The sequence below is a fragment of the Rhodococcus sp. ACT016 genome (genome assembly GCF_050477185.1).
Taxonomy (GTDB): domain Bacteria; phylum Actinomycetota; class Actinomycetes; order Mycobacteriales; family Mycobacteriaceae; genus Prescottella.
The window spans coordinates 567,514-623,410 of sequence record NZ_JBEAET010000001.1; the positions used below are offsets into that span (position 1 = coordinate 567,514).

53 protein-coding genes (2 of these 53 running past the window's edge) are annotated in these 55,897 nt (G+C 68.5%); 29 read left to right on the top strand and 24 right to left on the bottom strand.

What is annotated here, in order from left to right; all coding sequences use genetic code 11:
* The 4 genes in view from ACQ5DX_RS02715 to ACQ5DX_RS02730 are tightly spaced (each overlapping or abutting the next) and all read right to left on the bottom strand, a layout consistent with a single transcriptional unit that may run on beyond the window.
* A protein-coding gene (locus ACQ5DX_RS02715) for an ABC transporter permease (protein WP_430331152.1) crosses the window boundary here: on the bottom strand, positions 1–304 show its start. 899 nt of this gene lie to the left of the window's left edge; only the first 304 of its 1,203 coding nucleotides appear in the window; its start codon is at positions 302–304; its stop codon lies beyond the left edge, outside the window.
* Entirely contained in the window at positions 301–1,200 is a 900-nt protein-coding gene (locus tag ACQ5DX_RS02720; RefSeq protein WP_430331153.1) for an ABC transporter ATP-binding protein, read from the bottom strand. The genes ACQ5DX_RS02715 and ACQ5DX_RS02720 overlap by 4 nt, the downstream gene beginning before the upstream one ends.
* Positions 1,197–1,748: a hypothetical protein gene (locus ACQ5DX_RS02725; protein WP_430331154.1), complete on the bottom strand. Its 552-nt coding sequence runs from the start codon at positions 1,746–1,748 to the stop codon at positions 1,197–1,199. The genes ACQ5DX_RS02720 and ACQ5DX_RS02725 overlap by 4 nt, the downstream gene beginning before the upstream one ends.
* A complete protein-coding gene (locus ACQ5DX_RS02730) occupies positions 1,741–2,031 on the bottom strand; it encodes a helix-turn-helix transcriptional regulator (protein ID WP_430331155.1) in 291 nt (96 codons plus the stop codon). Before ACQ5DX_RS02730 ends, ACQ5DX_RS02725 begins: the two co-directional genes overlap by 8 nt.
* 100 nt (positions 2,032–2,131) lie before the next feature.
* On the opposite strand from ACQ5DX_RS02730, the gene ACQ5DX_RS02735 reads away from it, so the two are divergent.
* From ACQ5DX_RS02735 to ACQ5DX_RS02745, 3 genes are all read left to right on the top strand, one after another.
* A complete protein-coding gene (locus tag ACQ5DX_RS02735) occupies positions 2,132–2,674 on the top strand; it encodes a hypothetical protein (RefSeq protein WP_430331156.1) in 543 nt (180 codons plus the stop codon).
* Positions 2,675–2,794: 120 nt separating this feature from the next.
* Positions 2,795–3,343, top strand: coding sequence for a copper chaperone PCu(A)C (locus ACQ5DX_RS02740; protein ID WP_430331157.1), 549 nt, complete (start codon positions 2,795–2,797; stop codon positions 3,341–3,343).
* The gene (locus ACQ5DX_RS02745; protein WP_430331158.1) at positions 3,336–4,523 is read left to right on the top strand and encodes a Dyp-type peroxidase; all 1,188 of its coding nucleotides are present in this window, start codon (positions 3,336–3,338) and stop codon (positions 4,521–4,523) included. The genes ACQ5DX_RS02740 and ACQ5DX_RS02745 overlap by 8 nt, the downstream gene beginning before the upstream one ends.
* A gap of 68 nt (positions 4,524–4,591) precedes the next feature.
* Here ACQ5DX_RS02745 and ACQ5DX_RS02750 read toward each other — a convergent pair whose 3' ends face one another.
* Together ACQ5DX_RS02750 and ACQ5DX_RS02755 are read right to left on the bottom strand one after the other, a co-directional pair.
* The gene (locus ACQ5DX_RS02750) at positions 4,592–6,226 is read right to left on the bottom strand and encodes an ABC-F family ATP-binding cassette domain-containing protein (protein WP_430331159.1); all 1,635 of its coding nucleotides are present in this window, start codon (positions 6,224–6,226) and stop codon (positions 4,592–4,594) included.
* A 44-nt stretch (positions 6,227–6,270) separates the two neighbouring features.
* Entirely contained in the window at positions 6,271–8,385 is a 2,115-nt protein-coding gene (locus ACQ5DX_RS02755) for an acyl-CoA dehydrogenase (protein WP_430331160.1), read from the bottom strand.
* Positions 8,386–8,616: 231 nt separating this feature from the next.
* Here ACQ5DX_RS02755 and ACQ5DX_RS02760 point away from each other — a divergent pair, with 231 nt between their 5' ends.
* From ACQ5DX_RS02760 to ACQ5DX_RS02775, 4 genes are read left to right on the top strand one after another with little or no spacing between them, the layout of a single operon-like run.
* Positions 8,617–9,234 carry a TetR/AcrR family transcriptional regulator gene (locus tag ACQ5DX_RS02760; protein WP_430331161.1) on the top strand — a complete coding sequence of 206 codons (618 nt, stop codon included), beginning with the start codon at positions 8,617–8,619 and terminating at the stop codon, positions 9,232–9,234.
* A complete protein-coding gene (locus tag ACQ5DX_RS02765; RefSeq protein WP_430331162.1) occupies positions 9,231–10,247 on the top strand; it encodes a TIGR03617 family F420-dependent LLM class oxidoreductase in 1,017 nt (338 codons plus the stop codon). Before ACQ5DX_RS02760 ends, ACQ5DX_RS02765 begins: the two co-directional genes overlap by 4 nt.
* Positions 10,244–11,056 carry an enoyl-CoA hydratase/isomerase family protein gene (locus tag ACQ5DX_RS02770; protein WP_430331163.1) on the top strand — a complete coding sequence of 271 codons (813 nt, stop codon included), beginning with the start codon at positions 10,244–10,246 and terminating at the stop codon, positions 11,054–11,056. The genes ACQ5DX_RS02765 and ACQ5DX_RS02770 overlap by 4 nt, the downstream gene beginning before the upstream one ends.
* Positions 11,053–11,976, top strand: coding sequence for an SDR family NAD(P)-dependent oxidoreductase (locus ACQ5DX_RS02775; RefSeq protein WP_430331164.1), 924 nt, complete (start codon positions 11,053–11,055; stop codon positions 11,974–11,976). The genes ACQ5DX_RS02770 and ACQ5DX_RS02775 overlap by 4 nt, the downstream gene beginning before the upstream one ends.
* Before the next feature lie 53 nt (positions 11,977–12,029).
* Here the strand turns inward: ACQ5DX_RS02775 and ACQ5DX_RS02780 are convergent, their stop codons facing one another.
* Positions 12,030–12,827 (bottom strand): SDR family NAD(P)-dependent oxidoreductase, encoded by a 798-nt coding sequence (locus ACQ5DX_RS02780; RefSeq protein ID WP_430331165.1) that lies wholly within the window; start codon positions 12,825–12,827, stop codon positions 12,030–12,032.
* 165 nt (positions 12,828–12,992) lie between these two features.
* On the bottom strand, positions 12,993–13,724 hold the full coding sequence (locus ACQ5DX_RS02785; protein WP_430331166.1) for a FadR/GntR family transcriptional regulator: 732 nt from the start codon (positions 13,722–13,724) through the stop codon (positions 12,993–12,995).
* Between the two features lie 361 nt (positions 13,725–14,085).
* Here ACQ5DX_RS02785 and ACQ5DX_RS02790 point away from each other — a divergent pair, with 361 nt between their 5' ends.
* Genes ACQ5DX_RS02790 through ACQ5DX_RS02805 form a run of 4 tightly spaced genes read left to right on the top strand, consistent with a single transcriptional unit; the run spans position 14,086 to position 18,150 of the window.
* Complete coding sequence (locus tag ACQ5DX_RS02790; RefSeq protein ID WP_430331167.1) at positions 14,086–14,961, top strand: cyclase family protein; 876 nt, start codon at positions 14,086–14,088, stop codon at positions 14,959–14,961.
* The gene (locus ACQ5DX_RS02795; protein ID WP_430331168.1) at positions 14,958–15,752 is read left to right on the top strand and encodes an enoyl-CoA hydratase/isomerase family protein; all 795 of its coding nucleotides are present in this window, start codon (positions 14,958–14,960) and stop codon (positions 15,750–15,752) included. Before ACQ5DX_RS02790 ends, ACQ5DX_RS02795 begins: the two co-directional genes overlap by 4 nt.
* Positions 15,753–15,765: 13 nt before the next feature.
* A complete protein-coding gene (locus tag ACQ5DX_RS02800) occupies positions 15,766–16,536 on the top strand; it encodes an SDR family oxidoreductase (protein ID WP_430331169.1) in 771 nt (256 codons plus the stop codon).
* Between the two features lie 27 nt (positions 16,537–16,563).
* Positions 16,564–18,150, top strand: coding sequence for an AMP-binding protein (locus ACQ5DX_RS02805; RefSeq protein WP_430331170.1), 1,587 nt, complete (start codon positions 16,564–16,566; stop codon positions 18,148–18,150).
* A 108-nt stretch (positions 18,151–18,258) separates the two neighbouring features.
* Here ACQ5DX_RS02805 and ACQ5DX_RS02810 read toward each other — a convergent pair whose 3' ends face one another.
* The 3 genes from ACQ5DX_RS02810 to ACQ5DX_RS02820 all read right to left on the bottom strand — a co-directional run bounded on the left by ACQ5DX_RS02810 (position 18,259) and on the right by ACQ5DX_RS02820 (position 22,485).
* Positions 18,259–19,185, bottom strand: a complete 927-nt coding sequence (locus tag ACQ5DX_RS02810; protein ID WP_430331171.1) for a cyclase family protein — start codon at positions 19,183–19,185, stop codon at positions 18,259–18,261.
* A 34-nt stretch (positions 19,186–19,219) separates the two neighbouring features.
* Positions 19,220–20,707: an MFS transporter gene (locus ACQ5DX_RS02815; RefSeq protein WP_430331172.1), complete on the bottom strand. Its 1,488-nt coding sequence runs from the start codon at positions 20,705–20,707 to the stop codon at positions 19,220–19,222.
* 242 nt (positions 20,708–20,949) lie between these two features.
* Positions 20,950–22,485 carry a class I adenylate-forming enzyme family protein gene (locus ACQ5DX_RS02820; RefSeq protein WP_430331173.1) on the bottom strand — a complete coding sequence of 512 codons (1,536 nt, stop codon included), beginning with the start codon at positions 22,483–22,485 and terminating at the stop codon, positions 20,950–20,952.
* Between the two features lie 431 nt (positions 22,486–22,916).
* On the opposite strand from ACQ5DX_RS02820, the gene ACQ5DX_RS02825 reads away from it, so the two are divergent.
* From ACQ5DX_RS02825 to ACQ5DX_RS02860, 8 genes are read left to right on the top strand one after another with little or no spacing between them, the layout of a single operon-like run.
* Positions 22,917–24,062 (top strand): acyl-CoA dehydrogenase family protein, encoded by a 1,146-nt coding sequence (locus ACQ5DX_RS02825; protein ID WP_430331174.1) that lies wholly within the window; start codon positions 22,917–22,919, stop codon positions 24,060–24,062.
* A 2-nt stretch (positions 24,063–24,064) separates the two neighbouring features.
* Complete coding sequence (locus ACQ5DX_RS02830) at positions 24,065–24,988, top strand: acyl-CoA dehydrogenase family protein (RefSeq protein ID WP_430331175.1); 924 nt, start codon at positions 24,065–24,067, stop codon at positions 24,986–24,988.
* The gene (locus tag ACQ5DX_RS02835; protein ID WP_430331176.1) at positions 24,985–25,920 is read left to right on the top strand and encodes an acyl-CoA dehydrogenase family protein; all 936 of its coding nucleotides are present in this window, start codon (positions 24,985–24,987) and stop codon (positions 25,918–25,920) included. The genes ACQ5DX_RS02830 and ACQ5DX_RS02835 overlap by 4 nt, the downstream gene beginning before the upstream one ends.
* A gap of 4 nt (positions 25,921–25,924) precedes the next feature.
* Positions 25,925–26,758 (top strand): enoyl-CoA hydratase/isomerase family protein, encoded by an 834-nt coding sequence (locus ACQ5DX_RS02840; RefSeq protein ID WP_430331177.1) that lies wholly within the window; start codon positions 25,925–25,927, stop codon positions 26,756–26,758.
* A gap of 1 nt (position 26,759) precedes the next feature.
* On the top strand, positions 26,760–27,884 hold the full coding sequence (locus ACQ5DX_RS02845) for an acyl-CoA dehydrogenase family protein (protein WP_430331178.1): 1,125 nt from the start codon (positions 26,760–26,762) through the stop codon (positions 27,882–27,884).
* A 28-nt stretch (positions 27,885–27,912) separates the two neighbouring features.
* Positions 27,913–28,698, top strand: coding sequence for an enoyl-CoA hydratase-related protein (locus ACQ5DX_RS02850; RefSeq protein WP_430331179.1), 786 nt, complete (start codon positions 27,913–27,915; stop codon positions 28,696–28,698).
* Positions 28,695–30,209, top strand: a complete 1,515-nt coding sequence (locus tag ACQ5DX_RS02855) for a 3-hydroxyacyl-CoA dehydrogenase (protein ID WP_430331180.1) — start codon at positions 28,695–28,697, stop codon at positions 30,207–30,209. The genes ACQ5DX_RS02850 and ACQ5DX_RS02855 overlap by 4 nt, the downstream gene beginning before the upstream one ends.
* A gap of 11 nt (positions 30,210–30,220) precedes the next feature.
* Entirely contained in the window at positions 30,221–31,378 is a 1,158-nt protein-coding gene (locus tag ACQ5DX_RS02860) for an acyl-CoA dehydrogenase family protein (RefSeq protein ID WP_430331181.1), read from the top strand.
* A gap of 21 nt (positions 31,379–31,399) precedes the next feature.
* Here ACQ5DX_RS02860 and ACQ5DX_RS02865 read toward each other — a convergent pair whose 3' ends face one another.
* Positions 31,400–32,407 carry an LLM class flavin-dependent oxidoreductase gene (locus ACQ5DX_RS02865; RefSeq protein WP_430331182.1) on the bottom strand — a complete coding sequence of 336 codons (1,008 nt, stop codon included), beginning with the start codon at positions 32,405–32,407 and terminating at the stop codon, positions 31,400–31,402.
* A gap of 42 nt (positions 32,408–32,449) precedes the next feature.
* Positions 32,450–33,052, bottom strand: a complete 603-nt coding sequence (locus tag ACQ5DX_RS02870; RefSeq protein ID WP_430331183.1) for a class I SAM-dependent methyltransferase — start codon at positions 33,050–33,052, stop codon at positions 32,450–32,452.
* 134 nt (positions 33,053–33,186) lie between these two features.
* On the opposite strand from ACQ5DX_RS02870, the gene ACQ5DX_RS02875 reads away from it, so the two are divergent.
* The 3 genes from ACQ5DX_RS02875 (at position 33,187) to ACQ5DX_RS02885 (ending at position 36,240) form a co-directional block, all read left to right on the top strand.
* Positions 33,187–34,023 (top strand): aldo/keto reductase, encoded by an 837-nt coding sequence (locus tag ACQ5DX_RS02875; protein ID WP_430331184.1) that lies wholly within the window; start codon positions 33,187–33,189, stop codon positions 34,021–34,023.
* A 100-nt stretch (positions 34,024–34,123) separates the two neighbouring features.
* Positions 34,124–34,738, top strand: a complete 615-nt coding sequence (locus tag ACQ5DX_RS02880) for a PadR family transcriptional regulator (protein ID WP_430335528.1) — start codon at positions 34,124–34,126, stop codon at positions 34,736–34,738.
* Positions 34,735–36,240 carry a DHA2 family efflux MFS transporter permease subunit gene (locus ACQ5DX_RS02885; protein WP_430331185.1) on the top strand — a complete coding sequence of 502 codons (1,506 nt, stop codon included), beginning with the start codon at positions 34,735–34,737 and terminating at the stop codon, positions 36,238–36,240. Before ACQ5DX_RS02880 ends, ACQ5DX_RS02885 begins: the two co-directional genes overlap by 4 nt.
* A gap of 65 nt (positions 36,241–36,305) precedes the next feature.
* Here ACQ5DX_RS02885 and ACQ5DX_RS02890 read toward each other — a convergent pair whose 3' ends face one another.
* Together ACQ5DX_RS02890 and zapE are read right to left on the bottom strand one after the other, a co-directional pair.
* Positions 36,306–37,340 carry an alpha/beta hydrolase gene (locus tag ACQ5DX_RS02890; protein WP_430331186.1) on the bottom strand — a complete coding sequence of 345 codons (1,035 nt, stop codon included), beginning with the start codon at positions 37,338–37,340 and terminating at the stop codon, positions 36,306–36,308.
* Positions 37,341–37,508: 168 nt separating this feature from the next.
* A complete protein-coding gene (gene zapE, locus ACQ5DX_RS02895) occupies positions 37,509–38,564 on the bottom strand; it encodes a cell division protein ZapE (protein ID WP_430331187.1) in 1,056 nt (351 codons plus the stop codon).
* A 41-nt stretch (positions 38,565–38,605) separates the two neighbouring features.
* On the opposite strand from zapE, the gene ACQ5DX_RS02900 reads away from it, so the two are divergent.
* Together ACQ5DX_RS02900 and ACQ5DX_RS02905 are read left to right on the top strand one after the other, a co-directional pair.
* Positions 38,606–39,196 (top strand): TetR/AcrR family transcriptional regulator, encoded by a 591-nt coding sequence (locus ACQ5DX_RS02900; protein WP_430331188.1) that lies wholly within the window; start codon positions 38,606–38,608, stop codon positions 39,194–39,196.
* A 35-nt stretch (positions 39,197–39,231) separates the two neighbouring features.
* A complete protein-coding gene (locus ACQ5DX_RS02905) occupies positions 39,232–39,597 on the top strand; it encodes an Imm51 family immunity protein (protein ID WP_430331189.1) in 366 nt (121 codons plus the stop codon).
* Positions 39,598–39,615: 18 nt separating this feature from the next.
* On the opposite strand, the gene ACQ5DX_RS02910 is transcribed toward ACQ5DX_RS02905, so the two are convergent.
* The 3 genes from ACQ5DX_RS02910 to ACQ5DX_RS02920 all read right to left on the bottom strand — a co-directional run bounded on the left by ACQ5DX_RS02910 (position 39,616) and on the right by ACQ5DX_RS02920 (position 43,298).
* Positions 39,616–41,007: an FAD-dependent oxidoreductase gene (locus ACQ5DX_RS02910; RefSeq protein ID WP_430331190.1), complete on the bottom strand. Its 1,392-nt coding sequence runs from the start codon at positions 41,005–41,007 to the stop codon at positions 39,616–39,618.
* 12 nt (positions 41,008–41,019) lie between these two features.
* Positions 41,020–41,907 (bottom strand): AurF N-oxygenase family protein, encoded by an 888-nt coding sequence (locus ACQ5DX_RS02915; protein ID WP_430331191.1) that lies wholly within the window; start codon positions 41,905–41,907, stop codon positions 41,020–41,022.
* A gap of 455 nt (positions 41,908–42,362) precedes the next feature.
* Positions 42,363–43,298 carry a LysR substrate-binding domain-containing protein gene (locus ACQ5DX_RS02920; protein ID WP_430331192.1) on the bottom strand — a complete coding sequence of 312 codons (936 nt, stop codon included), beginning with the start codon at positions 43,296–43,298 and terminating at the stop codon, positions 42,363–42,365.
* Between the two features lie 99 nt (positions 43,299–43,397).
* Between ACQ5DX_RS02920 and ACQ5DX_RS02925 the strand changes: the two genes are divergently transcribed.
* Positions 43,398–43,892 (top strand): GNAT family N-acetyltransferase, encoded by a 495-nt coding sequence (locus tag ACQ5DX_RS02925; protein ID WP_430331193.1) that lies wholly within the window; start codon positions 43,398–43,400, stop codon positions 43,890–43,892.
* 141 nt (positions 43,893–44,033) lie between these two features.
* Here the strand turns inward: ACQ5DX_RS02925 and ahpF are convergent, their stop codons facing one another.
* The 4 genes from ahpF to ACQ5DX_RS02945 all read right to left on the bottom strand — a co-directional run bounded on the left by ahpF (position 44,034) and on the right by ACQ5DX_RS02945 (position 47,814).
* On the bottom strand, positions 44,034–45,623 hold the full coding sequence (ahpF, locus tag ACQ5DX_RS02930; protein ID WP_430331194.1) for an alkyl hydroperoxide reductase subunit F: 1,590 nt from the start codon (positions 45,621–45,623) through the stop codon (positions 44,034–44,036).
* Between the two features lie 156 nt (positions 45,624–45,779).
* On the bottom strand, positions 45,780–46,343 hold the full coding sequence (gene ahpC / locus ACQ5DX_RS02935) for an alkyl hydroperoxide reductase subunit C (RefSeq protein WP_430331195.1): 564 nt from the start codon (positions 46,341–46,343) through the stop codon (positions 45,780–45,782).
* Positions 46,344–46,448: 105 nt separating this feature from the next.
* Positions 46,449–47,177 carry a GNAT family N-acetyltransferase gene (locus tag ACQ5DX_RS02940; protein WP_430331196.1) on the bottom strand — a complete coding sequence of 243 codons (729 nt, stop codon included), beginning with the start codon at positions 47,175–47,177 and terminating at the stop codon, positions 46,449–46,451.
* 157 nt (positions 47,178–47,334) lie between these two features.
* Entirely contained in the window at positions 47,335–47,814 is a 480-nt protein-coding gene (locus ACQ5DX_RS02945) for a cupin domain-containing protein (RefSeq protein WP_430331197.1), read from the bottom strand.
* A 69-nt stretch (positions 47,815–47,883) separates the two neighbouring features.
* Here ACQ5DX_RS02945 and ACQ5DX_RS02950 point away from each other — a divergent pair, with 69 nt between their 5' ends.
* Entirely contained in the window at positions 47,884–49,257 is a 1,374-nt protein-coding gene (locus tag ACQ5DX_RS02950; RefSeq protein WP_430331198.1) for a DUF1254 domain-containing protein, read from the top strand.
* A gap of 11 nt (positions 49,258–49,268) precedes the next feature.
* Here ACQ5DX_RS02950 and ACQ5DX_RS02955 read toward each other — a convergent pair whose 3' ends face one another.
* Positions 49,269–50,339: an NAD(P)-binding domain-containing protein gene (locus tag ACQ5DX_RS02955; protein ID WP_430335529.1), complete on the bottom strand. Its 1,071-nt coding sequence runs from the start codon at positions 50,337–50,339 to the stop codon at positions 49,269–49,271.
* Positions 50,340–50,512: 173 nt separating this feature from the next.
* On the opposite strand from ACQ5DX_RS02955, the gene ACQ5DX_RS02960 reads away from it, so the two are divergent.
* Together ACQ5DX_RS02960 and ACQ5DX_RS02965 are read left to right on the top strand one after the other, a co-directional pair.
* On the top strand, positions 50,513–51,244 hold the full coding sequence (locus tag ACQ5DX_RS02960) for an enoyl-CoA hydratase (RefSeq protein WP_430331199.1): 732 nt from the start codon (positions 50,513–50,515) through the stop codon (positions 51,242–51,244).
* An 11-nt stretch (positions 51,245–51,255) separates the two neighbouring features.
* A complete protein-coding gene (locus ACQ5DX_RS02965) occupies positions 51,256–52,353 on the top strand; it encodes an MBL fold metallo-hydrolase (protein ID WP_430331200.1) in 1,098 nt (365 codons plus the stop codon).
* An 18-nt stretch (positions 52,354–52,371) separates the two neighbouring features.
* Here the strand turns inward: ACQ5DX_RS02965 and ACQ5DX_RS02970 are convergent, their stop codons facing one another.
* Positions 52,372–54,762, bottom strand: a complete 2,391-nt coding sequence (locus ACQ5DX_RS02970; protein ID WP_430331201.1) for a glycoside hydrolase family 3 C-terminal domain-containing protein — start codon at positions 54,760–54,762, stop codon at positions 52,372–52,374.
* A gap of 47 nt (positions 54,763–54,809) precedes the next feature.
* On the opposite strand from ACQ5DX_RS02970, the gene ACQ5DX_RS02975 reads away from it, so the two are divergent.
* A protein-coding gene (locus ACQ5DX_RS02975; protein ID WP_430331202.1) for an HAD-IC family P-type ATPase crosses the window boundary here: on the top strand, positions 54,810–55,897 show its 5' end (the start). The gene runs 1,384 nt beyond the window's last position; only the first 1,088 of its 2,472 coding nucleotides appear in the window; it begins with the start codon at positions 54,810–54,812; its stop codon lies off the right edge, out of view.

Genomic DNA, 55,897 nt, shown 5'->3' on the forward strand with positions numbered 1-55,897 from the left:
CCTCCACCTGGGTGCGGGCGGTCTGCTCGCCGTCGATTTCCTTGATCTCGACCGGGTTTCCGACGGCGTCGCCGGTCGCGACGAGGGCGGCGGCGAGTGTCTGGTCGCCCACCAGGCCGATCTTGGAGCGGTCCTCGTCGTCGCTTCCGGAGAAGATCGACGCGGCGACGATGGCGCCGACGATCGCGATCAGGACGATCACGTTGCTGACGACGAAGCTCTTCTTCCGCACCTGGGTGAGGAACTCGCGTCGGGCGACCAGCGCGATTGCGCGGATCGGGGTCAGGCCGGTGCGGCCGCTCATGCGGACACCACCTCTCGGAACAGTTCGGTCAAGGACGGCTTGCGGACCGCGAACTCGTGCACAGGTCCGGTCTTCAGTGCGGTGTTCAGTACCGCCTGGTCGTCGGCCCCGGCATCGAGGGACAGCACCGTGCGGCCGTCGGCGTGGCTGACGGTCGTTACCCCGAAGAGGTCGTCCGCCCATCCCGGCGGGGCGGCGGGCGCGTGGACCTCGAGCAGGACGTTGCCGCCGCCGCGGAGTTCGTCGACCGTGCCGATCGAGTTCATCCGCCCCTTCGCGATGATCCCGACACGGTCGCACAGTCGCTGCACGAGATCGAGCTGATGGCTGGAGAAGATCACGGGGACACCGGTGTTCGCCTTCTCCACCAGGACGTCGCTCATGACGTCGACGGCCACCGGATCGAGCCCGGAGAACGGTTCGTCGAGGATGAGGACGGCCGGGTCGTGGACCAGCGCGGCCGCCAACTGGACGCGCTGCTGGTTGCCCAGGCTCAGTGCGTCGACGGCGTCGTTCACGCGCTCGGCGATGCCTAGGCGCTCGGTCCACCGGCGTGCCGATTCGGCCGCCTCGGTACGCGAAAGCCCGTGCAGTTCCGCGAAGTACGTGAGCTGGTGGCCCACCTTCATCTTCGGGTAGAGGCCGCGTTCCTCGGGCATGTAGCCGATCGAGCGCCGCACCTCGAGGTCGACGGGCCGGCCGCCGAGCCGGACCTCGCCGCTGTCGGCGGCGAGCACGCCGAGCGCGATCCGCATCGTGGTCGTCTTGCCGGCGCCGTTGCTGCCGACGAATCCGAAGATCTCACCGGGGCGGACGTCGAAGCTCAGGCTCTCGAGGGCCACGACGTCGCCGTAGCGTTTCGAGATCCCGTCGAAGGTGAGGGTGTTTCCGGTCATGCGGGCTCCTCGTGGTCGTCGGTATCGGGGTCGGGTCGGGTCCAGGCCAGGACCATCGCGGGCACGCACGCGCCGATGACGAGCGTGGTCAGCACGAAGAGTCCGCCGGAGTAGACGAGGTTGGGGCGGTCGATGTCCAGCTCGAGCGCAGCCGCGAGGATGAGGAACACCGCCGGGACGAACGTCAGGGTCTGGGTCACCGTGAGGCCGATGGAGCGGGCGCTGTCGCGCTGCTGGACCTCCCATTCGTCGAGAGCGTCGCGGGGCGCGTCGCACTGGCGGCCCGAGACGATCTGCAGAGACGTCCACGTGACCAGGAAAGCCGCGCAGACCGGGAGCCACAGAAGGGGGCCGATCCGCATGTTCGTCAGGCAGACCGCCCCCACGGCGACCATGCACACGAGGATCACCACGAGGGCGACGACCAGGATGCGTCGCCGTCGTTGTGTCCGCCACCCCGGCAGCCAGTGTCGGTACAGCTCCTCGTGATGGAGGAAGCGTCGGGTGCGGAAGTCCTGATACCGCTCGAGCAGGCCGGGGTCAGCCATGGTCGTCGGCTCCTCCTGATCGGTCGCTTCGGTAAAGCTCGGTACTGAGTGGTCCGAACTCGGTGCGGGAGAACACGGCCTCGACGGGTAGGTCGAAGACGGCGCAGATCCGCAGCGCGAGGTCGAGGCTGGGGTAGTGGTCGCCACGCTCGAGCGCGCCGACGGTCTGCGGGTTCACCTCGACCAGCTCGGCGAGCCGCGCGCGGCTCATCTTGCGTTCGGCGCGCAGCACGGCGATGCGATTGAAGATGGGGAGGCTCGCCCCACGTCGCACCGGGCTCATGCAGTGAATCGTTGTAAAAACCCAACAGTCTGTCAAACCAAGCGAATGCTCGGCGAGGCCTCCGCCGGGTCGGTACGACGGCCTGTAGTAACCTCTGGGCATGCGGATCGGCCCAGGTGAGGAGCTTGCACGCCAGGTGCGTGGCCTCGCCGTTGCCGGATCCGTCATCGCCCTCGCGATCGGCGCACACGGTCTGGCCGGCGGAGGCACGCCGCACGGCGTCACCCTCCTGCTGCTCGGCGGCGCCGCGGCCGTGCTCGCCGCGGCGGTGACCGCGGTCCCGACGCTCGCCACCCGTCGCCGTTGGCTCGTGCCCGTGCTGGCGACCGGCCAGGTGCTCGCGCACACGGCGCTCTCGCTCGGTGATGCCCACAGCGGAATGCACTCGGGTTCGCACCTGACCGCACCGATGCTTCTCGCGCACACCGCGGCCGTCGTCGTGTGTGCGGCGCTCATCGCGGCGGCCGAACGGATCGGCCCGCGGGCGTATGCCGCGCTGCGCCGGATCCTGCCGAGAATTCTGACCGTGCTTCCGGTGCGGCTCGAACCCGCGCTGCCCAGCGCGGTCGCCGACGTGCGTCCAGTGGTGACGTCCGCGTGCGTCGGGCCGATCGCCCGCCGGGGCCCACCCGCCTTCTGCTGAGCCCTCACTTCACCGCGTCACGGCCGTCTCGCGCCGTCGACGCGTGTTCTCACACACCCTGCGGGCAGCGCCCGCGCGCCTGAGAGCCGCCGCGCGCCCGCACACGAAAGGCACACGCACATGAAGGCATTCACCCGTACCCGCGTTCTCGCGATCGGCGTCACCGTCGCGGCCGGACTCACCCTCGTCGGGTGCAGCAGCGACTCGAAGGACGACGCGAAGGCGACCGACACCGCATCGATCTCGCTGCAGGACTCGTGGGTCAAGGCGGCCGACAGCGGCATGACCGCGATGTTCGGCACCATCGTCAACGACTCGGACAGCGACATGACGCTGACGTCGGTGACCTCGTCGGCCTCGCCGCGCGTCGAACTCCACGAGATGGCGCCCGACGGCTCCGGTGCGATGAAGATGCGGGAGAAGGACGGCGGCATGACCGTCAAGGCGCACGGCACGTACGACCTGAAGCCGGGTGCCGACCACATCATGCTGTTCGACCTGCCGGCCCCGGTGCAGGCCGGCACCGACGTGTCGTTCACGTTCACGTTCGCCGACGGCGCGACCGCGCAGTTCTCGTCGCAGGTCCGCGACTTCACCGGCGCACGTGAGAGCTACGACTCGCACGGCGACATGCCGAACCAGGACCACGGCGAGGCGCACAGTGGCTGACCTGAGCCGCCGGCAGTTGTTCGGGGTCGGCGCCGCCGCGATCGGCGGCGTCGGCCTCGGCCTCGGGGCGGGTGCGGTCGCGACGCGACCCGCGAAGGCCGAGACCGTCGCGGAGACGGTGTCGTTCCGGGGCGAGCACCAGGCCGGAATCGAGACGCCGCCGCCGGCGCACACCACGTTCGTCGGCCTCGACCTGAAGGGGACCGACCGGGCGGCGCTGGTCCGCATGATGCGGGTGTGGACCGACGACGCCGCGCGGCTCACCGCGGGACGGGGCGCGCTCGCCGACACCGAACCCGATCTCGCGACCGCGCCCGCCCGCCTCACGGTCACCGTCGGTTTCGGTCCGGGGGTGTTCCGGGCCGCGGGCCTCGAAGACCGCCGGCCGTCGTGGTGCAGGCCGCTGCCGCCGTTCGAGGTCGACAAGCTCGAGCCGCGGTGGAACGACGGCGACGTGCTGCTGCAGGTGGGCTCGGACGACCCGGTCACGGTCGCGCACGCATTGCGGGTGCTGCTCAAGGACGCGCGCAACACGACGTCCGTGCGGTGGGTGCAACGCGGGTTCCGGCGGGCGCGCGGCAGCGAGCCCGCGGGCACCACGATGCGCAACCTGATGGGACAGGTCGACGGCACGATCAACCCGCAGGGCGGTAGCGACGACTTCGCCCAGGTCGTGTGGAACGACGGCGCCGAGCAGCCGTGGATGGCCGGTGGCACGTCGGTGGTGATCCGACGCATCCACCTCGACCTCGACGGCTGGGACGAGCTGGACGGTCCGGGTCGTGACGAGGTGATGGGACGCCGGATGTCCGACGGCTCGCCGCTGACCGGTGAATCCGAGTTCGACGCACCGGATTTCGATGCAGTCGGGCCGGGCGGGCTGAGGATCATCCCGGAGTTCTCGCACATCGCGCGGGCCCGGCCGATGGCGCCGCGGGAGCGGTTCCTGCGGCGCGCCTACAACTACGACGAGGCTCCCGACGGCGTCGGCGTGTCCGACTCCGGGCTGATCTTCGTGGCCTATCAGGCCGACGTCGACGTCCAGTACGTGCCGGTGCAGCAGCGTCTGGCGGAGGCGGACATGTTCAACCGGTGGTCGACGCCGATCGGCTCGGCGGTGTTCGCGATCCCGCCCGGCTGCCGCGAGGGCGAGTACCTGGGGCAGGGCCTGCTGGGATAGGCGCTGCGCGCCCGTGCGCCTTTCTGGTGGCCCCCGCTACCGAAAAGGCGCACAGGGCACGTAGTGCCCTATTCGATCAGCCGGCCGGCGTCCATGCGCCAGCGTCGGGTGTGCCGCATGGTGTCGAGCATGCGGCGGTCGTGGGTGACCAACAGCAGTGTGCCGGTGAACGATTCCATGGCCTGCTCGAGTTGCTCGATCGCCGGCAGGTCCAGGTGGTTGGTGGGCTCGTCGAGCACCAGCAGGTTCACCCCGCGTGCCTGCAGCAGCGCCAGCGCCGCACGGGTGCGTTCACCCGGCGACAGCGACGACGCGGGCCGCAGCACGTGGTGCCCCTTGAGGCCGAACTTCGCGAGCAGGGTGCGGACGTCCGCCTCCGGCGAGTCGGGGATCTGCGCACCGAAGGCGTCGGCGAGCATCTCTTCGCCCTCGAACAGTCCACGTGCCTGGTCGATCTCGCCGACCTCCACGCCCGATCCCAGGGTGGCCGTGCCCTCGTCGGGGGTCAGCTTGCCGAGCATGACCTTCAGGAGTGTCGACTTCCCGGAGCCGTTCGGCCCGGTGACGAGAATCCGGTCGCCCCAATCGACTTGGGCGCTCACCGGTCCGAAGGTGAAGGTTTCACGTCGAACGACGGCGCCGCTCAACGTCGCGACCACGGCACCGCTGCGGGGTGCCGCGGCGATCTCCATGCGCAGCTCCCACTCCTTGCGTGGTTCCTCGACCACATCGAGCCGCTCGATGCGGCGCTGCGTCTGCCGAGCCTTCGCGGCCTGCTTCTCGGTGGACTCGGCGCGGGCCTTGCGGCCCATCTTGTCGGAGTCGCCGTTCTTGGCCTTGCGGCGGGCGTTGCGCACTCCGTGCTCGAGCCAGTTGCGCTGCATCTGGGCGCGGTCCTGCAGGGCCGAGAGGTTGCCCGCGTACTCGTCGTACGCCTCGCGCGCGTGCCGGCGCGCCACCTCGCGCTCCACCAGGTAGGCCTCGTACCCGCCGTCGTACACCGCGATCTGCTGCTGCGCGAGGTCCAGCTCGACGATTGCGGTCACGGTGCGCGCCAGGAACTCCCGGTCGTGACTCACCACGACCAGCGCGGTCCGGGTCTCGTCGACGAACCGCTCGAGCTGTTCGAGTCCGGGCAGGTCGAGGTCGTTGGTCGGCTCGTCCAGCAGCAGCACGTCGTACCGGGACAGCAGCAGCGACGCGAGTCCGGCGCGCGCGGCCTGACCGCCGGACAGGTCCGTCATGAGCGCGTCGCCGGTGACGTCGAGGCCGAGGTCGGTCAGCACCTGTTCGGCGCGCTCGGCGAGGTCGGCGCCGCCGAGGGCGAGCCAGCGCTCGAGGGCGGGGGAGTAGAGGTCGTCGCCGCCGTCCGCGAGCGACTCGGCGGCCGCATTCATCGTCTGTTCGGCGGCGGTGACGCCGGTCCGGCGGCCGAGGAACTCGAGGATCGTCTCGCCGGGAATGCGGTCGGGTTCCTGCGCCAGGTAGCCGACCGTCGCGTCGGGCGGGCTCAGCGTGATCGTGCCGTCGACGTCGGCGCTGCCGATCCCGGCCAGCGTCGTCAGCAGCGTCGACTTGCCGGCCCCGTTCGCGCCGACCAGTCCGATCACGTTGCCGGGCGCGACCGTGAGATCGAGATCCGAGAAGAGCATGCGCTCGCCTCGGGACGCGGAGAGGCCGGAGATGCGCAGGGTTGCAGTCACACGCAGATTATCCCCGGCGCGTCCGGCCGCTCCGCCCCGCGGTGTCAGTCGCGCGGAAGCCCGAGCAGTCGCTCGGCGACCAGCGACAGCAGGATCTGGGTGCTGCCACCCGCGATCGAGTTGGCCCGGGTGGTGAGGAACTCGCGCATGACGGGGCCCTCGAGCTGCCCTGCGTCGCCCGCCAGTTGGAGCTGGAACTCGGCGGCGGCCTGCCGCTCCCGCACGCCGACGATCTTCTGGATCGCGGACTCCGCGCCGGGCTGCCCGCCGGCCAGGCTGTCGAGCAGCGCCCGATGCGCCAGCAGGGCGTTCGACATCGCCTGCGCGATCAGGTAGCCCAGGCGGTCGACCACGAGGGGATCGTCGTTGCCCTCGGCGAGCGCGATCATCTCCTCCATGCGCGGGCCGAGGGTCGAACCGCCGCCCATCTGGACCCGCTCGTTCGCGAGGGTCGTGCGGGCCAGGCGCCAGCCGTCGTCGACCTGGCCCACGACGCAGTCGTCGGGGACGAAGACGTCGTCGAGGAACACCTCGTTGAACAGCGTCTCGCCGGTGATCTCCCGGAGCGGCCGCACGTCGATGCCCGGGGTCTTCATGTCGACCAGGAAGTACGTGATGCCCTTGTGCTTCGGGGCGTCCTTGTCGGTGCGGGCCAGGCAGATTGCCCAATCCGCCTGCACCGCCATGGAATTCCAGACCTTCTGGCCGCTGATTCGCCAGCCGCCGTCGACCCGGACCGCGGCGGTCGTCAACGACGCCAGGTCGGAACCGGCGCCGGGCTCGCTGAACAGCTGGCACCAGAGCAGCTCGCCGCGCAGCGTGGGCAGTGCGAACCGTTCGATCTGGGCGGGGTCGCCGCCCTGCAGGATCGTCGGCATCGCCCACCAGCCGATGATGAGATCCGGGCGCTCGACGCCGGCCCGCTGCAACTCCTGGTCGATCAGTACCTGCCGGGCCGCGTTCGCGCCCTGCCCGTACGGTGCCGGCCAGTGCGGCGCCAGGTACCCGGAGTCGGCGAGGGCGTGACGCCGGTCCTGCTCCGGCAGCGCGGCGAGCTGCTCGACGTCCCGGCGGACCGCGTCGCGATCGTTCTCGACGGCCCCCAGATCGACGCCGAGGTGGCGGCGTTCGCCGGCACGGACCAGTTCCGTCGTCCGTCGCCGCCACAGCGCGCTGCCACCGAGGAACTGCCGCAACGACAGCGCCCGCCGCAGGTAGAGGTGGGCGTCGTGCTCCCAGGTGAAGCCGATACCACCGAGCACCTGGATGCAGTCCTTGGCGTTGTCGACCGCGGCGTCGAGCGCGACGGCACCGGCGACGGCCGCGGTGATCGGCAGTTCCGAATCCTCGGCCGACGCGGCGTCCCACGCCACGATGCGGGCCTGCTCGGCGCGGCACAGCATCTCCGAGCACATGTGCTTGATCGCCTGGAAGCGTCCGATCGGGCGGCCGAACTGCTCGCGGATCTTCGCGTACTCCGACGCGATCTCGGTGGTGCGCCCGGCGATGCCGGCGGCCACCGAAGCCACCGCGGTGAGGTGCAGATCCTCGACCGCCTCGAAGGGGAGGTCGAGGCGCACCGCCGGGGTGGCGGCGCAGCGGACCCGGCCGGCCGGGGTGGACAGGTCGGCCGTGTTCGCGGCCTCCACCACCAGGCCGGCGGCGCCCGGGCGGATCAGCCACCACGACCGCGCGCCGTCGGACTCCGCCGCGGCGACGACCGCGGACTGCGCGCACGCCCCGGCCACCAACCCGAGGTCGCCGGAGACGGCGTCACCGGTCACCGACAATCGCGTCGCACCCGGGGAGGCGATCGCGACGGGGAGCGTCCCGGACATCAGTTCGTCCAGCAGATCCTGTGGTCCGTCGTGCGTGCCGAGCAGGTGGGCAACGGCGGCCGTCGGCGCGATCGGCCCCGGAATCATCTCGGCGCCCGCCTGTTCGAGCATCGCGGACAGGTCGACGAGGTCGCCACCCGCGCCGCCGCGGCTCTCGGGGACGGTGACCGCGAAGAGGCCCAGGTCGGCGACGGCGGGCCACAGGTCCAGCCACGAATCGGCCGCCGTGCCCCGCGTTGCCACGACCGGCTTCCCGGTGCGGCCGAGCGCTCGCACGGCGTCCTGGGCCGCGATCTGTTCCGGTGTCCTGGCGATACTCATGGTGTCCTCGCTGTGTTCGGGCGCTCGTGTCCGAGCGGATCGGTCTCACATTCGCAGTTCGACGGGATCGGCGACGGGCCAATTCCATTGGGTGGCATCTGCCTCCGGTCGGACTTTCGGAACCCTCGCGGACAAGGTGCGCTGCCCGTCCAGCGCGGTCACCGTCGAACCTCCTTGGTGCGCAAGCAAATCACCACCGACGATCAGAATAACGTGTTAGCTTGTAACGTAATGAACGAGAATCTACCCCGGCTCGGTCGCCCCCGCGACCCTGCCAAGGATCACGCCGTGCTGGTCGCTGCCCGGCGGCTGCTCGGCGAGGTCGGCTACCAGCAGACGACCATCAGCGCGATCGCTAGGCGCGCCAAGGTCAGCGCACCGGCCATCTATCGGCGGTGGCCGAACCGGGAGACGCTGCTCGAGGAGGCCGTCCACGGTCCTGGCCGACACGAATTCCCGGAATGGACGGACGACCTGCGGGCGGACCTCATGACGTGGACCCGAATCTTCCTGGCTCGGGCCGCGAGTCCGGCGGCTCGCGCCGGGATTCCGGGGCTGCTGGCCGACGCCACGACGGAGGCGGATCGTGCGCGTTTGCTGGCGTTGCAGGATCCGGTCCGGGAGGCGTTCTCCGCCCGTCTCGACCGCGCGGTGCGCGACGGGGAGATCCCCGGCCCGGTCTACGCGGCAACGCTTTTCGAGATCCTGACCGGCGCGACGTCCGTGCGGGGACTGACCCAGGGGAACGCGCAGGCAGACGAATTCGCCGAGTCCTTGGCCGGTGCGCTGTACGTCCTCGCAAGCCATGGGGCCGAGATGTCGGCCGTGAAGGAAGGGGATCGATCGTGAGGATCGACGTCCAGCTCGACGGGCGGCCGGAGAACGCCGCACAGCGGGCGCGAGAACTCGTCGACCTCGGCGTGGACGGGCTGTTCACGTTCGAGGGGCCGCACGACGTCTTCCTGCCGCTGGTGGCCGCCGCGGCCACAGTGGACGTCGATCTGATGACGAACGTCGCGATCGCACTGCCGCGCAGTCCGATGCACCTTGCGCACACCGCGTACGACCTGCAGACGTTGAGCCGTGGCCGGTTCCGGCTCGGCCTCGGGTCGCAGATCCGTCCGCACATCGAGAAGCGGTACGGGGCGCAGTGGTCGCGTCCCGCGGCCCGCATGCGCGAGACGGTACTGGCGATCAAGGCGATCTTCGATGCGTGGGAAGGGAATTCGCGACTGCGATTCGAGGGCGAGTTCACCACGCACACGCTGATGCCTCCGACCTTCGATCCTGGGCCCAACCCGTACGGCCCGCCGCCGATCTGCCTCGGCGCGCTCGGTCCGGTGATGACCCGCACCGCCGCCGAGGTGGCCGACGGACTGCTCGTGATGCCGTTCAACAGCGTCCGGCATTTCCGCGAGCGGACACTGCCGGCGGTGGAGGAGGGGCTGGCCCGCGGCGGTCGCACGGCGACGGACCTCGCGATCTACCCGCAGGTGATCGTCGGGGTCGGCCGCACCCCGGAGGAGCTGGCGGCGGCGTCGCGCGGTGTGCGCGGGCTGCTCGCGTTCTACGGTTCCACACCCGCATACCGGCCGGTCCTCGAGGTCGAGGGCTGGGAAGAACTGCAGCCGACGCTGAACGCGCTGTCCAAGCAGGGCGAGTACGCCGCAATGACGGACCTCATCGACGACAAGATGCTCGCCACGCTCGCGGTGCACGGCACGCCGGAGGAATGCGCCGCGGAGATCGTCGCGCGGTTCGGTGATCACGCCGACCGGGTCTGCTGCTACTTCCCCGGCTATCCCGTGCAGGGACAGCACATCGCGGAACTGGTCGCGGCGGTCAAGGCGCTGGCACCGTGAGCGACGTCCTGGTCGAGATCTGCGACGGCGTCGCGATCCTCACCCTCGACCGGCCGCGACAGCGCAACGCGTTCTCGGGCGAGATGGGACGCCGGCTGGGCGAGCTCTACCGCGAGCTCGACGCGAACGACGACGTGCGCGTCATCGTCCTGACCGGGACGCCTCCGGCGTTCTGTGCGGGCGCCGACCTGACGGCGGGACGCGACACCTTCGCCGCCCCGACGGACGACGGGTTCAGCGCATCGCCGGTGAAGCCGCCCGCGTTCGACCTCCGCAAGCCGGTGATCGCTGCCGTGAACGGCCACGCCATCGGGATCGGGCTCACGCTGGCGATGCAGGCGGACATCCGGATCGTGGCCGACGACGCCAAGTACGCGATCCCGCAGGTGCGGCGCGGCGTGGTCCCGGATGCGATGTCGCACTGGACCGTTCCCCGCGCCGCCGGTATGGCCGCGGCCGCCGAGATCCTCCTGACCGGCCGCACCTTCGATGGGCCGGAGGCGGTGCGGCTGGGCATCGCGAGTCGCAGCCTGCCCGCCGCGGAGGTGCTGCCGGCCGCGCTGGAGATGGCGCGCGACATCGCCACCAACGTCGCGCCGATGTCGGCGGCGCTGAGTAAACGCCTGCTGTGGGGCACCGCGCGGCACGGGTTCACCCCCGAGCAGGTGGCGAGGTACGAGACCGACCTGCACCACCGGGTCATGGGCAGCGCCGATGCCGCCGAGGGCGTGCGGGCCTTCCTCGACCGGCACGATCCCGAATGGTCCGCGAGCGTGTCCACCGACTGGAAGGAACTGCCTTGGGAATGAACGGATTCGGTCCCGATACCACCACCGACGACGTGATCGCCGGTGTCGACCTGAGCGGTCGGACGGCCCTGGTGACCGGCGTGACGAGCGGGCTCGGCGGGGAGACAGCCCGGGCGCTGACGGCGTCCGGTGCGGCGGTAATCCTCACGGCGCGCGACGGTGACGCCGCGGCCACCGTGGCCGACGAAATACGCGCGCAACTGCCAGACGCGGACCTGACCACCGTCGCATTGGATCTGGCCGACCTGTCCAGCGTCCGCGCTGCGGCCGAACGGATCGCAGCGCGACCGATCGACCTGCTGATCAACAATGCCGGGGTGATGTACACGCCGTTCGCGCGCACCGCGGACGGTTTCGAGTTGCAGTTCGGGACCAACCATCTCGGACACTTCTTGCTGACCACGTCGCTGATGCCGAACCTGCGATCGGCCGCGGAACGGTCGGGATCGGCCTCCCGGGTGGTGACCGTGTCGTCCGCCGCGCACCGCGCCCACGCCGTGGATCTCGTGGACCCGAACTTCCGCGACCGACCGTACGACAAATTCGTCGCGTACGCGCAGTCCAAGGCGGCCAACGTCCTGATGACCGTCGAGCTTCGGAACCGATACGGCGACAGCGGGATCCATGCATTCGCGGTGCACCCCGGGGTGTGTGCGACGGGGCTGTCCCGGCACATGTCCCGCGACGACTTCGCCGAGATGAAGCGGATGAGTGCCGACAAGCCGGGCCTGCTGGCGAATCTCAAGTCGATTCCGGCGGCGGCCGCCACGTCGGTGTGGGCGGCCACGGCCGCCCAGCTCTCGTCGTCCGGCGGTGGGTATCTCGCGGACTGTGGGATCGACCGGGCCGCCGACCACGCCGTCGACCCGGTGACCGCGGCCGCACTGTGGGAGCTGTCGGAGCAGCTCGTCGGACGCTGACCGCAGACCGGTTCGTGCCCACCCGACCGCGGGTGGCCACGAACCAGGTTGCCTTACTTTGATTCCGGCGGAAGCATCGCCTTCGAGGCGGCCTGCGCGGCCAGCAGCATCTCGGCGCGGTTGCCGCCGCTGCGCTTCTCGACCGCGACCTCGTTACCCTTGGCGACCACCACGGGGCCGTTCGCGAGGTTGGCGAGTGCCTGTGCCGCAACGTCCGCGGGCGCCGAGACATGCAGGCCGGGGATGTCCATGTTCAGGCCGGCGCGCGCCATCGCCGGGGTACGGGTGACACCGAGGACCATTTCCAGGACGTCGACGTCGTACTCGCGCATCTCGAGCCACAGGCCCTCGGCGAAGGTGCGGCAGAACGACTTCACGCCGGCGTAGATGCTGATCTGGGCGGAGCCGAGGAAGCCCGCCATCGAGCCGACCAGCAGCAGGCCGCCGCGGCGACGCTCCTTCATCGGCGCACCGAAGTGCTGGATCAGTTTGAGCTGGCTCGTGATGTTGAGGTCGATGACCTGCTGGAAACGGTCGAGGTCGCCGGTGACGAACTCGTGACCGTAGGTGTTGGCGCCGGCGTTGTAGACCAGCAGGCCCACCTCGAGGCCGTCGGTGACGGTGCGGATCTTGTCGAGTATGTCCGCCTGGGTGAGGTCCACCGACAGGGTGCGCACCTCGACGCCCTTCGCGCGCGCCTTCTCCGCCGTCACCTCGAGCGGCTCCGGCTTGCGTGCCAGCAGGACCAGGTTCAGGCCGGCCTCGGCGAGCTGAACGGCGAATTCCTCGCCGACGCCCTCGGAGCCGCCCGCGATGACGGCCCACGGTCCGTACTTGGCTGTGTCGATCATGTATCGATCCCCTCGTGTTCGATCCCGCTGTTCGGGAGTGCGCTGCCCGACCGGTGATCCGATCGGGTCGGGTGCTCCCGAGTATGGTGTGACGTGGATCGCAACACTGCAGCGATTCCACTGGCCGGGACTGGTTTTCGAGACACGGGTTCTCGAGGCCGAGGCTTACCCGAGGAGTTCGGAGATCGCCTGTAGATGTCGGCGCATCCGGTGCTGTGCGAGTGGTGCGTCACCCGCGACGATCGCGGCGACGATCGCCTCGTGCGCTTCGTGGGAAGCTGACGCGCGCTCCGCGGGGTCCACGTCTGGTTCGTCGGTGTTCCAGCTCTGTTGCACCATCTCCTCGTCGAGCTGGGTCAGGACCTCGACGAAGAGGCTGATCGCAGGATTGCCGGTGAGCTCCGCGATGACGCTGTGCAGGTTGCGGGCGTGGCCGAGTGTGACTCCTTCGGCGACGAGTTCCCGCTCGGTGGTCAGTGCCTCTGTCAGCTGGGCGATTCCGTCCTCGGTGAGTCGCTCCGCCGCGGAGACGACGCCGGCCAACTCGAGCGCCATGCGCGCCTCGAACAGCTGCTCGCGGGTGACCTCGGCGTGCCGCAGGTAGACGCGGGCGGCGTGGCGAACCACGCCGGGATCGGGCTCGGTCACCACCAGACCGCCGCCCGGGCCGCGTCGCATGCTGGCCATCTGATGGTGCTCGACCAGTCGAACCGCCTCCCGGAAGACCGCGCGACTGACGCCGTATCGCTCGATGAGCTCGGGCTCCGAGCCGAGGATCGTTCCGGTGCGCCAGCCGCCCGCGACGATGTCCTTCTCGATACGGGCTGCCACCATCTCGGCCAGCCGCCGGCCCCCGCGACCGCCGTTCGCCGTGCTGGTCTTCTGTCCAACTGCCATGCGGTGATGCTACCTGCCGGTGCGCGTTGAGTGCACCTATTAGTGGTCTCGACCGCCCAGGCTTGCGGATCGAAGATGAGTGAACTCAATAGATTGTGCGCCGATACGGGTTCAAACCGGCGATAGTCCGCCGGATGGTCTCCTGGTTAAGGACTATTCGGAGGTCGAGCATTCGGGCTCGAGGGTGCGGGTGGAGGCTTCCGAAGTCTCGACGGTTCATGTTGAGTGCACTATATTTCGATAATGCTCATCCAGAATGGCGATTCATGGGCGTGGGTGGTCGTCTCCCGATCACTCTGCAACTCCGCAAACAGTGAACTCTGTTGCGGCTCGAGCGCATCGATCTGAAAGGAGCCTCCCGATGAACGCAGAGGCGAGAACGACCGACCCCGCTGTAGTCCTCGCGAGCCTCGGCTTGCCCGTCAAGGGGGCGGTCTACGACCTGTCCTCCGGGTGGTGGCGACACATGCCGAACTTCGATGGGTACCCCAGATTCGAGGTGGTCACCTACAACTCGCCTGGCGGTCAGCGCATCGAGAGCCGGTTTCCGTTCGCGGACCCCGAGGTGAACGAGGTCGAGTTCGGCTACGTCTCCGAACTGATCTCCGGCAGTCTGCACACGGGAACCCATATCGACGCGTTGTGCCATGTGACGAAGGGGCCGAACGACGAGTGGCACGGGGGAGTCTCGGCGACCGATGGTGTCGGAAACTACGGCGCCACTCGCGGTGACGCGTCCGCGCTCGAGCCCATCGTCGGTCGCGGAGTCCTGCTGGACATCCCCGGGCTGCTCGACGTCGACGCGCTGCCGGCGGGGTTCGCGATCGGTGCCGACCATCTCGAGCGGGCCGCGACGCGGGCCGGGGTCGAGATCGGTGCCGGCGACACGGTGCTGGTCCGGACCGGACAGATGCGGTACTGGCCGGACGTCGACCGGATCGCGCGTGAGTGTGGCGGGAGTGGAGTCGACATCACCGGGGCCCTCTGGCTGGCCGAACGGGGTGTGCGGCACGTCGGTGCGGACACGATGTCGTTCGAGGTGCGACCGTCCACGGTCCCCGGCAACCCGCTTCCAGTGCACCTGTATCTGCTGCAGGAGAAGGGGATCCACATCATGGAGTGGGTCGACTGCGAGCAGTTGGCCGCCGACCGTGTGGCGAGTTTCCTTTTCATCGCCCTACCGCTGACCATTCGGGGCGGCACCGGTTCGCCGATCCGGCCGATCGCGATCGCATGACGCGGGAGAAGCCGGATCCCGCGGTCCGGCGAGCACGTCTGGGCAGGACCATGATCCTGATGCTCGACCGCGCGGCCAAGCGCAATGCCCTCGACGACGACGCGCGCCGCGAACTCGCAGCCGAACTGCGAGCTGCGGGCGCCGACACCGGAATCCGGGCGATCGTGCTCGTGGGTTCCGGCCAGTTCTTCTGTGCCGGCGGGGATGTGGCCGCGATGTCGACCGAACCGGATGCGCTGCGAGCGCGCATGGCGATTCTGGCCGAGTTGGTCCGCGCCATCGTGGATTCCCCCGTGCCGGTCGTCGCGGCGGTGGAGGGCGGCGCCTCCGGGCTGGGGTTGTCGCTCGCCGCGGCGTGCGATCACGTCGTGGCGGCCGAGAACGCCAGCTTGACCGCATCATTCGGACGCCTCGGGCTGGTGGGCGACACCGGACTGTTCTGGAGCTTGGTCGGTAGGGTCGGGCCGGCCCGGGCCCGCCGGTTGCTGCTCTTCGGCGACAGCATCGGTGCCCGCGAGGCGGCTTCCATCGGCCTCGTCGACGAGGTGACGCGGGTCGGCACGACGCTCGAGGTCGCGACGGCGCGGGCGACCCGCCTGGCCGAGGCGTCCCCGGCGGTGGTGACCGCGACGAGACGCATCCTGCGGAATCCCTGGCAGGATCTCGACTCCGTTCTGGCCGCGGAGACCGACACCCAGATCCCCCTGCTGGCGTCGAGCGATTTCGCCGAGGGTCGTCGCGCCTTCTTCGAACGCCGTGCGCCGGTGTTCGTCGGCGATCGACCGAATTGAGGAGAACCGAAACATGTTGCCATTGGGATCGTTCGACGGTCGTGTCGCGGTCGTCACCGGGGGAGGTTCCGGTGTCGGCGAGTCCATCGCGCGCGAGCTCGCCCGGTTGGGCGCAGCCGTCGCGCTGATCGGGCGCCGCCAGGAGCAGCTCGACGCCGTTGCGGCCGACATCAACTCGGCCGGAGGCTCCGGCATCGGGTTTGCGGCGGACGTGCGCAACCGGGACCGGGTGCAGGAGGTCGTCGACGCGGTGACCGCGCGCTTCGGCCACGTCGACCACCTCGTCAACTGCGCGGCAGGGAACTTCCGCGTCGCACCGGAGGACCTGACGCCGAAGGGCTGGCAGGCCGTCACCGGAATCGTGCTCGACGGCACCTGGAACTGCACACAGATTGTGGGGAAGGAACTGATCCAACGCGGGGGTGGCTCCATTCTCAGCATCGGCACCACGATGGCCGAGCACGGCAGCGCCACCACCATGCATTCGGCCAGCGCCAAGGCCGCGGTGCGCACCATGACGAAGTCGCTGGCAGCGGCCTGGGGCAGGTACGGGATCCGCGTCAATGTGCTGACCCCCGGAATCACCGACGACACCGCCGGCGCCCGAGTGCTGCACGCGACCCGCGACGACCATGACGAGGCGCTCGGGACGATTCCCGTCGGCAGGCTCGCGACGCGCGGCGAGGTAGCCCAGGCCGCGAGCTACCTGCTCAGCGACTACGCCGGGTACGTGACCGGAGCCGAACTGGTCATCGACGGCGGTCGCAGCCTCGGCAAGTACTGATCCGAACCTGGAAGGGGAGAACATCCGATGAGCGCTGTCGATGCGACCGTGGCCGAGCATCTGGCGAACGATGTACCGCTGAGCCCTCTGAGCTTCCTGCACAGAACCGCCGACATCAAAGGCGACGACATCGCCCTCACGACGGATGCGGGTGCGCAGATCTCGTGGTCCGGCCTGCTCGATCGATCGCAACGGCTCGCGTCCAACCTGGCGGCGCTCGGACTGGGGGCCGGGGACCGCGTCGCGGTGCTCGCCTTGAACGACGCGGCACTGCTCGAGGCGCACTACGGCGTTCCCGGTGCGGGATGCGAACTCGTCGCCCTCAACACCAGACTCGCGCCCGCCGAGTACGAGGATCTCCTTCGACGGTCCGACGCCAAGGTACTGATCGTGGATGCCGCCCTTGCCACGCGCGTCGAACAGGTGGTGCCCCGGCTGCGCGGGCTCCGTGCGGTGGTGACCGTGACGGACTCCGACGACCGCGAGGGCTACGAGCAGTGGTTGCGCTCGGCACCACCGATTCCGCTGCGACTGCCCCGGGACGAACGCGCCCCACTGGCGATCAACTTCACCTCCGGGACCACCGCGGGGCCGAAGGGTGCGGTGTACACCCACCGGGGCTGCTACCTCAACTCGCTGAGTCAGGTGGTCGCGACGGGGTTGCGCCCGGAGTCCCGATATCTGTGGACGCTGCCGATGTTCCATTGCAACGGTTGGTGTTTCACCTGGGCGGTGACCGCGATCGGTGCTCAGCACATCGCACTCCGGAAGGTCGACTCCACCCGCATCCTCGACCTCATCGCCAGGCACGGAGTCACGCACCTGTGCGGCGCGCCGGTGGTGCTCGGCGGGTTGGTCGAGGCGAGTCGTGCGAAGCCTGTGCGGTTCGACCGGAAGGTCGTCTTCGCGGTGGGTGGGGCGCCACCGTCGCCCACCGCGATCGAGGCGATGGCGGGGATGAGGGTCGAGATCATGCACCTCTACGGCATGACCGAGACCTACGGTCCCTCCCTGGTGTGCGAACCCCGCCCGGCGTGGGCCGACCTGAGCCCGCAGGAACTGGCGCGCCAGCTGTCCAGGCAGGGCGTGCGCACCGTGAGCGTCGAAGGGGTGCGGGTGGTCACGGCGGACCGGAGCGATGTTCCCGCCGACGGTCGGACCGTCGGCGAACTCGTGGTCCGCTCCAACACCGTCATGTCCCACTATCTCGACAATCCCGCAGCCACCGCCGAGGCGTTCGCCGGCGGTTGGTTGCACACCGGCGATGTCGCGGTGCGCCACCCCGACGGCTACATCGAGATCCACGACCGGATGAAGGACGTCATCATCAGCGGCGGCGAGAACGTCTCGTCGATCGAAGTCGAGAACTCGCTGACCGAACACCCTGCCGTCCTCGAGGCCGCGGTGGTCGCGAGGAACGACCCGAAATGGGGCGAGGTCCCGGTCGCCTTCGTCGCCCTGCGTGACGGTCGGGAGGTGACGGAGGATGAACTGATCGACTGGCTGCGAGCGCGGATCGCCCACTTCAAGGTACCCAAGACGGTGACGTTCGGCGAACTGCCGAAGACCGCGACCGGAAAGATCCGAAAAGCGGAACTGCGCGCCGCCGAATGACGCTCGCGCTCCGATGATCGAGCCGGCACCAGCGTCGTCCCGCCGCCTCGGAACACAGATGGCCCCCACCGAATCAGCGCGGTGGGGGCCATCTTCGGATCGGGAGAGCTAACGGACAGCCAGCGGGTTGATCGGGGACCCGACGCCGCGGGTGAACTTCAACGGCGCTCCGGCGTAGAAGAATTCGTAGACGCCGTCCGTCGCGCACGCCGCAGCGAGATCCTCCAGGTCGAGCATCTCGGCGAGTGTCATCCCCATGTCGCGGATCAACACCATGTGCAGCTCGAACATCGCTTCGGGGTTCTCACCCGGCATCACCTCGACGCCGAAGTTGTCCGAGCCGACCACCGCGACATCCCGTTCACGCAACCACGACGCACACGCCAACGCGAGCCCGGGCTCGCCCGCCATGAAGGCAGCGGCGTCACGTTCGGCGAGGAACTTTGCGCGCCAACCCGTTCGGATCAGCAGAATGTCGCCAGGACCGACTTCGACGCCCTGTGCCTCGGTGACCTGGTCGAGTTCGCCCGGCCCGATGGCCGTCCCGGCTTCGAGCCAGTCGAGGCCCCGGAAACGGGCGACGTCGAGCAGCACCCCACGGCCGGCGATGCCGCGCGCCTGAGTGTGGATTCCGCACTTGTCGGCGCCCTTCACGCTCAGCCCGGAGGCCGGATGACTGTTGTACAGCTGGTCGTCGTAGTGGACGTGGGCGAGCGAGTCGTACTGCGAGCCCGCCTGCAACGGCATGAAGACATAGTCGTCCGCATACTTGAATCCGCCGGGAAATACCTGCTCCTGCCCGTTCTCGGACATCAGGCGAATCGGGTTGATCCGATAGCCGCCGGGCTGAGGACCGCTCTCGTCGAGGGGAATTCCGAGATCGAAGACTTCGCCGGTTCGGACCAGTCCGGCTGCGGCCGCGACACGCTCGGGAGTGATGAGGTTCGTGGTCCCGCGCTCGTCCGCGGCGCCCCAGCGTCCCCAGTTGCTGAGTCGCCGGCCGAGTTCGCGCATGGTCGGAATGGAGGTGGTCATGGTGGCTCCTGTTCTGTGCGGCTGGAGGGTTCGGTCAGACGGTGGGCACCGGTCGTGGCGCTGTGCTGGGGATGTCACGATCCGACAGCGCGAGTGCGTGAATGGTTCGGGGCAGGGAGTACGCCGCGATCGCACCGACGAACGCCACGCCCGCCGACAGCACGAACACGAGCGTGATGCCGTCGTCGGTGTAGAAGGCGCGACCTTCCGAGACCAGCGCGATGTGGGAGTTGAGGATCGCGAAGGCAACGATCGGGACGATCGCCGACACCAGGCTCTGGGCGACGGCGACGATGCTGGCGGCAGTGGCCTGCAGCTGCGGGGCGACGGCCGCGATGATCAGATTGGGGATCGACGCGTAGATCAACCCCTGGCCGAGTCCGAAGAACCCGATGAACACCATGAGCAGCACCCTCTGGTCGTGCACCCCGGCCGAGGCCAGCGCGGCGACGGTCTCGATCACCAGGCCGGCCGCCATCAACTGGCGTGGACGCACACGGGGCACCAGCACGCCGACCACGATCCCGCCGATCATCGTCGCGGCCCCGAAGGGTGCCTGGAAGATCGCGAATCCCTTTGCCGTGACTCCGAACCCGTAGCCGAGTCCGAGGGCGGCCGGGGTCATGCACATCAGGGGGAGCACCAGCGAGTACACGACGCCCGCCCCGTAGCACGCGCCCGCTCCGATCGTGGTGAGCGCGACCGAACGCCTGCAGAGAATCCGCAGATCGATGAGCGGCTCCCGCACGACGCGTGCGGTCGTCAGCCACGTTCCGAGGAGGACCACACCGCCGACGAGGCATCCGAGCGTCGACGCCGACGACCAACCCCACTTGGGGCCGAAGCTCACGCCCACCAGCACTGCAGCGAGTCCCACGCTCAGCAGCGTCGCGCCGACGAGGTCGAGCCGTGAGCTGCTGCGGATCGAGGACTCGTCGGTCGTGAGCACGAGCAGCACCGCGAGCACCGACAGGCCGATGAGGGCGAACCAGAAGATGCTGCGGAATCCGAACCCGTCGATCAACCACCCCGCGAGGAACGGGGCCGCCACGGTGATGATTCCCATCCCGCTGGTCGCGATGCTCACCGCCATCGGAACGATGCGCTTCGGGTAGACGTCGCGGATGAGCGAGTAGCTCAGGAACAGACACGGGGTCAGCAAACCCGTCAACGCCCGGCCCGCGATGAGCAGCGGATACGTCGGTGCAAGTGCCGACAGGAGCGATCCCAGGGCCGCTCCCAGCGTGCAGGCCAGCAGGATCCGGCGCTTGCCGTGCATGTCGGCGAGCTTGCCGACGAGAGGGCAGGAGACGGCGCCCACCAGGAGGAAGGCCGTCAGCAACCACGCCGACTGGGTGGTCTGGAAGTGGGCGGCGATGTCGGGCAGCGCGATCGAGATCATCGTGTAGCTGACCGCGAGCATCTCGAGAAGCAGAATGATCGTGACGAGCGAGCCGATCAGTCGCGGCGTCCAGCCGCTCCGATCGGCGTCGGGGGCGGAGGACGAGATATCGGTGTTCATGGGCATGAGTCCGATCTGGAGGGGTGTGCCGAGTGCAGGACAGAGGGCCGCGTTCGGATCGCCGAACGTGCCACGGGTGAACCGAGCGTCACTACTGCAAACTGCGGCCGGCTCCACGGGCGCGACGTGGCCGATGGAGCCGGCCGGACAACCGCGTCCGAACACGACGAGTTGCCGGAAGATGCTGTCGGGCAGCATCGAAGAAGTTGAGGTGCCGTGCCCGTCGGGTGGCGACCGGGCCGTCAGATCGTTGCGGGGCGTTCCGTGTCGGCGAGGGCCGCGGCGCGCACCGCACGGCGATCCGGTTTGTTGTTGGGGGTCAGAGGAATCGAGTCCAGGAGTCGAACGGCCTTGGGGATCTTGAATCCGGCGAGGGAATCGCGGCAGTAGCGGCGAAGCGCATCGGTGGTGACGCCGGCACCCGGGACCGGCACGACGGCGACCTCGACCCGCTCGCCCCAGAACTCGTCCGGGATGCCGTAGACGATGGCGTCGGCGACACCGGGATGACCGAGCACGACCTCCTCGACCTCGCGCGGAAAGACGTTCTCGCCGCCGCTGATGATCATCTCCTTCCTACGGCCGGCGATGGACAACCAGCCGTCCTGCGTCCGCGTGGCCAGGTCGCCGAGATACACGCCGTCGGGGCGGAACGTCTCGGCCGTGGCCTGTGGTTGCCCGTAGTAGCCGCGGGTCTGCCAGGGGCACGACACGACGAGTTCGCCGATCTCGCCGGGCGCCACCTCGGCGCCGTCCTCGCCGACGACGCGGACCGTGACCCCGGGAAGGGGCCGTCCGACGCCGGCGAAACGTCCGGCTAGCAGGTCCTCGTGATCGAAGCCGATCACCGACCCGAGCTCGGTGGCGCCGAAACCTGCGCGGATGCGGGCATTGGGGAAGTCCTGCAACAGGTCTCGGACGAAGCTGCCGGTGGACGGCGCCGAGCCGTACCGGATGGCGGTGACGCCGCCCCGGTCGGTGGTGGCGAAGGACTCGTGTGCACTCAGGGCCGCGAACATCGTGGGTGCGCCCATGAGTCGGCTCGCTCCGTCGGCGATGGCGCGCAGTGCTGCTCCGGCGTCGAACCGTCGGTGGATCCACACCTCGCCTCCGGCGAAAAGCGCTGTCAGCAAGTTGGTTCCGAGTGTGATGTGGAAGAAGGGGGAGAAGCACAGCTCGACGTCGGTCGGGGTACGAGGATTGCCGTGGGCGCAGGTGTTCAGCCACAGCCACAGACTGCGATGGGTGTGGTAGGCGCCCTTCGGCGAGCCGGTGGTACCGCCGGTCGGAAAGATGATCGCCGGAGCGTTCTCGGGCACTGCAGGCAGTCCCGGGCCGCCGACATACAGGGGCATCAGGCGTCGGGGCAGCGCGGAGGTTGTCGTGGCCGACGTCAGCTCCACGACCCGGTGACCGGTTTCGCGGGCGAGATCGGCATTCGTCGGGTCCGCGACGACGACGCCGGGCTCCAATCGCTCGAGGTAGGACCGGGCTTCCCCAGCCGTGAGTCGGGTGTTGAGAGGTGCTGCCACCATGCCGGCAGCCATCGCTCCGAGGATCGTGATCACGTGTGGGATAGACGGTTCCATGGCGGTCACCACCCGGTCGCCCGGGCGGAGGCCGGTCTCCAGCAAACCCGCACCGACGCATTCCATGCCTTCGACGAGCTCGGCGAAGGAGATCTCGCCGTACTCGTCCCGGAGTGCTCTCCGGTGCGCCCCGTGCGGCTGTCGCCCCATGGCTCCGAGCCAGGACGGCAGCGTGAGTTCTCCGTGCACGCACATTCTCCTTCCGTCGCGGGCCGTCTCGGCAACCGCGCCCGACTGTGTTCAAGCGGTCTGACGCGGATTGAGTGTACCCATCTATGTCGATGTCGGGAAGATTGTTTTTCTAGTCGAGATCCGCTCCGGTCTTGTTGCCGAGCAAGTTCCGTGTCGGTAAAGCAAGATTAGGGACTGGTTTACGGGGATCGGCGCCCATCTCCCTCCAGACGGGAAGGCGGCTTGCCTGAGGCTGGATATTGAGTATACGGTTTTGTGGCATCGATTGAGGTCACTCTTCCGACGGCACCGGCGTGCGAGGCTTCGTGTTCCTCCGCGGTGGACCACTGACCCGCGTGCCGGCAGTCGACAACTGTTAGGAGCAATGTGGAGCGCAATCAGGACCTCCGATTCAGAGAATCTTCGAGCGGACACGACGGAGGTCGGTAGTGGAATTCGCATGGAGCGAGGAAGACGCGGCCTTTCGGGCCGATCTGGTCGACTACCTCGATGTCGAGTTGGCCGACGGATGGCATCGCGCGGACGGAACCGGACTGGGCAGCGCGGTGTACACCGACTTCTCCCGATCGTTCGTCCACAAACTCGCGGCGAAGGGGTGGCTCACGCCGCACTGGCCCGAGGAGTACGGCGGCGGTGGGCAGGGCGCCTGGCAACACTTCGTCCTCGGTGAGGAGATGTGGAAGCGGGGCGAACCGCGTGGCCCGCAGTACATGAACGTCAACTGGGTCGGCCCGGCGATCATCAAGTACGGCACCGAAGAGCAGAAGGAGACGTTGCTGCCACCGATCGCGCGTGGCGAAGTGTTCTGGTGCCAAGGGTTTTCGGAGCCGGAGGCGGGAACCGACCTGGCCTCGCTCAAGACCCGCGCGGTCCGCGAGGGCGACGACTACGTGATCAACGGGCAGAAGATCTGGACGTCCTACGCGAACGCCGCCGACTACTGTTTCCTGTTGGCGCGCACCGGCTCCACGGCGGACGGACGGGACGGAATCTCCGTCTTCCTGCTGCCGATGGACACTCCGGGGGTCGAGGTGCGCCGGATCGACTGCCTGGTGGGCGACCACTCGTTCAACGAAGTGTTCCTCACCGACGTGCGACTTCCGCGAACCGCGATGCTCGGCGAGGAGAACAACGGCTGGAACATCGTTCGTCGCACGCTTGCCTACGAGCGCGTCGGAGCCCCGCGTTACGCCCGCGCCGCGCTGGTGCTCGACGGGCTTGCCGAGTGGGCCCGGGACAGCGGCCGGTTGGCGGACCCCGGGATCGCCGAGCAGTTCGGTGAGGCTCGTGCGCTGTGCGAGGCGGCGCGGGTGCTCGTGTACCGGGTCATCGACGAACGCGCCAAGCAGAAGGAACCGTCGCCGCGGGCGTATCAGGCCCGAGCGGCGATGGTGCAGGCCGAACGGGCGGTCGGCAATCTGGCGCTCGACGTCATGGGAAGCGAAGCCCTGGTGGAGCATTCGCTCGGCGACGCCCAGTTCCGAAACTCCCTCGGTGCCGGAATCGCCGCCGGCAGCTACGAGGTCCAGCTCAATCTGATCTCCCGGCTCATCCTGGGAATGCCGAAGGAATAGACATGGATTTCGAACTCTCGGAAACTCAGCGTCCCGTCGTGGACGCGCTCGACTCGCTCCTCGGACGCCACGCCGGTGTGGAGCGCTGCCGAAAGCTCCGCACCGTCCAGGGGTACGACCACACCCTCGAACGGGAACTGCGGGTCGGTGGGTTCTTCGACCTGTTCGCCGAGGACAGCGTCGGCCCGCTCGGCGCGACGATGGCCGTCGAACGCGTCGGCGCGAACCTCGGCACCATCGCGGCCACCGCGCACCTGCTGGTGCTCCCGGCGCTCGGCCTGGAATCGGTCGTGGGACCGGTCGCGATGCTGCGGGAGGGCGACTCGGGCCCGGTCCGGTTCGGGGCCGAGGCCACGTCGGTGTTGGTTGCCGGCGACGATCGCTGCACGCTGACCGCGTCGGCGCCCGCGTCCGCGCTGCCGTCGGCGTACGGGTTCTCGTTGGGACGTGTCGAAACTGGCAGCGGAGAGGTGGTCACCGCGGCGACGGCCGCCACCATGCTCAACTGGTGGCGGGTGGGCCTGTCGGCCGAGGCGATCGGAATGATGCAGCAGGCGTTGGACATTGCCGTCCAGTACGCGAAGGACCGGCGCGCGTTCCAGCGGGCGATCGGCTCGTTCCAGGCTCTGCAGCACAGGTTGGCGGAGTTGACCGTGCTCGTCGAGGGAGCGCGCTGGCTCACATACGAGGCCGCCTTCCACGGCGCGTCCGACGAGGCGTCAGCGGTCGCCGCGGCGCACACGATGGCGACCCTGCACCGGCTCACCCGCGAGACGCATCAGATCATGGGGGCCATCGGGCTCACCCGCGAGCACGACCTGCACCTCTACACGCTGCGGCTGCAGGTGCTGCGGACCGAACTCGGCGGGCTACGCCGGCACCGGCGAGATCTCACCGCCGCCCGATGGGGCGCGTGCGCGTCATGACCCGGACGGCTGCGTTCACTCCGGACCAGCGGGCGTTGGCGGAGGCGGTGCGAGGCTACTGCCGCGCGAAGTGCACCGACGACGTCCAGCGCGCCGCGGCAGACCGGTTCCCGGCCGGCTTCTGGTCCGGGCTGGCCGACCTCGGGGTCTTCGCACTGGCGGACCCCGCTGAGGACGGCGGCTCCGGCGAGATCGTCGCGGCGAGTGTCGAACTCGGACGCGCGGTAGCGCCGGGGCCCGTCGCCGCGACCTTCTTCGCCGCGCACGCGTTGCCCGCGGACGAGGCCGGAGGGCTCGTCGCGGGAGCCGAACTCGTGTCGGTAGGCGTGCCCCCGCTCATGCCGTGGGCGGCGATCGCCGACGTGTTCGTCGAGTGGTGCGAGGACAAGGCATGGCTGGTGCGACGGGTCGGTGACGCCCAACCGGTGGAGACGCTGGGCGGCGAACCGTGGGCGCGGATTCGGGTGGAGCGGGACCGTCCCCTCGACCGCGTTCTCGACGCAGCCGACCTCTATCACCTCGCGCTGGCGGGATACGCCGTCGGCGCCGGGCGTCGGGTCCTGGACGTGGCGGTCGAACATGCGCGCACCCGAACACAATTCGGAAGGCGCATCGGCTCGTTCCAGGCGGTCGCGCACCCCCTGGTCGACGCGAGTCTCGGACTGGAGGCGGCCGAGAAGCTGTCGATCGTGGCAGCCCACGCCGTGGACCGTGGCGATGCCGGCGGCCTTGCCGCGGCGGCGCGCCTGTCCGCATCGCGCGCCGCGATGCACGCCGCGTACGTCGCGCACCAGACGTTGGGTGCGGTCGGGTATTCGACCGAGGGCCCGATCGGACACGTGACCCGACGTCTCCGCCAACTCACGTTGGTGACGGATTCGGAATCGGGACTCGCACAGCGAGTTCTGTCGACATTCTCCGCAGAGAGGTAGAGCGATGACCCAGCAAGTCGAGCAGGCAGTGACGTCGACGGCCCCCGAGGTGCTGTTCGAGAAGCGCGATCACATCGCCTACATCACCCTCAATCGCCCGCACAAGGGCAACTCGCTCACCGGGACGATGATGCCGGTGATGAAGGAAGTCTGGGGCGAGGTCCGCGACGATCCGTGGATCCGCGCGGCCATCGTGACGGGCGCCGGGGATCGGCACTTCTGTACGGGTGCCGACGTCGACGCGGTCGCGTCCCGGGGTGGGATGAGCACCGGCACCGGGCCGCTCACCGACGAGGTCTACTGGTCGCCCCGGCAGAACCGGGTGTGGAAGCCGGTGATCTGCGCCGCCAACGGACTCGTGGCGGGGGCGGGACTCCACTTCGTGGTGGACGCCGACATCGTCGTCGCGTCCGACACGGTCAGCTTCATGGACACCCACGTCAACGTCGGGCTGGTCGGGGCGATGGAGAACATCGGCCTGGCCAAGCGTCTGCCGCTGGGGACGGCGCTGCGGATGACCCTGATGGGGCGCGACTACCGGCTGCCGGCGCAGCGCGCCTACCAGCTGGGGCTGGTGGACGAACTGGTCGCGCCGGACCAGGTGATGGCCACCGCGGAGGAGATCGCGCACAGCATCGCCAGGAACTCTCCGGCCGCGGTGTCGCTGTCGCAGCAGGCGATCTGGAACTCGCTCGAGATGGGCTACACGCAGGCCTGCGAGTACGGCTGGGCGCTGCTGCGCATGCACTGGGGTCATCCGGATTCCAAGGAAGGCCCCCGCGCCTTCAGCGAACGCCGCGAGCCGCAGTGGACGACGGTCGCCCGACCGGAGGCCTGACATGGATTTCGGATACTCGCCGCAGGAAGAGGCGTTCCGGCGGGAGGTGCTCGGGCTCCTCGAACGGTTCCGGGGTGTCGACGGCTACTTCCACCGCGGGGTCGACGCCTGGAAATCGGTGAAGGAGGTCTACCGGGAACTGGGCGCGCGGGGATGGCTCTCGCTGTCGTGGCCGACCGAGTTCGGTGGCGGCGGGCTGCCGCCGGTCTACGAGTTCATCCTGTGGGACGAGATGGCCTATGCCCGCGTCGCACGGCCGCCGATGGGGCCGGGACTGGTGGCGAAGGCGTTGATGTCGCACGGGTCTCCCGAGCAGCTGGACCGCTACCTGCCGCCGCTGCGGGCGGGGACGCTGAACTTCTGCCTGGGCTACTCGGAGCCCGACGCCGGCTCCGATCTGGCGGCGGTGCGCACCCGGGCGACCCGGGCGGGTGACGTATACCGGATCGACGGCGCGAAGTGCTGGACGTCCAACGCACACTGGGCCGACAACATCTGGCTCCTCGCCCGCACCGGTGCCCCGGACAGCCGCTCCCGCGGGCTGAGCGTGTTCGTGGTTCCGCTCGACACGCCGGGCATCACCGTCTCGCCCATCCCGACGCTCGACGGCGGACGCCTGAACGAGGTCCGGTTCGACGATGTCGAGGTACCCGTTGCCAACCGGATCGGCGAGGAGAACGCCGGGTGGCAGGTCGTCGGGTCGGCACTCGCCGTCGAGCGGCACGTGCAGTTCCCTCCGAAACGGGTACGCCGTGACCTCGAGGACCTCATCGAGTGGGTCGAGTCCGCGGGGCTCGCCGACCGGCCCGCGGTGACGCAGCGGCTGTCCGAGTTGGCCGTCAAGGTGATGGAGGTCGAGGCACTCGCCCTCGCACTCCTCGGCGAGATCAGCAACGGCGAGCCGTCCGCGGTGGCCGCCGCGTACCACAAGCTCGCCGGCACCGTGCTGTGTCAGGACATCGCACGGGCCGCCATGGAGTTCGGATCACCCGAAGTTCTGGTGCGCGGCACGGACGTCGAATTCATGTGGCGCCAAGCGATCCTCGAGACCATAGGTGGTGGTACATCCGAGGTGATGCGCGGTGTGATCGCACGACAGGCACTGCAACTGGAAAGCAAGATCTGACGTTCCCGACCGAAGAGGCCCGATTGCGATGAACGAACCCCCTGTGACATACGAGGACCTGGCCGGTGACGGCGCGGGCGTGCGCGTGGTCCGGATCAACCGGCCGGCCAAGAGGAACGCGCTCGACCGTGCGACCAAGGAACTGCTCGCGGCCACGCTGGCGGAGTCCGACGCAGACCCGGCAGTGCGCGCGATCGTGCTGACGGGCGACCAGCGGTCCTTCGTGGCGGGCACCGACCTCGCCGAGATGGCGACCGTCACGCCCACCGACCACCTCGTGCTGAACACGGGACGGGTCTTCACCGTGCTCGACGAACTGGGTACTCCGGTGGTCGCCGCGGTCGAGGGCTATGCGTACGGCGGCGGCTGCGAACTCGCGATGGCGTGCGACTTCGTGGTGGCCGGGGCCTCGGCCACGTTCGGGCAGCCCGAAATCCGGGTGGGGCTGATTCCGGGCGCCGGTGGCCTGAGCCGGCTCGTCCAGCGAGCGGGGCGGGCGCGCGCACTGCGCATGGTGCTCACCGGCGAACCGATCGACGCCGTCGCTGCGCGGGAGGTCGGCATCGTCAGCGACATCGTCGACGACGGCCGTGCCGTCGAGGTCGCGGTGGAGTTGGCGACCGCCATCGCGGCGGCACCGCCGCTGAACGTGCGCGCGATCCGCAAGGTCGCCCGGCACGCCGAGGCGGCCACGCTGAACACCGCGATGGAGCTCGAGCGCACCACGTTCCAGTTGTTGTTCGACACCGCCGACCACTCCGAGGGAATCGAAGCGTTCCTGGGTAAGCGCGCCGCCGTCTACGAGGGGAAATGATGGGCACCAAAAGGATTCGCATCATCGGTGCGGGCGCGATGGGACGCGGCATCGCCCAGATCGCGGTGGTCGCCGGCTTCGCGGTGGAGCTGACCGACGTCTCCGACGACGCCGTGACCGCCGGGCTCGATTTCGTCGGGACCATGCTGCGCCGGTCCGTCGAGAAGGGCCAGCGCACCGCCCAGGAGGCCGACGCGGCACTCGCCCGTCTGGAGCGCGGGGCGAGCCCCACCGCGGCCGCCGACGACGTCGATCTCGTGATCGAGGCGGTCGTCGAGAACCTCGAGGTGAAGCAGGCACTGTTCGCGCAGCTGGAGAAGGCGGTTCCCGGCGCCGTCCTCGCCTCCAACACCAGCTCGTTACCGATCACGACCATCGCGTCGGCACTCCACGAGCCATCTCGACTGCTGGGCATGCACTTCTTCAATCCGGTGCCGCTGATGAAGTTGGTGGAGGTGATCCCCGGCCTGCGGACCGATCCGGACGCCGTTGCCACGGCGCTGCGGTTCGTCGAGGCGGTGGGGCACAGGCCCGTCGTCGCCACGGACACACCGGGATTCCTGGTGAACCACATCGGGCGGGCGCTGCCGACCGAGGCGCTGACCCTGCTGTCCGAGCAGGTGGCGTCCGAGGTCGACATCGACCGGATCGTCCGGGACACACTGGGCCTGAAGATGGGGCCGTTCGAGTTGATGGATCTGACGGGTCTGGACGTCTCGCACCCCGTCATGGAGATCGTCTCGTCCGGGTTCTACGGCGATCCGCGGCTGCGTCCGTCCGCGCTCGCGGCGGTGCGAGTCGCGGCCGGTCTGCTCGGGCGCAAGACCGGTGCCGGGTTCTACCGCTACGTCGATGGGCGGCAACAGGTTCCGCCGGAGCCGACGCTGAATCCGGACGCCGCGGCGACACGGATCTACGTGCACGACCATCCGGAGTTCGCGGCGGTGCTGCGGGCGGGTGGAGCCGACGTCGTCGACAAGCCCACCGCAGACTCGGTGACCGTCGTGCTGCCGGTCGGCGAACCGACCTACCGCACCGCGGCGCGAGCCGGTCTCGACGCTTCCCGAACAGTCGGCATCGACCCGCTGTCGATCGCCGGCACACGGCTCACCGTGACGGTGCCGGCGAGGCTCGATCCCGAGGCGGGCCGCGCGGCACTCGGTGTTCTCGCCGCGACAGGGCGCGCGGTCACCGTCACCGCCGACGGCCCGGCGCCGGTGGCCCAGCGCGTGCTCGCGAGCATCGTCAACCTCGCGTGCGCGATCGCCGAGCAGGGCATCGGCCGGCCCGACGACATCGACGTCGCGGCCCGATCGGGGCTCGGGTACCCCAGTGGCCCACTGGAACTGGGAGAGGCGCACGGGCCGACGGTCGTGCTGCGGATTCTCGACGGACTCCTCGACTACACCGACGATCCCCGCTACCGCGCGAGCCGATGGCTCCGGGAGCGCGCGGAGCAGGGAATGTCTCTGCGCGACAGCGGAACACGACCCGAACAACTCTTCGACTGAAGGATCTCGCGATGGACTTTTCGCTCTCCGACACCCAGCAGAGCATCAAGCGGATGGCCGCCGACTTCGTCGACGCGGAGATCGTCCCGCACATCAGGGACTGGGACCGCGCCGAGTCGGTCGACCGGAGCATCGTCGAGCGCCTCGGCGAGCTCGGCTTCCTCGGGCTGACGATCGACGAGGCGTACGGCGGCACCGACGTCGACATGCTGTCGTACGTCCTGGTGTGCGAGGAGCTCGGACGCGGCGACTCGTCGGTCCGCGGCATCGTCTCGGTCTCGCTGGGTCTGGTCACCAAGACCATCGACGCCTACGGCACCGACGCGCAGAAGCAGCAGTGGCTGCCTCGGCTGACCAGCGGCACCTCGCTCGGGTGCTTCGCGCTCACCGAGCCGGACAGCGGCTCGGACGCCGGTTCGCTGCGCACCAGGGCCCGCCGCGACGGCGACGGCTGGGTGATCGACGGCGAGAAGATGTTCATCACCAACGGCACCTGGGCGGACGTGGCGCTGGTCTTCGCCCGCACGTCCGACGACGGCAGTCGGGGAGTCACGGCGTTCCTGGTGCCGACCGACTCGATCGGCTTCGAGGCCAACGTCATCCACGGCAAGCTCGGGCTGCGGGGGCAGGCCACTGCCGGGCTGTCGTTCCAGGGCGTCCGGGTGCCCGACTCGGCGCGGCTCGGCGAGGTCGGGAAGGGCTTCGGGATCGCGCTGTCGGCGCTGGCGAAGGGCCGGATCTCGGTTGCCGCCGGCAGCGTCGGCGTGGCGCAGGCCGCCCTCGACGCGGCGGTGAAGTACTCGACCGAGCGCACCCAGTTCGGTGCCCCGATCGCGTCCAAGCAGCTGGTCCAGGAGCTGCTGGCCGACTCTGCGGTCGACATCGAATCGGCTCGGCTGCTCACCTGGCGGGCGGCGTCCCTGGTGGACCAGGGCGCCACCGCGAAGGAACTGACGCTGCCCTCGTCGATGGCCAAGCTCGCCGCCAGCGAGACCGCGGTCCGGGTGACGAACAACTGCCTGCAGGTCTTCGGCGGCTACGGCTTCATCGACGAGTACCCGATGGGCAAGTACCTGCGCGATGCGCGGGTACTCACCCTGTACGAGGGCACCAGCCAGGTCCAGAAGCTCATCATCGGACGCCAACTGACCGGACACGACGCGATGTGACCGCGACCGGAGCGAGTGCGGTCAGTCGCGACCGGCCCAGTCCGCACAGATCTCGTAGCTGCGGACCCGGTCGGCCAGGTCGAACATCGTCGAACCGATCATGATCTCGTCCGCGCCGGTCAACTCGACGAGCTCATCGAGTTCGTCGTGCACCTTCCGCGGTCCGCCCACGATGTATGCCGACGACGACCCCGCGATGAGCCGTTCCTGTTCCGGCGTCAGCGGATTCGCCGCAGCCTCCTCGGGGCTGGGGAACTGGTCGGGGTCGTTGGCCCGCAGCCGCGCCATCGACAGCCTCATCGGCGCGGCGAGGTAGCGGGCGCGTTCGTCGTCGTCCGCCGCCATCACCGTCACCGTGACCATCGCGTACGGCTCGTCGAGAATCTCGGAGGGGCGGAACGACTCCCGGTAGGCGTGCAGGGCGGGCATGGTCTGCGCGGGGGAGAAGTGCCGCGCGAACGCGAACGGCAGTCCCAGGATGCCCGCGACCTGGGCGCTGTAGGTGCTCGACCCCAGCAGCCAGACCGCGACCTTCGCGCCGAGGCCGGGGACGGCGGTGATCGCCGCGTACGGGTGGTCGGCGGGGAAGCCGTCGTCGAAGAACGCCCGCAGGTGCGCGAGCTGCTGCGGAAACTCGTCGGCGCCCAGCGGGTCGGCCTGCCGGCGCAGTGCGTGCGCGGTCACCTGGTCGGTGCCGGGTGCGCGGCCGATGCCGAGGTCGACCCGGCCCGGGTACAGCGCGTCGAGGGTGCCGAACTGTTCGGCGACGACGAGCGGGGCGTGGTTGGGGAGCATCACCCCGCCCGAGCCGACCCGGATGGTGTCGGTGACGGCGGCGACCTGTCCGATCATCACCGCCGGAGCCGAGCTGGCGATGCCCGGCATCGAGTGGTGTTCGGCAAGCCAGAAGCGGTGGTAGCCGAGCTTCTCGGTGGCGCGGGCCAGCTCGAGGGTGTTGCGGAGCGCTTGGCCGACGGTGGATCCCTTGGCGATGGGGGACAAGTCGAGTACGGAGAGCGTGGTCGTCACCTCGACGACAACCCGTTCGCATTGCGAAATGTTCCGATCGGGTCAGTCGCGGACGAGTCGGAAGAAGCGGGGCTTGGCCATCGCGAGGATGCCCGAAGCTTCGGACGTGTCCATCGCATCGTCCCCGATGACGGTCCACCCGCCGAGTGCCTGCTCGACGTCCCCGCGGGACGCGCCGCGCGGCAGCGGGCCGCGGTGGCCCGGCGAGAACGAGAACATCAGGAGCTGCGCGCCCGGCTCGGTGACCGCGCCCAGCCCGTTGCCGTACGCGGTGCGCTGGTCGTCGCTCAGACCGTGGAAGCAGCCGACGTCGATCGCGAGGGTGTATCCGCTGTCGACGTACGCGGGCAGGTTGGTGACATCGCCGAGGACGAACCTCACGTCGGCGCCGGCGATGGGAAGCTTCGCGCGCGCCCGCTCGATCGCGAGAGGTACCGCGTCGATCGCGGTGACCGACCACCCGCGGATTCCGAGCTGGATCGAGTGATCGCCGGTGCCGCAGCCGAGGTCGAGGGCCTTCGCGCCTGCCGCGGGAGGGGCGACGCCGTCGAGCAGTGCCGCGAGTTGCGCGGAGAATGTTCGGCGCCCGGCGCGCTCCCACGGGGTGAATCCGAGCCGGTACGCCAACCGGTAGCCGAGGTTCATTGCCCGCCCCTCTCGGAGATCAGACCACTCGGATCGAACGTAGGCCCAGCCGTAGGAGTCGCGCAACGAAACGGTGTGGTCCACTTTCTGAGATCGCGGGAACACGCGGGGGCCTCGCGCTGGTTGCCCCTCGTATGACTTCCACAGGTTCAGTACCCGCGATAGCGCTGGGCGACGGCAATTCGATTCCGCAGTTGGGGTTCGGGGTGTTCCAGGTTCCGGACGACCAGGCGTACGCCGCGGTCGCCGAGGCATTGAAGGTCGGATATCGAAGCATCGACACCGCGCGCATCTACGAGAACGAGACCGGAACCGGTCGTGCGCTCGCGGAATCCGGGCTCGATCGCGAGGACCTGTTCGTCACCACCAAGCTGTGGAATGCCGACCAGGGCTACGACTCGACATTGCGGGCGTTCGACGACAGCCTGGCCCGGCTGGGACTCGACTACCTCGACCTGTATCTGATCCACTGGCCCGCGCCCGCGCAGGATCGGTACGTCGACTCGTTCAAGGCGTTCCAGCAGCTGAAGGCCGACGGCCGGATCCGGTCGATCGGCGTCTCGAACTTCACCGCGCACAACCTCGAGCGGCTGGTCGAGGCGGTCGGGGAGACGCCCGTGCTCAACCAGGTGGAACTGCATCCGGAGTTCGAGCAGTCGCAGCTGCGCTCGGTGCACGCCGACATGGGAATCGTGACGGAGGCGTGGAGCCCGCTGGGGCAGGGGACCACCCTCTCGAATGCGACGATCCGCGCACTGGCCGACGCCCACGGCCGCACACCGGCACAGATCGTCCTGCGCTGGCACATCCAGCTCGGCAACGTCGTCATCCCGAAGTCGGTGACGCCGGCCCGCATCGCGAGCAATTTCGACGTCTTCGATTTCGAATTGAGCGCCGAGGACATGTTCGCGATCGGTTCGCTCGACTCGCCCGACGGCCGGCTCGGCCCGAACCCGGAGACGTTCGGCTGACGGGTGTTCCTTGTCACAGACGGTGAACGGCATTGCCCGGCCGGTTCCGGGAGCCGTATATTCCACGCGGAATATTTCATGTGGAAGTGGGGTGGTGACGGTGCTGCCACGGTCCGCCACACCCCTCGGCATTTCGGTGCTGGCGCTGCTGTTCGAGCGCCCGATGCATCCGTACGAGATGTACCAACTCCTCGTCACCCGCCGGAAGGACCGCATCGTCAAGGTTCGCCCCGGCTCGCTGTACCACGCAGTCGAGCGTCTCGAACGCGACGGACTGGTGGCGGTGCTGGGAACCGATCGGCAGGGCAACCGGCCCGAGCGGACCACCTACGAGATCACCGTCGCGGGACGAGGCGCGGTGCGCGAGCGGGTCGCCGAGATCGTCGCGGCTCCGGCACCCGAGTACCCCCAGCTCACGCTCGGGCTCGCCGAACTGCACAACCTCGAGTCGGGCGAGGCGCTCAACCTGCTCGACCGCCGGATCGAGGCGCTCGTCGCCGAACTCGCCGAGCTCGACGAACTGTTCGAGTTCGCTCGGGGGCGAGAGGTTCCGGAGCTGTTCACCATCCCGTTCTCGTACACCCGGGCGATGACGCAGGCCGAAATCGACTGGCTGCGCACTCTCGCCGACCGCATCCGCAGCGGTGACATCCCGTGGGTGACCGACGAACTCCTCGAGTCCGCCAGGCTCGCAGACCAGAAGGGCAACCGATGAAAACCGACTTCCGGCCATGGCCGGCCCTGTGGGCCCTCTGTCTGGGCTTCTTCATGATCCTCGTCGACAGCACGATCGTCGCCGTCGCCAACCCGGTCATCACCGCGGACCTGAACACCGACGTCAATGCGGTCGTCTGGGTGACGAGTGCCTACCTGCTCGCGTACGCGGTGCCGCTCCTGGTTACCGGGCGTCTCGGCGACCGGTTCGGACCCAAGAACCTGTACCTCACCGGTCTGGTCGTGTTCACCCTCGCGTCCCTGTGGTGCGGTCTGTCCGGCGGGGTCGAGATGCTCATCGTCGCCCGCGTCTTCCAGGGCCTCGGTGCGGCCATGATGACGCCGCAGACGATGGCCGTCATCACCCGGATCTTCCCGCCCGACAAGCGCGGCACCGCAATGGGTCTGTGGGGTTCGGTCGCCGGCGTCGCGACGCTGGTCGGCCCGATCCTCGGCGGTGTGCTCGTCGACAACCTCGGCTGGCAGTGGATCTTCATCGTCAACGTCCCGGTCGGCGTCGTCGCTTTCGTCCTCGCATGGCGCCTGGTTCCGTCGCTGCCGACGAACAACCACAAGTTCGACCTGATCGGCGTCGCACTCAGTGCGATCGGCTTGTTCTGCATCGTCTTCGGTCTGCAGGAGGGCAACTCGTACGACTGGGACGGCCGCACGTGGGGCCTGATCGGCGCCGGCGTCGTGGTGATGGCCGCGTTCGTGTACTGGCAGAAGATCAACCGCAACGAACCGCTGGTTCCGTTGGGGCTGTTCAAGGATCGGAACTTCTCGGTCGCGAACCTCGGCATCGCGACGATGGGATTCTCGATCACCTCGGTCATGCTGCCGTTCATGTTCTACGCGCAGAGCGTGACCGGTCTCTCGCCGACGCGGTCGGCGTTGCTCATGGCACCGATGGCGATCGTGACCGGCATTCTCGCGCCGTTCGTCGGACGTCTCGTCGACAAGGCGCATCCGCGCTACATCGCGGGCCCGGGCTTCCTGCTGTTCGCGCTGTCCGCCTTCTGGCTGGCGCTCGAGCTCACCCCGACCACGCCGGTCTGGCAGATCCTGATCCCGATGGCGATCATCGGCGCGTCCAACGCGTTCATCTGGGCGCCGCTCTCGGCAACCGCGACGCGGAACCTGCCGATGTCGCACGTGGGTGCCGGCTCCGGCGTCTACAACACCACCCGTCAGGTCGGTGCCGTCCTCGGTAGCGCCGCGATGGGTGCGCTCATGACCTCGCGGATCACCGCGGAGATGTCGACGCTCGGCGTCGGCGGCGGCGCTGTGTCGGCCGGTGAGGCGCACTTCCAGGGCGGCCAGTTGCCGGAGATCGTGCGGGAGCCGTTCGCGACGGCCATGTCGCAGTCGGCGATGCTGCCGGCCGCGGTCCTGATGCTCGGCTTCGCGGTGGTCCTCTTCTTCGTCAACCCCCGTAAGGAGCAAGCGGTTCGGGAAGTTCCCGAGGCTGCCGGTGACGAATCCGTGCCCGCCCACAACTGACCCGTAGACGACTCCGGCCGTCGACCGCGAATCTGCGGTCGACGGCCGGAGTTGTCGGTTCCGGGCTAGATACCCATCGAGCGGGCGATCATCGGCCAGGAGTTGTGCAGGTCGTCCTGCCAGTAGCCCCACGAGTGGGTGCCGGTGGGCTTGAAGTCGAAGGTGGCCGGGATCTTCAGGTCGGCGAGGCGGTACGCGAGGTTGTGGGTGCAGTAGTTGGTGGCCGCCTCGATGACGCCGCCGACGACGGCCTGGTTGGCCAGCGCGAACGGGCGACCGCCGATACCGGGACCGTCGAGCGTCTCATGGGGTCCGGGCAGGCCGGACCCGGTGCTGACGTAGAGCTCGGTCCCGCGGAGCTTATCGGCGTTGACGACGGGGTCGTTCGCCACCCAACCCGGACCGTTGAGCGGACCCCACATGTTGGTGACGTCGACGCCACCCCGCACCCCGGTCACCATCTGGATCGCGTTCTGGCCGGCCCAGGTGCTGGTCTCGGCGCAGCCGCTGTAGGAGCCGACGCTCTTGTAGAAGCCGGGCTTGGCGATCGCGTAGTTGAGCACCGACGTTCCCGTCATGGAGATCGCCGCGATGGACTGGACCTTGTTGGTGCCGAACGCCTCGTCGATGACCGGCGGAAGCTCCTCGAGCATGAACGTCTGCCACTTCTGGCGGCCGAGCTTCGGGTCGTCCTTCTGCCAGTCGGTGTAGTAGCTGAAGGCACCCTCGAGCGGGGTGACGACGTTGACGTTCTTGTCCTTGAAGAAGTTCATCACGTCGGTCTGACGCTGCCAGGTTGCCGAGTCCTCGCCGCCGCCGGCGCCGTTGAGGAGGTACAGCGTCGGGCGCGGCGCGCTGGTGTCCGCGGGTGTGATGACCTCGAGCGGGATGTTGCGGCCCATCGACGGTGAGTACACCGAGAGGGTGACCTTGCGGTCGGAGTTCTTGGTGGTCTTGACCACGTAGGCCCCGGACGTGGCCGAGACGGCTGTGGCGCCGCTGTCGGCCGACGCCGTCGCCGGTACCGCGAGCAGCGACGCGGCGGACACGACCACCGCGGCCGCGAGAACCCGTCCTCGCCCGACCGTCGAATTCCTCATGCGAATCGTCCTCCCCTTCGGAGTGTGCACATCCCCGCACCGAACGTCCTGTGACGGCGGCATATGGGCCCGCACAATACCGACGAGGAAGCTGTGATTGTCCCGATCGGGCCACAGCCTGCGAGATTCACCCGCCGATTCATACCCGGACGAGAGGGCGAGGTGCACTCACCTCTCGGCGAATTCCTCGGACAGCGGCGCCGGGGCCGCCGGGGCGGACCGTAGTTGCCGCAGCCTGCTCGTGACCCGCTCGATGTCCGCTGCGGGACAATCGATTCCGGTGGCCTCGAAGAACTGCTCGTCTGCGAGGAAGACCACCGGGATGTCGTTGTCGTACAAGACATCGACGAGATTGACGAACCGTTGGCTCGCGTCCCGGCCCGCGTCCTGCAGCGTGGGTACCTCGCTCACGACCCAGTTCCCGTACGACCGCGCGAGCGCGAGGTAGTCGGCGGGCGCGGTGGTGGCGCCGCACAAGTCCGCGAATCGGAACCACAGACAGTCGGGGTCGGTGCGGAGAGCCTCGATCGGATGCCCGGACGGCCGCAGTAGTCGACTCTCGCCGGGTAGAGGCCGGGTCAGGCCCAGGCGTTCCAGTTGCCCCGGATCGCCGCCCGTCGCCAAGATGCCCGCGGCGAAACCAGTGTCGTGGGGGCCCGTCACGGTCCGGTAGTCCTGGGCTCCGTCCACGGTCACGACGGTCATTGTTCGCTCGATGAGCGCGATCGTGGGCACGAACGCGTCGTGGAAGAGCGGATTGGGCAGCAGGGCCTCGGGTGGATGGTTGGACGTCACCACGAGCATGACCCCGCGATCGAGCAGGGCCGGTAGCAGGCGTTCGAGAAATTTGGCGTCGCCGATGTCGTGCACGTGAAATTCGTCGAAGCACAGGAGTCGGACGTCACCGAGGAGGGCGTCGAGTCCCGTGCGGAGGTCGTAGCGATGCTTCGTGATCGACGAATGCAGGGCGAGGAAGAACCCGTGGAAGTGGACCCGGAGTTTGTGGTCCGTCGGCACGGCCGCGAAGTACGTGTCCATCAACCAACTCTTGCCGCGGCCGACGGGCCCCCACAGGTAGACCCAGCGCCCGTCGGCGGCCTCCAGTTCCGCGGCGGCATGCCGCTGCCGAGCGTCGAGCGCGAATCCGCTTGCGCGGGCGGCCTCGTCGAACGTGCCGCGTGGAATCTGTAGGACGGGGGGCCGGGTGCGCCGGAACAGTTTCACAGGCGAAACTCTAACATCGTAGAGTCTGACAGGATGGAGACATGAGTCACCGTCCGTCCCGTCGCGAATCGATCTGCGAGGCCGCCCTGGACCTCGCGGCAGAGGGGGGTAACCACGCCGTCACCCATCAGGCGATCGACCGGCACCTGGGGCTGGCGAAGGGGTCCACCTCGTACTACTTCCGCACGCGGGATGCGCTCGTGACCGCGGCGGTGCGCCGGCTGGCCGAGCGGTCACGGGCCGCGTTCTCGGATGTGTATGTTGCCGAGGGGAATCCGTCGGCGGACGCGGCGGCCGAACTGACCGCGGATCAGCTCCACCGCTTGCTCACCGATCGGCGCCGCGACGTCCTCGCCCGCTACGCGCTCGCGGTGGACGCGGCAGCGGACGAGGAACTGCGCGTGGCACTCGGTTCGTGCCTGTTCTCGGTGGAGTTGGCGACGGGGTTGATGTCGGCGCTCGGTGCGACCGATCCCCGAACGGCTGCCCACGATTTCATCAGCCTGCTCGAAGGTCTGTTGTTCGATCTGACGTACGGATCGCGGTCGGTCACCGTCGCCGGTGCGGATCATCTTGCCGCACGGCTACGTACGACGGTCCGGCTGTGGCTGGGGGCGCTCGTCGAGGTGTGACGAAGGTGTCGGAGGACTTCGGTACGGTCCTGCGTATGGCAGACCCTGACGATTTCGACGCCCTCGAACCGATCCGCCTCGTGTCCGGCATCAGCAGCTCGAGCATCATCTACTCGCCCGGGGGTCCCGAGTACCACCAGCATCGGTCGGCGCTCGAGGCGCACGGGATCGAAGGTTCCGGATACGACTTCTCCGGTGCGCTGCGTGCGGTGCTCACCGACCAGGCCCCGTCGGCTCTGGATGTGGTCGGGTTCGACCCGGAGGCCGGCATGGTCAGCGTCTACGGCAACGATCTCGACGCCCTGCTCGTCGCCGCGAATGCCCTGCGGACCCTCGTCCTCGACGCCGACGCTCTGAACGCTGCCCTCACCCGCTCCGTCGAGCTCGGCTTCGACGACTAGCGGCAAGTCGACCCGACGTCACACCCGTGAGCGGAGGTCCACGGCGAGTTGGGTCACGGTTTCGGCCGCGCAGGTGCGATTGTCGCCGACGCCGCCGGACGCGCCTCGTTTCGCCCAGCCGACGACGTACAGACCCTCGACCGGTTCGCCGGTCTCGTGGGAGATCACCCGCCCTTGGTGGTTGGGGACGACCCCGCGGTTGTCGAGCGGGACACCGTCGATCCGTTTGGTGGTGAACCCGGTGGCGCATATCGCGGAGTCCGCGTGGAAGGTCCGGCCGGCGGTCGTGGTGACCGTGACGGCGCCGAGGTCGGTCTCGGCGACATCGGCCACCTCTTGTCCGAACGACAAGACGATTCGCAGTGGACCGGTGGTGTCGGTCGGCTGGGCGTTTCTGCCGCGGACATCAGCGGAAGGCAGGCGCGACAGCTCGCGGAGCAGCGGGCTGTCCGCGCCGGCGCGGGGCGCGATGCCGGCGCCGTCGATCAGCACCTCGGCGTGCTCGAGGTCGACCAGCTCGTCGAATGCAGACGCCGTGAACGAGGCGTTCTCCGGAGCGGACCGCGACAGGACCACCAGTTCTGTGACCTGTTCGCCCGCGGAAACACGGTGGCGGGTCCTCGCGACCCACCGGACGACGTCGAAGGCGACGTTCCCGGCGCCGATCACGACGCACGTAGGTCCGGCGAGCGCGGGTGGGTGGTAGCCCGACGACGCGCAGTTCTCGGCGACCAGGAGGCCGATGGCCTGGTAGACGCCGTCGACGGTGGTGGGGCCGATGGGGCGCGGCTGGGATGCTCCGCAGGCGATTACGACGGCATCGAATTTCGCGCGGAGTTCGTCGATCGAAATGTCCACGCCGACCTCCGTGCCGGGAACGATCGTGACGCGGTCGTCGCGGAAGGGCACGTCGAACAGGCGGATCATCTGGCGCACACCGACGTGGTCGGGGGACACGCCCCGGCGCAGGAGGCCCCCGACGGCGTCGTCCCGCTCGTAGACGGTGACACGGATCGACGTCGATCGCCGCAGCAGTTCGCGAACGGTGTACATTGCGGCCGGCCCCGACCCGACGACGGCGATCTCGAGTCTGTCGCTCGGGCGTGCCAGCGGCAGTTCGAAGACGGTGCGCGGTCGGGTGCGCGGCGCGGCGGGGGCCCGCGTGAAGAACTCCCTGTTGCGGGTGGCGTACCGGCGTTCGGTCTGGGTCAGCGCATGCTCGGGTTTGATGGCCGAGGCCGGGCAGGCGTCGACGCATGCAGTGCAGTCGATGCACGAGGCGGGGTCGATGTGGAGCGTCTCGACGGAGGCGAAGCCTTCCTCACCGGGGGCGGGATGAATGCAGTTCTGCGGGCATACCCGCACACACGAGGCATCCTTACAGCAATGCCCCAGGATGACGTGGGCCACGAGGACTCCTGCTCAGAGAAGGTTCGACTTTCGGTAGATCCATCGAGCGCCGCCGTTCAGCAGTCCTTCTTTGCTGAGGAAGTCGATGAACGGCTCCGCGGCGTTCCGGAACGTCATCCGATGGTGTTCGTTTTCATCGATGTTCGATCTCACGACATCCCACTCGAGGCCGAGGTCCTCGTATACCCGGCGATTGATCAGGCTCTTCGCGATGAGATGCATTCCCACTGCGATGAGCAGTGTGCTCACCATTCGTCTGAAGCGGGAGAGCCCGATCAATCGATCACGGATCTTCTGACGCGCATACGTCATGTGCCGGGACTCTTCGATGACGTGGATGTAGGCGGTACGGCGAATCGGTGCCGCGACGTCATCGCTGGACATCCAGTCACGTTGCATGACGTCGAACATCTCCTCGCCGGCGAGGACAATTCCGTACGCCACTTCGTCCCAGATGATGTGTCGGAACACCCAGCCGAAGAAGTCGAGCATGCGGTCACGCGGATAGAAGTGTGATCCGATGCTCTCGATGGCACTGGCGAACATCAACGAGTGCAGGTTCTCGTCCGCGCATTCGTTGAAAAGGAATTTGACGTCGGGTCGTGCCGGGTTCGCGCTGTGGCTCGCCCTCAGCAGGGCCACCTGCAAGCCCACCTCCAGCCAGATGCCGACGCCGAGGAACTGTGCTACTTCGCTTCTGGTGAGTCGGACGCGCTCGGACTCGGACATGGCGTCCCACATGGGGGTGCCGAACAGGGGTGACCACTGCGGTGTCATGCCATGGCGTTCGTCGTCGCCCGGTTCGGGTTCGTAGACCCGCGGACTCCTCGAATCGAAGGACAGCCGCTGGGCAGACTCCAAAAGGGCATCGAACAGTGCGTCGCTTTCGGAAGCTCCCATCCTTCCCTACCCCTCAATTCGGTGGACGATCCGAGGCACCCGCTCTGCGCGGCAGCGCCCCGGACGTGTGCTCCCATGCTCGCACGAGTGGCGCGTGCTCGAGCGAAATCATCTCCACAACAGGGCGTTTGAGCGTATTCGTCTCGAATGTGCCTTTCCGTCCTGTGCGCCGCCTGGGGTGTCCTGGTCTTGCGGACCGACCCGACAGTGCCGAGCGTGAGCGCGTCGACTACGGACTTCGAGAAGACCCGGCCCTGCTCGATGGCACACTCGGATGAAACGGGGAGGTGGGTGTTGACTGCCACCACCGCGGCACAGTCATGGTCCCTGGCTGTTTCCACGTTCGTCTCGTCATCGGTGTGCGGTGGCGCGGTTCTGATCCTTGCGGCGCGATCGAGAATCCGGGCGTTCCCGGTAGACGAGTAGGTGCAGATCGTCGGCATCGAAGGTCAGCGTCAGGGAATGCTGTGTGCCGGCTCGGCGTGCTCGTCGCTTCCGCGATCCGATTCCCACCCCGTGGCTGTGATGAAAGACCGGACGAGCGGACGCGTGTCTCCCGCTCGGCTGGCCAGGAAGATCTGACTCACGTGCTGCCGTCGGCCGTCCAGCTCGCATCGCACAGCGCCGGGCGGCAGCTGACCGGTGACGCTGTAGGGGGCAAGCGTGACGCCGAGGCCGGCCGCGACGAGCGCGATGATGGTGGGCCAGTCCGAGCACTCCTGCGCAACAACGACGTCGACGCCGGCGTCGCGGAACGGCTGAGTATTGATCTCGAATGCGCGGGTTCCGCCGGAGCGCGGATAGAGGATCAGCGGCTCGGTCGAGAACTGGTCGACCCGCACGGTCGGGGCCGTTGCCAGGGCGTGCGTTGCCGGAAGCACTGCGACGAACCGTTCAACCTCGAGGAGACGGAGGTCGATTCCGGTACGGCTTTCGGGATCGCGGACGATTCCGACGTCAGTCGTGCCTCGTTCGAGGGCATCCAGCACGTCGACGGTGAATCCGTTGCGCAGCTTGACCTGAACGTCGGGGAAGCTGTGAGCGAATGCCCGAAGGCGATCGCTGACGATTGTGGTCGCCGAGTTGATGAAAGCCACCTCGAGGCGCCCGGCCTCGCCCCGGCCGACGCGGCGGGCCTCCTCCAGATCCGATGACAGCCGTGCGAGGAGCTCCCGCGCCCGTGGTTCGAGTGCCGCTCCGGCGTCGGTGAGGCGGACTTTGCGCGATGTCCGGTCGAACAGCGGGACGCCGATGAGCTTCTCGAGCTGTTTGACCTGCTGGGAGAGGGCCGGCTGGGCGATGCCCAATCTGAATGCGGCCTGCCCGAAGTGGAGTTCTTCCGCCAGGACGAGGAAGTAGCGGAGATGCCGTAGCTCGACGCGCTGATCCATACATGGAACTTATCGAATCGGCGTGGTGACGCTTATTGGACATATCGATACTCGTGGCGCGAAGCTTGGCCGGAAGCGAAGAGAGAGGATGCACTGATCATGGGGACCCCGTCTGGACCGATTGCGATCGCATCGATCGCCACGCAGGAGGACGCAGATGCATTCCGGGAGATCAGCGAGGAGTGGGTCACGCAGTACTTCAGCCTCGAGGACACGGAACGGGCGCTTCTGGCGGACCCGGTCGGACGGATCGTCGAGCGCGGGGGCGATGTATTGATCGCCCGCGACCCCGACGGTGGGGCAGCTCTCGGCTGCGTCGCTCTGATCGCATATCCGGGCGGTGTCGTCGAACTGGCGAAGATGGGCGTGCGCCGGGCGGCCCAGGGCCGCGGCATCGGACGGCAGCTCCTCACCGCCGCCATCCAACGCGCCCGCGACCTTGGAGGTTCACGCCTGTTCCTCGGCACCAGTAGCAGGCTCGCGTCGGCCCTCTACCTCTACGAGCAGGCAGGATTCGTCCGAACCGAACGCTCCCAGCTTCCCGTGGCCACCGACTACTATCCCCGCGCCGACATTCTCATGGAACTGATGTGACGGGCAGTCAGGGTCCTGCCCCTATGCGCTCGACGGCCCGACGATTCTCCCGGAACAGGTGTTCCCGCAACGAATCCGAGCCCCGGAGCGGCCGCAATGCGACTGCTCCGGGGCTCGGGGTTCCGATCGATCCGGCGGCTCCTACCCGACCGCGGCGGCCGAACCTTCGGCCGGGGCGCTCGTGCGGATGAGGTGGTCGAACGCCGACAGCGCCGCGGTCGCGCCGGCGCCGGCAGCGATCACGATCTGCTTGAACGGCACGGTGGTGCAGTCGCCGGCGGCGAACACACCGGGCACCGAGGTCTGGCCGCGCTCGTCGATGACGATCTCGCCGCGAGCCGACAGTTCGACGCTCCCGGCCAGCCACTCGGTGTTGGGCAGCAGGCCGATCTGGACGAAGACGCCCTCGAGCTCGAGGGTGTGCGACTCGTCGGTCGTGCGGTCCTGGTAGGTCAGTCCGGTGACCTTGTTGCCATCCCCGAGGACCTCGGTGGTGAGGGTGCTCATCAGGATGTCCACGTTGGGCAGGCTGCGCAGCTTGCGCTGCAGCACCTCGTCGGCACGCAGCACCGAGTCGAACTCGACGAGCGTGACGTGCTCGACGACGCCCGCGAGGTCGATCGCGGCCTCGACGCCGGAGTTGCCGCCGCCGATCACGGCGACGCGCTTGCCCTTGAAGAGCGGTCCGTCGCAGTGCGGGCAGTACGTGACACCCTTGTTCCGGTACTCGGTCTCGCCGGGCACGTTCATCGCGCGCCAGCGTGCACCGGTCGACAGGATCACCGTCCGGGCGAGCAGCGAAGCGCCGCTCTCCAGTTCGACCTCGACCAGGCCGTTCTCGGTGACCGCCGGCACGAGCTTCGCGGCACGCTGGGTGTTCATGATGTCGACGTCGTACTGGCGGACGTGGTTCTCGAGCGCCGAGCCGAACTGCGGGCCCTCCGTGTACGGCACGGAGATGTAGTTCTCGATCGCCATCGTGTCGAGCACCTGACCGCCGAAACGCTCGGCGGCGAGGCCCGTGCGAATACCCTTGCGCGCGGCGTAGATCGAGGCGGCGGCACCGGCCGGTCCACCTCCGACGACGAGCACGTCGAAGGGGTCCTTCTCCGCGATCGCGGCAGCGGCACGATCCGCGGCGCCGACGTCGAGCTTGCCGATGATCTGCTCGAGGGTCATCCGGCCCGAGTCGAACAGTTCGCCGTTGAGGTACACGGTCGGCACCGCCATGACCTGGCGGCTTTCGACCTCGTCCTGGAACAGGGAGCCGTCGATCGCGACGTGGCTGACGCGCGGGTTGAGCACGGACATCAGGTTCAGCGCCTGCACGACGTCCGGGCAGTTCTGGCAGGACAGCGAGAAGTAGGTCTCGAAGTGGAAGTCACCCTCGAGGTTGCGGACCTGCTCGAGCAACTCGGGCGCTTCCTTCGACGGGTAGCCGCCGACCTGGAGCAGCGCGAGAGCGAGCGAGGTGAACTCGTGGCCGAGGGGGATGCCGGCGAAGCGGACCTCGATGTCGGTGCCGCTGCGGCGAATCGCGAACGACGGACGGCGTGCGTCGTCGTCGCGACGCTCGTAGGTGATCTTGTCCGACATCGCGGCGATCTCGGTGAGCAGTTCGGCGAGTTCGGTCGACTTGGGTCCGTCATCGAGGGAGGACACGAGCTCGATCGGCAGGGTCAGCCTCTCGAGAAGGGACTTCAGTTGGCCGGCAAGCGAGGCGTCGAGCATGCGGATCTACTCCATCCATGGAAGGACTGTGATCGGGAGGTGGACCTGGCTCTGCGGTCCGAACGATGTTGGTGGCGGTACTGACTGCGCCACGGGGACATCGGGCCCTGGGGCACGGGCCCGGAAAGTCCGGGCCCGTGCGGCCGTGTGACTACGTCAGATCTTGCCGACGAGGTCCAGCGACGGAGCGAGGGTCTCTTCGCCCTCTTCCCACTTGGCCGGGCAGACCTCGCCCGGGTGCGAGCGGACGTACTGCGCGGCCTTGACCTTGCGCAGCAGCTCGGCAGCGTTGCGGCCGATGCCCTCCGCGGTGACCTCGGTGAACTGGATGACGCCGTCGGGGTCGACCAGGAAAGTGCCGCGGTCGGCCAGGCCCTGGCCCTCACGGAGCACCTCGAAGTTGGTGCTGATCTCGAGGGTCGGGTCGCCGATCATCGCGTACTTGATCTTGCCGATGGTCTCGGAGGAGTCGTGCCACGCCTTGTGCGTGAAGTGGGTGTCGGTGGACACCGAGAAGACCTCGACACCGAGGCGCTGCAGCTCCTCGTAGTGATCGGCGAGGTCGCCGAGCTCAGTCGGGCAGACGAAGGTGAAGTCGGCCGGGTAGAAGAAGAAGATCGCCCACTTGCCGGTGATGTCGTCGGAGTTGACGTCGATGAACGCCCCGTCCTTGTACGCGGTCGCGGTGAAGGGCTTGATCTGCTTGTTGATCAGGGCCATGTGAACCTCTGTTCGTCGAAGTTGGAACCAGACATTCGAGAGGTTAATCAACATTCATGGATAGTTCAAATCTATGGGATCTATCTCATAGATACGAATGACCTATCAATCTTCCGGCTCCGCCTCCCACGTTCCGAAGAGTGTCAGTCCCGCGGCCTCGGCCACCGCCACGGATGCCTGGTTGTCGAATTGACACCGGTACTGCGGCTCGTAGCCCTCGCCGTACGCGTACCTGCTCATCGCCCGCACCAGCCGGCGGGCATGACCCTTCCCTCTGAAGGGTGCCAATGTCAGTACCCCGAAGTCCGCGATCTCCGCCTCGTCCCACGAATACATGCTTCCGGCACCCACGAGACGTTCGTCCTCGAACGATCCGAACACCGCCCAGTGGTCGAGTTTCACGTAGGCGTCGTCCATGTCCTCCTCGGACGCTGACGCTTCGAAGGTCGCGAACAACTCGGCATCCGCGGCGGTGAGGCGGCGCACGGTGTCGTCGACACGATCTGTCGTCGGGTCCGTCAGCGCTCGCCGCCCGGCCTCCGAGAAGTAGAAGACGTTGTCGGCTCCGTTCAGGCCGACGCCTGCCCGGCGCAGCAATTGCCGAAAGGTCGCCTCGTCGAGGTCGCGTCCGTGGCTCAACCCGAGATCGTCGGCGAGGGGCGGGGTCAGCGCCACCGAGACGTTCCCGTCCGTCGTCGTCAGAACCGAGATGCGATTGTCCTCGTCGAGATCGGGGTTGGTGGTGATGCGGAACGAATCACTGCTGCACAGGACGCGCCCAGTGGAGAACTGCGCGCGCCAGTAGTCGTCGATGGCTCGCGAGAATGTCGTCATGTCGGATCCTGCTCCGGTCGAATCGGTATCGGACGAGACAGGAGTCGCCCCCGAGGAAGGTCGCCGTTCGTCCCTCAGATTCTTCAGCGGGAGAGTCTCGGGCGCAATCGAATTGATCGTCGGGTGCCGATTCGCGCGTGCGGCGACCGAGGACGACCTAGTACCGCGTGGGATCGGGCACCGGGTAGTCCTGCCCCTCGAGCCGGAAGTCGGCGAAGTCGAACCCCGGCACGACGATGCAGCTGACGAGTCCGGCCTCGTCCCCGATCGGTCGGGCCCGCTGCCAGTGGCGTGGGGGCACTACCACCTGTGGGCGCTGACCGGACGAAATGTCCGGTCCGAGAACATGCGTCGTGACCGGTCCGGGTGCGCCACCGTCGCCGCCGAACTCGAGTGCCATCGGACTGCCCCGGTGGTACAGCCAGATCTCGGTGCCGCGCACCGTGTGCCACTTGGACTGTTGGCCGGGTTCGAGCAGGAAGAGGATCGCGGTCCCGGCCGACCGCGCCCCGCCGAACATGTTGGGCAGTGCCACGCCGGGTAACTCGATGTCGCTTCGCCACGTCTCGCTGTACCAACCGCCATCGGGATGCGGCAGGAGATCCAGGCTTCGGGCCCACGCGGGAAAACCGGTCACCAGACCATGATGACTGCAATATTTCCGGATAGCGAGCGCACTCGCGGCAGTGGTGGTGGAATGGGCGACATGACCCACCCGAGTGGAGATTCGGCAGTTGGTTCGGATTCGACGGTCAGCGTCGAGTCGGTTGTCAGTGCGTTCGTCTACGGGTTCGCTCCGGTGTTCAACCTGTCGCAGGTGGAGCGGTTCGTGACGACGGGTGTGGGTGCCAATTCCGCGACACCCTTCAATTCCTTCAGTCACGCACCGGGACTGGCCGGACCCGACGAAGAGTTCGTCTCGATCAACAACGACACCATCTACTCGATGGCACAGCTCGACCTCAGCGTCGGGCCGCTGATCCTGGACGTGCCCGACACCGCGGACGCGTACTTCGTCCTCCAGTTCGTCGACGCGTGGACCAACAACTTCGCCTACATCGGCAAGCGGGCGACGGGCACGAACGCCGGCCGCTACGTGCTGGTTCCGCCGGGCTGGCCGGGTGAACTCCCCGCCGACGCCACCTCGGTGCACTGCTCGACGCGGATCGTGTCGATCGTCGGGCGGTGGGCCTGCGAGGGCCCCGACGACGTCGATCGCGTGCGCAAACTGCAGGAGGAGATCTCGCTGGTGCCTCTCGCCACGAGGGATCCGGAAGGCTTGCCGGAACCGGATCCCGCGGTTCCCGAGGAGCTGATGTTCTGGGAGCGGCTGCGGCTGTACCTGCAGGCGTTCCCGCCGGCCCCGCGGGATGTCGCGCTGCAGCAGGCGTTCGCGCCGCTGGGTTTGCTCGAGCGCGGTCCGTCGCCGTACGTGAACGCCGATCCGGACCTGGCGAAGCTCCTCGTGGAGGGTGCGGCGCAGGGACGAGCCATGATCGAGGCGGCGCTGTCGTCCGGCGCGGACGCGGCCGTCGTGAACGGATGGCATCAGGCGTTCCACATCTTCGACTACAACGACGACTTCTTCGAGGTCGGAACCATCGACAGTCCGGAATGGCGAATCTCGGACCGGGCCAAGGCAATCAAGCTGCGCTCGGCCGCTGCGATGGGTGGGCTGTGGGGCAATCACGGCTACGAGGCCGCGTACAGCCAGATCTTCACGGACTCAGCGGGTGACCAGTTGACCGGGGATCACACATACACGATCACTTTCGCGCCGACGCCGCCGGTGGACGCGTTCTGGTCGATCACCATGTACAGCATGCCGCACTTCTACCTGGTGGCGAACCCGATCGAGCGGTACTCGATCGGGGACCGCACACCCGGCCTGGTCTACGCCGACGACGGCTCGCTCACCCTGACGCTGAGCGCGACGGAGCCGACCGATCCGACCGCGCGCGCCAATTGGCTGCCCACCCCGACCGGACCCTTCCGGCCGTTGCTGCGCATGTACATTCCGCACGAGGCGGTGCTCGATGGCAGCTACGAGATCCCGCCGATCGTCAAGTCCGACAGCTGAACGACCGCGGTTCAGCCCTTCAGGAACCGGGTCAGTTCACGTGCCGCGGCGCGGCCGGCGCGGTTCGCGCCGATCGTCGAAGCCGACGGACCGTAGCCCACCAGGTGCACACGTGGGTCCGCGACGACCTGCGTCGCGAGGCGGCCGGTCATCGTGATGCCGCCGCCGGGCCCGCGCAGACGCAGGGGTGCGAGGTGGTCGAGTGACGAACGAAAACCCGTGCACCACAGGATGACGTCGGCGCGCTGTTCCGTTCCATCGGCCCATTGGACCCCGGTCTCGGTGATCTCGGAGAACATCGGCAGCCGATCCAGAACGCCGCGTTCACGGGCTGCCCGGATCGCCGGGGTGAGGGGCAGTCCGGTCACCGACACCACCGAACCCGGTGGGAGCCCGCGACGTACCCGGTCCTCGACGAGCGCGACTGCGTCACGGCCTGTCTCGGGTGTGAACGGTTCCTCGCGGAACTGCGGCTCGCGCCGGGTCACCCAGGTGGTGGTCGTGACGGTCGAGATCTCGTCGAGCAGCTGGACCGCGGAGATCCCGCCGCCGACGACGATCACGTGCTCACCCTCGAACTCGCGCGCCGAGCGGTAGTCGCGGGTGTGAAGCTGCCGGCCCTCGAACCGTTCGGCGCCGGGCACCGACGGGACGAAGGGTCGCTCCCAGGTTCCGGTGGCGTTGACGAGCCCGCGCGTCAGGAACGTCCCCTCGGAGGTCTCGACGGCCAGCCGCTCGCCGCGGTCGCACACCACGGTCGTGTGCACCGGGCGGTGCACGGGCAGTTCGAACCGTTTCTCGTAGAGGTCGTAGTAGTGGGGGACCGCCTCGGCGGCGCGCACGCTGTCGGTGTCCGGCCCGAGTGTCTCGGCGAACGCCATGCCGGGCAGGTCGTGCACGGCGTTGACGGTCCGCAGGGTCAGCGAAGGCCACCGGAACTGCCACGCCCCACCGGGCCCCGGTGCGTGATCGAGGACGACGAACTCGCCTTCCGGCGCGAGGCCGCTTCGGCGCAGGTGATACGCGGTGGACAGTCCGGCCTGACCGGCTCCGATCACGACCACCTCGAGCTCGGTGTCCATCCCGCTCCGTTCTGTCATAGCCTGAATCTGCCGCAACGCTCGCGACGGCTTCGTTGTTCCACGGAGCTCGGCGTGTCTGTGGATGCTGCGTTACAGGTACTGTTCGGATCGCGCCCGCCGGGGACCGTCCAGAGGGGACGGCACCCCGCACCCGAGAAAGCGAGTGGAGCCAGATGATCGGGACCAGCCGTGACGGCCATGTGGTCACGCTCGAGTTGCAGCGTCCGGATCGACGCAACGCCCTGAACACCGAGTTGTGCATCGCCCTGCGTGAGGCTCTCGAGAAGGCCGTCGTGGAGGAGGCCCGGGTCATCGTGCTCACCGGCCAGGGCACCGCATTCTGCGCGGGTGCGGACCTGTCGGGCGACGTCTACGCCGAGGGTTTCACCGATCATCTGCTCGGAATGCTGCACACGATCGATTCGATCCCCGTCCCGGTGATCGCCGCGGTCAACGGACCTGCGGTCGGGGCCGGTACGCAGCTCGCGCTCGCGTCGGACCTGCGGGTGGTCGCGCCCGAGGCGAGGTTCGGCATCCCGGCCACGAAGCTGGGCATCACGGTGGACAAGTGGACGGTGCGTCGACTGGTGTCACTCGTGGGTGGTGGTCCCGCGCGGACGATGTTGCTTGGCGCCGAGATGCTCTCGGCGGAAGAGGCTTTCGCTCGAGGTCTGGCCAACAAGATCGGCGACCTGGCCACCGCGCACGAGTGGGCGCGGAGCATCGCGGAACTGGCACCGCTGTCGCTGCGTCACCTCAAGTTGGTCTTCAACGACGACGGCACCCGCGAGCCGCAGACCGAGGAGCAGTTGGCTGCTCTGTACGCGGCGTGGGGCAGCGAGGATGCCCAGGAGGCGCGGGCCGCGCGCCTCGAGAAGCGCGTCCCGGAATTCCGGGGCCGGTAGGGGGCGGGACGATGATCGGTAGAGGAGTGGTGGTCGCAGCGGTGGCGGCAGGTGCCGGGTGGGTGGCCCGCGCCGCGTGGGGGACGGTGCCCGCGCTCGGTGCCTCTCGTGCGGCGATCAAACCTTACGCGGCGGCATCACCGCGATACCGCGACAACCGATTTCACAACTCCGACCCGAGTTCGTCGCTTCCGTCCGGGTCGCAGTCCGGTCTCGCCAAGGCGTTCCTGACGCGCGGCGCGGTGGGCCGGCCGCGACGCTCTGTTCCGCTCGCGACGCCGCTGGCACCGACCGCGGCGGGCGAGTTGGCGGTCACGTGGCTCGGGCATGCGAGTGTGCTGATCGAGATCGACGGCCGGCGCGTACTGACCGATCCCGTGTGGAGCGAACGGGTTTCACCGTCTGCGGTGGTGGGGCCGGCGCGCATGCATCCGATGCCGATGGCCCTGGAGGACCTGCCCGCCGTCGACGCCGTCGTCATCTCGCACGACCACTACGATCACCTCGACCAGTCCACGATCACGACGCTCGCCCGCACACGGGACACCGTGTTCGTGGTCCCGATCGGGGTGGGCGCCCACCTGCGGCGGTGGAACGTCCCGGACGACCGGATCGTCGAGCTCGACTGGGACGAGAGTACCGAGGTCGCCGGACTGACCCTGACCTGCACCGAGGCCCGGCATTTCTCGGGACGCGGACTTGCCCGGGACACCACGCTGTGGTCGTCGTGGGTGATCGCCGGGGCGAGACGGAAGGTGTTCTTCGGCGGAGATTCCGGATACACGCCGCGGTTCGCCGACCTCGGCCGCCGGTACGGGCCGTTCGACGTCACCCTGCTGCCGATCGGTGCGTACGACGAGCGCTGGCCCGACATCCACATGAACCCGGAAGAGGCGGTGCGCACCCACCTCGATGTCGGTGGTGCGCTGCTGATCCCGATCCACTGGGCCACCTTCAACCTCGCGTTCCACCCGTGGGACGAGCCGATCACCCGCCTGCTCGACGCGGCGGCCGCCGCCGATGTGACCATGTCGGTTCCGATGGTGGGGCAGCGGATCGACGGACTGCGCCCGCCCGAGCAGAAGTCGTGGTGGAAAGACCTGGGTTGACCTGCCGCGCGGCCGAACTCACCTGCGGCGCAGCGATCCGATCAGCGCCCGGATCCCGCTCACGCCGCGGCCGTTGCAGATGTCGACGAACGCCTGCGCCGTATCAGGGGTGAGGGCGCCCTGCGTGAGCATCGGCATCATCCGCGGCGGCAGTTCCTGCAGGGACCGCTCGAGCAGCAGTGACAGCGGATCGTCCTCGTCGACCGTCGGGGCCATCGCGGCGACCTTGCGCCGCATGACCGTCGTCAGCAGTGACGCGGCGGGATGCCGGATGTCGGCGATCGGGGTGTCGACCGTGTAGTGGCCGGACGCGTCGACGACGTTGTCGGGCAGCGGTTTTCCGTACAGTTCCGCGAACGCATCCCGTTCGAAGACCGGTGAGCCGTGGTATGCCCGGGGGCCGGGGGCGAATCCGCTGCGGTCGGACTCGAGCCGCACGATCGCTGACGCGCGCACATCGCGGGAGGAGGCCCCAACCCGGATCTCGAACTCGCCCGACTCGATCGACCAGTCGTCGATCGTGGTGTCCCAGAACGAGAATGCGCGGCGGTCCACCTGAACCGTGATGCGGCGCGACTCGCCGGGCGCCAGGAATACCTTCGCGAAGCCGGCGAGTTCCTGCTCGGGCCGGAACACGGTGGATTCGACGTCGCGCACGTACACCTGGACGACCTCGCTGCCCGGGCGGTCGCCGGTGTTCGTGATCCGCACGGCGACGTCGAATCGCTGCTCGGCCGCTACGTCGTTCTCGACCTCGGCGATCTCGAGTTCGGACCACACGACAGTCGTGTAGGAGAGCCCGTGCCCGAACGGGTAGCGCACGTCCAGACCGGCGGTGTCGTAGTAGCGGTACCCGACGTAGACGCTCTCGCGGTACTCGACCACCGCCGGTCCGGCCGGCCACACGTGCACCGGGTTGTCGGCGGTGCGCAGCGGGAACGTCTCGGCCAGCCGGCCGCCGGGCTCCGCGTCGCCGGTGAGGATGCGCGCGATCGCGCTGCCCGCCGCCTGCCCGCCCAGGTAGCACTCGACGATCGCGGCGACGTCGTCGTGCCACGGCATCGTCACCGGTGCGCCGTTCGCGAGTACGACGACCACCCGGGGGCAGACCTGCGCGACGGCGGCGATCAGGGCGTCGTGACCGTCCGGCAGCGCCAGGTTCGCGCGGTCCACGCCCTCCGTCTCGTAGCTGTCGGGCAGGCCCGCGAACACCACCGCGACGTCGGCGTCCCGCGCGGCGGCGCGGGCCTCGTCGAGCAGGGCGGCGTCGGTCCGGCCGGAGCCCCGGTGGTAGCCGGGCGCGAAGGTGAGACGGTCGGTGCCGACACGCTCGGACAGGTCGCTCCACGCGTCGTCGAGCCGGTGCGGGTTGATCCCGGAACTGCCGGCGCCCTGGTATCGCGGCTGCCTCGCGAACTCGCCGATCACCGCGATCCGCGCCGACGGTTTCAGGGGCAGGACGGCGTCGTCGTTCTTCAGCAGCACCGCGGCGGCCTCGGCGGCTCGGCGCGCGAGTGCGTGGTGGGCGTTCGCGTCGTATCCCTTCGCGGCGGCGCGTCCGGTCGCGGTCCGCTCGATCAGACGGGTCACGGCGTCGGCGGCGCGCTCGACCGCGGCGGGGCTCAGTGCACCCGACGCCACTGCCGAGAGCACCGTGTCGTCACCGCGGCCGTCGTAGCCGGGCATCTCGAGATCCAGCCCGGCGGCGAGGCACCGCGACCGCTCGGTGACCGCGCCCCAGTCGGAGACCACGAGGCCGTCGAAGCCCCACTCGTCGCGCAGGATCCGCGTGAGAAGTTCGTGATTCTCGGCACAGTGGGTGCCGTTCACCCGGTTGTAGGCGGCCATCACCGTCGCGGGTCGCGCCTCGACCACGGCGTGCTCGAAGCTCGCGAGGTAGATCTCGCGCAGCGCGCGGGCATCGACGAGCGCGTCGATGCTGTAGCGACGGAACTCCTGGTTGTTGACCGCGAAGTGCTTGAGCGACGCGCCGACGCCGGTGGACTGCACGCCACGGATCCAGGCGGCGGCCATGCGGGAGGAGAGGAACGGGTCCTCCGAGAAGTACTCGAAGTTGCGGCCGCACAGCGCGCTGCGCTTGATGTTTGCGCCCGGACCCAGCAGGACGCTCACCCCCTCGGTGCGGGCCTCGGTGCCGAGCGCGACGCCCACTTCTTCGAGCAGTTCGACGTCCCAGGTCGCGGCGAGCGCCGACGCGGTCGGGAAGCACGTCGCCGGCACCGACTCGGGGGAGTACCCGGTCTCGGTCCGCTGCTTGCGGACCCCATGCGGCCCGTCGGCGAGCATGACGGCCGGCAGACCGGTTCCCTGCGGGACCTGGGTGTGCCAGAAGTCGGCACCGGACGTAAGGGACACGAGTGCGCGGGTCGTCTGTGCGCGGGTCGTCATGGGAACAGCTTGCCCGGGCCCGCGCGGGTTGGCATAGCCTTCGTGTCATGGCAACGGACGACCCGACCGAAGGCGGCGCTGTCGGCACGCTCGAGACCGATCCCCGGCACATCGAGTTCGGGCTCACAGCCGACCAGGTGGCCCAGCGCGTCGCCACCGGGCAGACGAACGATGTACCCGACCGGGCCAGCCGATCGGTCAAGGACATCGTCCGGGGGAACGTGTTCACCCGGATCAACGCGATCCTCGGCGTGCTGCTGATCATCGTGTTGTCGACGGGGTCGATCATCGACGGGATGTTCGGTCTGCTGATCATCGCCAACAGCGGGATCGGCATCATCCAGGAGATCCGCGCCAAACGAACACTCGATAAGCTCGCGATCGTCAGTCAGTCCAAGCCGATGGTCCGCCGCGACGGCGCGACCGCGGCCGTCGCGCCCAACGACGTGGTGCTCGACGACATCATCGAGCTCGGCCCGGGTGACCAGATCGTCGTCGACGGCATCGTCGTCGAGGCGTCGGCGCTCGAGGTGGACGAGTCGCTGCTCACCGGTGAGGCCGACCCCGTGCACAAGCCGGTCGGTGCGCAGGTCCTGTCGGGCAGTTACGTCGTCGCCGGCAGCGGCGCGTACCGGGCCACCAAGGTCGGCCGCGAGGCGTATGCGGCGAAGCTTGCCGAGGAGGCCAGCAAATTCACGCTCGTCCATTCCGAGCTGCGATCCGGCATCGACAAGATCCTCAAGTTCGTCACCTACCTGATGATCCCGGCGGGTGCGCTGATCATCTACAACCAGCTGTTCTCGAGCGGACAGGCGCTCGGTCCCGCGCTCAACGGCATGGTCGCGGCGCTGGTGCCGATGGTCCCCGAGGGCCTCGTGCTGATGACGTCGATCGCGTTCGCGGTCGGCGTGATTCGGCTCGGTCAACGCCAGTGCCTGGTGCAGGAACTGCCGGCGATCGAGGGCCTGGCCCGCGTCGACGTCGTCTGCGCCGACAAGACCGGCACGCTCACCGAGAACGGCATGAAGCTCGCCGAGCTACGCACGGCGCAGGCGGACGACGAGCCGGCCGCCCGCGCCCTGGCCGCGATGGCCGCCGACGACCCGCGCCCCAACGCCAGCATGCTCGCGATCCG

Bases quoted from the DNA above. Each gene is read 5' to 3' on its own strand.
- ACQ5DX_RS02740 (WP_430331157.1), top strand. From the start codon at position 2,795: ATGAAGGCATTCACCCGTACCCGCGTTCTCGCGATCGGCGTCACCGTC.
- ACQ5DX_RS02860 (WP_430331181.1), top strand. From the start codon at position 30,221: ATGGACTTTTCGCTCTCCGACACCCAGCAGAGCATCAAGCGGATGGCC.
- ACQ5DX_RS02775 (WP_430331164.1), top strand. From the start codon at position 11,053: ATGAACGGATTCGGTCCCGATACCACCACCGACGACGTGATCGCCGGT.
- ACQ5DX_RS02955 (WP_430335529.1), bottom strand. From the start codon at position 50,339: ATGGACACCGAGCTCGAGGTGGTCGTGATCGGAGCCGGTCAGGCCGGA.
- ahpC (WP_430331195.1), bottom strand. From the start codon at position 46,343: ATGGCCCTGATCAACAAGCAGATCAAGCCCTTCACCGCGACCGCGTAC.
- ACQ5DX_RS02840 (WP_430331177.1), top strand. From the start codon at position 25,925: ATGACCCAGCAAGTCGAGCAGGCAGTGACGTCGACGGCCCCCGAGGTG.
- ACQ5DX_RS02805 (WP_430331170.1), top strand. From the start codon at position 16,564: ATGAGCGCTGTCGATGCGACCGTGGCCGAGCATCTGGCGAACGATGTA.
- ACQ5DX_RS02785 (WP_430331166.1), bottom strand. From the start codon at position 13,724: ATGGCAGTTGGACAGAAGACCAGCACGGCGAACGGCGGTCGCGGGGGC.
- ACQ5DX_RS02730 (WP_430331155.1), bottom strand. From the start codon at position 2,031: ATGAGCCCGGTGCGACGTGGGGCGAGCCTCCCCATCTTCAATCGCATC.
- ACQ5DX_RS02815 (WP_430331172.1), bottom strand. From the start codon at position 20,707: ATGAACACCGATATCTCGTCCTCCGCCCCCGACGCCGATCGGAGCGGC.
- ahpF (WP_430331194.1), bottom strand. From the start codon at position 45,623: ATGCTCGACGCCTCGCTTGCCGGCCAACTGAAGTCCCTTCTCGAGAGG.
- ACQ5DX_RS02780 (WP_430331165.1), bottom strand. From the start codon at position 12,827: ATGATCGACACAGCCAAGTACGGACCGTGGGCCGTCATCGCGGGCGGC.
- ACQ5DX_RS02835 (WP_430331176.1), top strand. From the start codon at position 24,985: ATGACCCGGACGGCTGCGTTCACTCCGGACCAGCGGGCGTTGGCGGAG.
- ACQ5DX_RS02970 (WP_430331201.1), bottom strand. From the start codon at position 54,762: ATGACGACCCGCGCACAGACGACCCGCGCACTCGTGTCCCTTACGTCC.
- ACQ5DX_RS02850 (WP_430331179.1), top strand. From the start codon at position 27,913: ATGAACGAACCCCCTGTGACATACGAGGACCTGGCCGGTGACGGCGCG.
- ACQ5DX_RS02760 (WP_430331161.1), top strand. From the start codon at position 8,617: ATGAACGAGAATCTACCCCGGCTCGGTCGCCCCCGCGACCCTGCCAAG.
- ACQ5DX_RS02830 (WP_430331175.1), top strand. From the start codon at position 24,065: ATGGATTTCGAACTCTCGGAAACTCAGCGTCCCGTCGTGGACGCGCTC.
- ACQ5DX_RS02725 (WP_430331154.1), bottom strand. From the start codon at position 1,748: ATGGCTGACCCCGGCCTGCTCGAGCGGTATCAGGACTTCCGCACCCGA.
- ACQ5DX_RS02900 (WP_430331188.1), top strand. From the start codon at position 38,606: ATGAGTCACCGTCCGTCCCGTCGCGAATCGATCTGCGAGGCCGCCCTG.
- ACQ5DX_RS02940 (WP_430331196.1), bottom strand. From the start codon at position 47,177: ATGACGACATTCTCGCGAGCCATCGACGACTACTGGCGCGCGCAGTTC.
- ACQ5DX_RS02855 (WP_430331180.1), top strand. From the start codon at position 28,695: ATGATGGGCACCAAAAGGATTCGCATCATCGGTGCGGGCGCGATGGGA.
- ACQ5DX_RS02950 (WP_430331198.1), top strand. From the start codon at position 47,884: ATGACCCACCCGAGTGGAGATTCGGCAGTTGGTTCGGATTCGACGGTC.
- ACQ5DX_RS02720 (WP_430331153.1), bottom strand. From the start codon at position 1,200: ATGACCGGAAACACCCTCACCTTCGACGGGATCTCGAAACGCTACGGC.
- ACQ5DX_RS02875 (WP_430331184.1), top strand. From the start codon at position 33,187: ATGACTTCCACAGGTTCAGTACCCGCGATAGCGCTGGGCGACGGCAAT.
- ACQ5DX_RS02890 (WP_430331186.1), bottom strand. From the start codon at position 37,340: ATGAGGAATTCGACGGTCGGGCGAGGACGGGTTCTCGCGGCCGCGGTG.
- ACQ5DX_RS02800 (WP_430331169.1), top strand. From the start codon at position 15,766: ATGTTGCCATTGGGATCGTTCGACGGTCGTGTCGCGGTCGTCACCGGG.
- ACQ5DX_RS02920 (WP_430331192.1), bottom strand. From the start codon at position 43,298: ATGGATCAGCGCGTCGAGCTACGGCATCTCCGCTACTTCCTCGTCCTG.
- ACQ5DX_RS02885 (WP_430331185.1), top strand. From the start codon at position 34,735: ATGAAAACCGACTTCCGGCCATGGCCGGCCCTGTGGGCCCTCTGTCTG.
- ACQ5DX_RS02795 (WP_430331168.1), top strand. From the start codon at position 14,958: ATGACGCGGGAGAAGCCGGATCCCGCGGTCCGGCGAGCACGTCTGGGC.
- ACQ5DX_RS02810 (WP_430331171.1), bottom strand. From the start codon at position 19,185: ATGACCACCTCCATTCCGACCATGCGCGAACTCGGCCGGCGACTCAGC.
- ACQ5DX_RS02925 (WP_430331193.1), top strand. From the start codon at position 43,398: ATGGGGACCCCGTCTGGACCGATTGCGATCGCATCGATCGCCACGCAG.
- ACQ5DX_RS02905 (WP_430331189.1), top strand. From the start codon at position 39,232: ATGGCAGACCCTGACGATTTCGACGCCCTCGAACCGATCCGCCTCGTG.
- ACQ5DX_RS02790 (WP_430331167.1), top strand. From the start codon at position 14,086: ATGAACGCAGAGGCGAGAACGACCGACCCCGCTGTAGTCCTCGCGAGC.
- ACQ5DX_RS02755 (WP_430331160.1), bottom strand. From the start codon at position 8,385: ATGAGTATCGCCAGGACACCGGAACAGATCGCGGCCCAGGACGCCGTG.
- ACQ5DX_RS02735 (WP_430331156.1), top strand. From the start codon at position 2,132: ATGCGGATCGGCCCAGGTGAGGAGCTTGCACGCCAGGTGCGTGGCCTC.
- ACQ5DX_RS02845 (WP_430331178.1), top strand. From the start codon at position 26,760: ATGGATTTCGGATACTCGCCGCAGGAAGAGGCGTTCCGGCGGGAGGTG.
- ACQ5DX_RS02915 (WP_430331191.1), bottom strand. From the start codon at position 41,907: ATGGGAGCTTCCGAAAGCGACGCACTGTTCGATGCCCTTTTGGAGTCT.
- ACQ5DX_RS02870 (WP_430331183.1), bottom strand. From the start codon at position 33,052: ATGAACCTCGGCTACCGGTTGGCGTACCGGCTCGGATTCACCCCGTGG.
- ACQ5DX_RS02960 (WP_430331199.1), top strand. From the start codon at position 50,513: ATGATCGGGACCAGCCGTGACGGCCATGTGGTCACGCTCGAGTTGCAG.
- ACQ5DX_RS02965 (WP_430331200.1), top strand. From the start codon at position 51,256: ATGATCGGTAGAGGAGTGGTGGTCGCAGCGGTGGCGGCAGGTGCCGGG.